The organism is Bifidobacterium biavatii DSM 23969, from assembly GCF_000741165.1.
Lineage (GTDB): Bacteria > Actinomycetota > Actinomycetes > Actinomycetales > Bifidobacteriaceae > Bifidobacterium > Bifidobacterium biavatii.
In genome coordinates this window covers 57,672-98,804 of sequence record NZ_JGYN01000021.1, presented here as the reverse complement: position 1 = coordinate 98,804, position 41,133 = coordinate 57,672, and the positions used below count along the sequence as shown (strand labels likewise).

38 protein-coding genes, 2 tRNA genes and 2 pseudogenes (1 of these 42 cut by a window edge) are annotated in these 41,133 nt (G+C 65.0%); 25 read left to right on the top strand and 17 right to left on the bottom strand.

Annotation, left to right across the window (positions count from 1 at the left end; genetic code table 11):
- A partial coding sequence (gene cysS, locus BBIA_RS08195) for a cysteine--tRNA ligase (RefSeq protein ID WP_035138246.1) occupies nt 1-1,453 on the bottom strand: 1,453 nt, incomplete at its 3' end.
- Nucleotides 1,454-1,600: 147 nt separating this feature from the next.
- Between cysS and BBIA_RS08190 the strand changes: the two genes are divergently transcribed.
- From BBIA_RS08190 to BBIA_RS08180, 4 genes and pseudogenes are all read left to right on the top strand, one after another.
- Entirely contained in the window at nt 1,601-2,326 is a 726-nt protein-coding gene (locus BBIA_RS08190) for a type 1 glutamine amidotransferase (RefSeq protein ID WP_033494567.1), read from the top strand.
- 56 nt (nt 2,327-2,382) lie between these two features.
- Nucleotides 2,383-3,496, top strand: a pseudogene (locus BBIA_RS15255) (ABC-F family ATP-binding cassette domain-containing protein); the annotation flags it as partial.
- A gap of 131 nt (nt 3,497-3,627) precedes the next feature.
- Nucleotides 3,628-4,653 (top strand): annotated as a pseudogene (locus tag BBIA_RS15250) (ATP-binding cassette domain-containing protein); the annotation flags it as partial.
- Between the two features lie 86 nt (nt 4,654-4,739).
- Entirely contained in the window at nt 4,740-5,273 is a 534-nt protein-coding gene (locus BBIA_RS08180) for a hypothetical protein (RefSeq protein WP_033494565.1), read from the top strand.
- A 106-nt stretch (nt 5,274-5,379) separates the two neighbouring features.
- On the opposite strand, the gene BBIA_RS08175 is transcribed toward BBIA_RS08180, so the two are convergent.
- The 11 genes from BBIA_RS08175 to coaD form a co-directional block, all read right to left on the bottom strand.
- Nucleotides 5,380-5,814 carry a type II toxin-antitoxin system VapC family toxin gene (locus tag BBIA_RS08175; RefSeq protein ID WP_033494564.1) on the bottom strand — a complete coding sequence of 145 codons (435 nt, stop codon included), beginning with the start codon at nt 5,812-5,814 and terminating at the stop codon, nt 5,380-5,382.
- Nucleotides 5,801-6,091, bottom strand: a complete 291-nt coding sequence (locus BBIA_RS08170; protein WP_033494563.1) for a FitA-like ribbon-helix-helix domain-containing protein — start codon at nt 6,089-6,091, stop codon at nt 5,801-5,803. Before BBIA_RS08170 ends, BBIA_RS08175 begins: the two co-directional genes overlap by 14 nt.
- Before the next feature lie 129 nt (nt 6,092-6,220).
- Nucleotides 6,221-7,510: an MFS transporter gene (locus BBIA_RS08165; RefSeq protein ID WP_051923913.1), complete on the bottom strand. Its 1,290-nt coding sequence runs from the start codon at nt 7,508-7,510 to the stop codon at nt 6,221-6,223.
- Between the two features lie 11 nt (nt 7,511-7,521).
- Nucleotides 7,522-8,082 carry an ArsR/SmtB family transcription factor gene (locus BBIA_RS08160; RefSeq protein WP_051923912.1) on the bottom strand — a complete coding sequence of 187 codons (561 nt, stop codon included), beginning with the start codon at nt 8,080-8,082 and terminating at the stop codon, nt 7,522-7,524.
- A gap of 213 nt (nt 8,083-8,295) precedes the next feature.
- Entirely contained in the window at nt 8,296-8,850 is a 555-nt protein-coding gene (gene ilvN / locus BBIA_RS08155) for an acetolactate synthase small subunit (protein WP_033494561.1), read from the bottom strand.
- A gap of 38 nt (nt 8,851-8,888) precedes the next feature.
- Nucleotides 8,889-10,808, bottom strand: coding sequence for an acetolactate synthase large subunit (locus BBIA_RS08150; protein WP_033494559.1), 1,920 nt, complete (start codon nt 10,806-10,808; stop codon nt 8,889-8,891).
- Nucleotides 10,809-11,035: 227 nt separating this feature from the next.
- Nucleotides 11,036-11,809 (bottom strand): ribonuclease III, encoded by a 774-nt coding sequence (gene rnc / locus BBIA_RS08145; RefSeq protein ID WP_081892176.1) that lies wholly within the window; start codon nt 11,807-11,809, stop codon nt 11,036-11,038.
- 133 nt (nt 11,810-11,942) lie between these two features.
- Nucleotides 11,943-12,137, bottom strand: a complete 195-nt coding sequence (rpmF, locus tag BBIA_RS08140; RefSeq protein ID WP_033494557.1) for a 50S ribosomal protein L32 — start codon at nt 12,135-12,137, stop codon at nt 11,943-11,945.
- Nucleotides 12,138-12,320: 183 nt separating this feature from the next.
- Complete coding sequence (locus tag BBIA_RS08135) at nt 12,321-12,935, bottom strand: YceD family protein (protein ID WP_033494555.1); 615 nt, start codon at nt 12,933-12,935, stop codon at nt 12,321-12,323.
- Between the two features lie 3 nt (nt 12,936-12,938).
- The gene (locus BBIA_RS08130; protein ID WP_420796695.1) at nt 12,939-13,784 is read right to left on the bottom strand and encodes an ATP synthase subunit B family protein; all 846 of its coding nucleotides are present in this window, start codon (nt 13,782-13,784) and stop codon (nt 12,939-12,941) included.
- A 230-nt stretch (nt 13,785-14,014) separates the two neighbouring features.
- Nucleotides 14,015-14,524: a pantetheine-phosphate adenylyltransferase gene (gene coaD / locus BBIA_RS08125; RefSeq protein WP_033494715.1), complete on the bottom strand. Its 510-nt coding sequence runs from the start codon at nt 14,522-14,524 to the stop codon at nt 14,015-14,017.
- A gap of 309 nt (nt 14,525-14,833) precedes the next feature.
- Between coaD and BBIA_RS08120 the strand changes: the two genes are divergently transcribed.
- Nucleotides 14,834-15,130, top strand: a complete 297-nt coding sequence (locus tag BBIA_RS08120) for a DUF3039 domain-containing protein (RefSeq protein ID WP_420796694.1) — start codon at nt 14,834-14,836, stop codon at nt 15,128-15,130.
- Between the two features lie 277 nt (nt 15,131-15,407).
- On the opposite strand, the gene BBIA_RS08115 is transcribed toward BBIA_RS08120, so the two are convergent.
- Nucleotides 15,408-16,727, bottom strand: coding sequence for a nicotinate phosphoribosyltransferase (locus BBIA_RS08115; RefSeq protein ID WP_033494553.1), 1,320 nt, complete (start codon nt 16,725-16,727; stop codon nt 15,408-15,410).
- Between the two features lie 120 nt (nt 16,728-16,847).
- Between BBIA_RS08115 and BBIA_RS08110 the strand changes: the two genes are divergently transcribed.
- The 6 genes from BBIA_RS08110 (at nt 16,848) to BBIA_RS08085 (ending at nt 21,874) form a co-directional block, all read left to right on the top strand.
- On the top strand, nt 16,848-17,483 hold the full coding sequence (locus tag BBIA_RS08110) for a Pr6Pr family membrane protein (protein ID WP_033494552.1): 636 nt from the start codon (nt 16,848-16,850) through the stop codon (nt 17,481-17,483).
- 71 nt (nt 17,484-17,554) lie between these two features.
- A complete protein-coding gene (rph, locus tag BBIA_RS08105) occupies nt 17,555-18,319 on the top strand; it encodes a ribonuclease PH (protein WP_033494551.1) in 765 nt (254 codons plus the stop codon).
- A 17-nt stretch (nt 18,320-18,336) separates the two neighbouring features.
- Complete coding sequence (locus tag BBIA_RS08100; protein WP_033494550.1) at nt 18,337-19,065, top strand: non-canonical purine NTP pyrophosphatase; 729 nt, start codon at nt 18,337-18,339, stop codon at nt 19,063-19,065.
- A 229-nt stretch (nt 19,066-19,294) separates the two neighbouring features.
- Nucleotides 19,295-20,566 carry an aminoacyltransferase gene (locus tag BBIA_RS08095; RefSeq protein WP_033494549.1) on the top strand — a complete coding sequence of 424 codons (1,272 nt, stop codon included), beginning with the start codon at nt 19,295-19,297 and terminating at the stop codon, nt 20,564-20,566.
- Between the two features lie 146 nt (nt 20,567-20,712).
- Nucleotides 20,713-20,793: transfer RNA gene (locus BBIA_RS08090), tRNA-Leu, on the top strand.
- Between the two features lie 79 nt (nt 20,794-20,872).
- A complete protein-coding gene (locus BBIA_RS08085; protein WP_033494548.1) occupies nt 20,873-21,874 on the top strand; it encodes an AEC family transporter in 1,002 nt (333 codons plus the stop codon).
- A gap of 117 nt (nt 21,875-21,991) precedes the next feature.
- Here BBIA_RS08085 and BBIA_RS08080 read toward each other — a convergent pair.
- Nucleotides 21,992-22,064 (bottom strand) — tRNA-Thr (locus tag BBIA_RS08080).
- A 347-nt stretch (nt 22,065-22,411) separates the two neighbouring features.
- Between BBIA_RS08080 and pgi the strand changes: the two genes are divergently transcribed.
- The 13 genes from pgi (at nt 22,412) to araA (ending at nt 36,919) form a co-directional block, all read left to right on the top strand.
- Nucleotides 22,412-24,112 carry a glucose-6-phosphate isomerase gene (pgi, locus tag BBIA_RS08075; RefSeq protein ID WP_033494547.1) on the top strand — a complete coding sequence of 567 codons (1,701 nt, stop codon included), beginning with the start codon at nt 22,412-22,414 and terminating at the stop codon, nt 24,110-24,112.
- 119 nt (nt 24,113-24,231) lie between these two features.
- Nucleotides 24,232-25,410 (top strand): hypothetical protein, encoded by a 1,179-nt coding sequence (locus BBIA_RS08070; protein WP_033494546.1) that lies wholly within the window; start codon nt 24,232-24,234, stop codon nt 25,408-25,410.
- 180 nt (nt 25,411-25,590) lie between these two features.
- Entirely contained in the window at nt 25,591-26,589 is a 999-nt protein-coding gene (locus BBIA_RS08065; RefSeq protein ID WP_033494545.1) for a hypothetical protein, read from the top strand.
- Nucleotides 26,590-26,948: 359 nt separating this feature from the next.
- Nucleotides 26,949-27,629: a DUF362 domain-containing protein gene (locus tag BBIA_RS08060; protein WP_238548471.1), complete on the top strand. Its 681-nt coding sequence runs from the start codon at nt 26,949-26,951 to the stop codon at nt 27,627-27,629.
- 90 nt (nt 27,630-27,719) lie between these two features.
- Nucleotides 27,720-28,313 (top strand): ECF transporter S component, encoded by a 594-nt coding sequence (locus tag BBIA_RS08055; RefSeq protein WP_051923910.1) that lies wholly within the window; start codon nt 27,720-27,722, stop codon nt 28,311-28,313.
- 81 nt (nt 28,314-28,394) lie between these two features.
- Complete coding sequence (locus BBIA_RS08050) at nt 28,395-28,874, top strand: DUF1893 domain-containing protein (protein WP_081892174.1); 480 nt, start codon at nt 28,395-28,397, stop codon at nt 28,872-28,874.
- Between the two features lie 270 nt (nt 28,875-29,144).
- The gene (gene rplS, locus BBIA_RS08045) at nt 29,145-29,510 is read left to right on the top strand and encodes a 50S ribosomal protein L19 (RefSeq protein ID WP_033494544.1); all 366 of its coding nucleotides are present in this window, start codon (nt 29,145-29,147) and stop codon (nt 29,508-29,510) included.
- Nucleotides 29,511-29,627: 117 nt separating this feature from the next.
- Entirely contained in the window at nt 29,628-30,410 is a 783-nt protein-coding gene (gene lepB / locus BBIA_RS08040) for a signal peptidase I (protein ID WP_081892172.1), read from the top strand.
- Nucleotides 30,411-30,423: 13 nt separating this feature from the next.
- Complete coding sequence (locus tag BBIA_RS08035) at nt 30,424-31,137, top strand: ribonuclease HII (RefSeq protein WP_033494543.1); 714 nt, start codon at nt 30,424-30,426, stop codon at nt 31,135-31,137.
- A gap of 279 nt (nt 31,138-31,416) precedes the next feature.
- Nucleotides 31,417-32,499: a LacI family DNA-binding transcriptional regulator gene (locus BBIA_RS08030; protein WP_152600591.1), complete on the top strand. Its 1,083-nt coding sequence runs from the start codon at nt 31,417-31,419 to the stop codon at nt 32,497-32,499.
- A gap of 356 nt (nt 32,500-32,855) precedes the next feature.
- Nucleotides 32,856-34,499, top strand: coding sequence for a xylulokinase (locus BBIA_RS08025; RefSeq protein ID WP_033494541.1), 1,644 nt, complete (start codon nt 32,856-32,858; stop codon nt 34,497-34,499).
- Between the two features lie 168 nt (nt 34,500-34,667).
- Nucleotides 34,668-35,360, top strand: coding sequence for an L-ribulose-5-phosphate 4-epimerase (locus BBIA_RS08020; RefSeq protein WP_033494540.1), 693 nt, complete (start codon nt 34,668-34,670; stop codon nt 35,358-35,360).
- Between the two features lie 41 nt (nt 35,361-35,401).
- The gene (gene araA / locus BBIA_RS08015) at nt 35,402-36,919 is read left to right on the top strand and encodes an L-arabinose isomerase (protein WP_033494539.1); all 1,518 of its coding nucleotides are present in this window, start codon (nt 35,402-35,404) and stop codon (nt 36,917-36,919) included.
- 108 nt (nt 36,920-37,027) lie between these two features.
- On the opposite strand, the gene BBIA_RS08010 is transcribed toward araA, so the two are convergent.
- The 3 genes from BBIA_RS08010 to BBIA_RS08000 form a co-directional block, all read right to left on the bottom strand.
- A complete protein-coding gene (locus BBIA_RS08010; protein ID WP_033494538.1) occupies nt 37,028-37,852 on the bottom strand; it encodes a gamma-glutamyl-gamma-aminobutyrate hydrolase family protein in 825 nt (274 codons plus the stop codon).
- A 136-nt stretch (nt 37,853-37,988) separates the two neighbouring features.
- Nucleotides 37,989-39,548 carry a sensor histidine kinase gene (locus tag BBIA_RS08005; RefSeq protein WP_033494537.1) on the bottom strand — a complete coding sequence of 520 codons (1,560 nt, stop codon included), beginning with the start codon at nt 39,546-39,548 and terminating at the stop codon, nt 37,989-37,991.
- A gap of 205 nt (nt 39,549-39,753) precedes the next feature.
- Nucleotides 39,754-40,584 (bottom strand): response regulator transcription factor, encoded by an 831-nt coding sequence (locus BBIA_RS08000; RefSeq protein ID WP_160268256.1) that lies wholly within the window; start codon nt 40,582-40,584, stop codon nt 39,754-39,756.
- A 275-nt stretch (nt 40,585-40,859) separates the two neighbouring features.
- Between BBIA_RS08000 and BBIA_RS07995 the strand changes: the two genes are divergently transcribed.
- Nucleotides 40,860-41,133, top strand: the 5' end (the start) of a protein-coding gene (locus BBIA_RS07995; RefSeq protein ID WP_152600587.1) for a hypothetical protein. 392 nt of this gene lie beyond the right edge of the window; the window shows 274 of its 666 coding nt (coding positions 1-274); it begins with the start codon at nt 40,860-40,862; its stop codon lies beyond the right edge, outside the window.

Genomic DNA, 41,133 nt, shown 5'->3' with positions numbered 1-41,133 from the left:
GCTCGGCCAGCGGGTCAAGGCCCAGCGTGTCGAGCATCGCGCGCACCGACACGAGTGCCTCGCGCACCTCCGCCTTCGCCGCATCGGAATCGGCGCGGTCGGCCAGCTGAGAGAGCAGCGTATTGCCGTTGCGCACCGCCGTGAAGACCGCCGCGGTCGCGCCCGACACGTTGAAGTCGTCGTTCATCGCCGCGACGAAATCGGCCGGCAGATCATCCGCGCGCACGGCGGCAATCTCGTCGCGCGACGGCTGCTCGCCCAGCGCGACGCCCGCACGCTCGATGAAGTTCGACACGCGGTCGTACGCGGCCTGCGCCTCGACCAGCGCCTGATCGGACCATTCGAGCATCGAACGGTACTGCACCGAACCGAGCGCATAGCGCACCACCCACGCGGAGTGCTCGGCCAACACGGAAGGCACCGACAGGCCCGTGCCCAGCGACTTCGACATCTTCTCGCCCTTGGCCGTCACCCACGCCGAGTGCATCCAGTGCGCCGCCGAATCGTAGCCGGCCGCGCGCGTCTGCGCCATCTCGTTCTCGTGATGGGGGAAACGCAGGTCGAGACCGCCGCCGTGGATGTCGAACATGTCCTTGAGATAACGGTGGCTCATCGCCGAGCATTCGATGTGCCAGCCCGGGCGACCCACGCCGAACGGCGTGTTCCAGCGCGCGTCGAGCGGATCGGTGTCCTTCGGCGCCTTCCACAGCGCGAAGTCGCGCGGATCATGCTTGTCGGGCGACATGTCGGCCGGATCGACCGGATTGTACTTGTCGTCGCCCGCCGCGTCCACGCTCGGGCCCATGCGGTCGGCCACGGCCGCCGCCTCGTCTGCTTCCGCGGCGCCCTGCTTCTGGTGCGTCAGCTCGCCGTAGTGCGGCCAGCTCGGCACGTCGAAGTACACGTTGCCGGTCGGATTGCCGTCCGCGTCGCGCACCACGTAGCCGTGGCCGTTGTCGATGATCTTCTGGATCAGGTCGATCATGTCGATCATGTGGCCGGTCGCGCGCGGCTCGTACGTCGGCGGCAGCACGCCGAGCGTGTCGTACGCCTGCGTGAACTCGCGCTCGTAGTGGTACGCGCGCGCCCACCACTGCTGGCCCGCGGCCGCGGCCTTGTCGAGGATCTTGTCGTCGATGTCAGTCACGTTGCGCACGAACGTGACGTCGTAGCCGAGCTTGAGGAACCAGCGGCGGATGACGTCGAACGCGACGGCCGCGCGGATGTGGCCGATGTGCGGCGACGATTGCACGGTCGCGCCGCACACGTAGATGCCGACCTTGTCGGGCTTGATCGGCGTGAAACGCGCGACGGCGTGCGTGGCCGTGTCGTACAGCTTCAGATCGGCCGCGGCCTTCGCCACGGTGGGGGCCGAGTCGCGGCCGGCGGTGGTGCCGGACGTGGACTGGACGCTGGAAATGTTGGAATCATGCGCTTCTTGAGCTTCTGTCATACTGCAAAAGCGTATTCAGATTGGCCGACATGCGCGGCATTTCCACGCCCGGTTTCGGCCCGAAGCTGACCGGAAGCCGGCCGGAGGCTGACGCGGCGACGCGAAACGTCGAATTCGCTTTACGTGGGTGATGTCACAATAGGAACCATGACGCAACCGCAAGTGTTGATTCTGCAGCACGTCCCGTGGGAGAAGCCGGGGCGCATTTTGACGAACCTCGAAGAGCTGGGGTTGGATACGCTCACCCTGAACATCGCCAAAAAGAAGAAGCCCGACCTGCCCGACTTCGACCAGGTGGCCGGCGTGGTCATCATGGGCGGGCCGATGGGCGCCACCGACTACGACGAGTATCCGGGGCTCAAGGTCGAAGCGAAACTCGCCAAGGCCGCCGTGAGCGTAGGCAAGCCGGTGCTCGGCGTGTGCCTCGGTCATCAGATCATCGCCACCGCGCTCGGCGCGAAGCTGAGCCGCGGCGACGCGCCGGAAATCGGCTTCGGCCCGATCAAACGCGTCGACAAGCACGACTACTTCTCCATGTGGGACAAGCAGATTAACGTGCTCCACTGGCACAACGACGTGGTCGGCCTGCCCGCCGACGCGCAGCTGCTCGCTCGCTCGGCCGGCACCAAGGTACAGGCGTTCCGTTTCGCCTCCGCGCTGGGACTCCAGTTCCATCTCGAGGTCAGCGCACCGATCCTCGAAGAGTGGCTTGCCGAGCCGTCCATGGTCAAGGACCTCAAGGCGGCCGGCGGTTCCAAGTCGCAGCTGCGCGAGGCGTTCGCCGCCAACGACCCGCAGCTACAGCCGCTTGCCGAACAGGTGTTCTCCGGGTTCGCCGCGCGCTGCAACACATACGCGAAAACGCTCGGCTGAACGGTCGGCGAACGCCGCCGGACCGATGCCCGGTGGTGCCGCTAAGTTAGTGGATTATGCCGACTTACGATATTGGATTGGAACACGTTTCGCTCGCCTTCGCCACCAAAACCATCTTCACCGATGTGACGCAGGGCGTATTCGAGGGCGACCGCATCGGCATCGTCGGCCGCAACGGCGACGGTAAATCCACGCTGCTGCACCTGTTCCGCGGCACGCAGGAACCGGATTCGGGCCGCGTCACCAAGCGCAACGGGCTCACGTTCGGCATGCTCGACCAGCGTGATCCGCTCGACGACGACGCCACGATCCGCGAAGCCGCGCTGGAGGGGCGCGCGGACTACGAATGGGCGGCCGAAACCCGTTCGCGCGAAATCGTCGAAGCATTGCTTGGCGGCATGAGCCTCGACGCGAAGATCGGATCACTGTCGGGCGGTCAGCGCCGCCGCGCCGATCTGGCACGTCTGCTACTGCGCGACTGGGATATCCTCGCGCTCGACGAGCCGACCAACCATCTGGATGTGGTGACGATCCACTGGCTTGCCGAACACCTCAAGAACCGCTGGTCGCGCGGCGAGGGCGCGCTGCTGCTCGTCACGCACGACCGCTGGTTCCTCGACGAGGTGTGCGAATCCATGTGGGAGGTCCACGACGGCCTGATCGAGCCGTTCGAGGGCGGCTACTCCGCGTACATGCTGCAGCGCGTCGAACGCGACCGTCAGGCCGACGTGCGCGAAACGAAGCGCCGCAACCTCGCCCGCAAGGAGCTCGCATGGCTTACCCGCGGCGCTCGCGCCCGCTCCACCAAGCAGAAATTCCACGTCAAGGCCGCGCGTGAGCTCATCGCCGACGTGCCGCCGGTGCGCAATACGCTCGAACTCAAGCAGATGGCGACCTCGCGACTCGGCAAGCAGGTCGTGGACCTGATCGACGTGACGCAGATTTTCGAACACGTGCAGGGCAGCGTGGACGGTTCGGTCGCGGACGCTGCGGCGGCCATCGACCCGGACGTGGCCGCGATGGCCGATTCTGCGTCGCGCGTGGATGTGGTGCGCCCGATGTACGCCGAACCGCAGGTGCACGGTTCGGTCGAAGTCGCCGTGACCGACATGGACGATCCGCGACTCGTCGACGCCGGCGTGCCGGAAGCGATCGAAGCGGCCGAGGAGGTGCGCAAGGCGGCCGAACAGGCTCGCGTCGAGGCCGGCACTGCCGCGATAGACGACGCCGACCGCGCGACGCGACGTCGCCTGACCGGTGGCGAGACGATCGGCGCGGACGACGTCGAATCGGCCGCCGACGCGACGTCCGCCGCACGCAAAATCACCGTCACCGGACGCAAGATCCTCGACGACGTGACGTGGCTGATCGGCCCCGGCGACCGCATCGGCATCGTCGGAGCGAACGGCGCGGGCAAGTCGACGCTGCTGCGCCTGCTCGACGGCACGCTCACGCCGACGGTCGGCCATGTGAACATCGGCAAGACCGTGCGGTTCGCGGTGCTCTCGCAGCGGCTCGACGAGCTGGAGAAGCTCGGCAAGTACAAGATCAAGGAAGTGCTGTCGCGCTACAAGCCGAGCTACATCGTCGACGGTAAGGAGGTCACGCCCGGCCAGCTCATGGAACGGCTCGGCTTCGAGTCCGCGCAGCTCATGACGCCGATCCGCGACCTGTCGGGCGGCCAGAAGCGCCGCATGCAGCTGCTGCTCATCCTGCTCGACGAGCCGAACGTGCTCATCATGGACGAGCCCGGCAACGACCTGGACACCGATATGCTCGCCGTGATGGAGGATCTGCTCGACACGTGGCCGGGCACGCTGATCGTCGTTTCGCACGACCGGTACTTGCTCGAACGCGTCACTGACGAACAGTTCGCGCTCATCGGCGGCAAGGTGCGGCATCTGCCCGGCGGCGTGCAGGATTATCTCGACATGGTCGAGGATCTGAAGAACGGCAAGCCGCTGCCGTCGCTTGAGCCGGCGTACGGCAAGAAGAAGGGCAAGGGCGGTGCCGGTTCCGCCGTAGCTTCCGGGGCTTCGTCCGATGCCGCCGACGTTGCGGCTGGGCAGGATGCCGGTGATTCCGGCGAATCGGCACCCAAGCTCACCGGTAAGGCGTTCCACGACGCGAGCAAGCGCGTAGCCGCCATCGACCGCAAGCTCGCCAAGCTCGAAGAGCAGAAGGCCGATCTCGAATCGCAGATGGCCTCGCACGACCCGAGCGACTACGAGGGCCTCAACAAGCTCAACGAGCAGCTCAAGGCCATCGCCGAAGAATCCGACGAGCTGACCGCCGAATGGATGGAATTGTCCGAACAGCTCGAGTAGCGGGATGACGCAGTGCGGCGGCGTGTCGGCGCTGGATTGTCCGGTTATGAGTGGTGTAACGAAATGTTGATGAAAGGAACATCATTATGGCTGACTACTCCACCGCACTCTACGCTCTTGTGAAGGATGTCCTCGATGCCGATCAGGCATGTTATGAGGAGCGACCCGACAAGGGCATGATCATGTATGGGTATGGGCTCGGCGACGATTGCTCGATCGATTCCGTCTTGGTGCTCGTCGTCGTCGGAACGGATCGGATCAAAGTCATTGCCTTAGCTTCCGAGTTCAGGATCGATTTTTCGGACAAGGAGACATTGCAGGTACTTACCGAATACGTATGCCGCATCAATGACGCTTCAGGGGAAATGGGAGGTTTTCAAATCGACTTTCACAGCGGAGAAGTGAGTTACCAGACCACGCTGCTCGCTGATGAACGAAGTCTGCCCACCCGTGAAATGATCGAACAGGTGTTGTTCATCCCCCTCATGATGTGGCATCGGTACCAATTCGGCTTCGTCTTTATACCGCTTGGCCTGTACACTCCCGAAGAGGCTGTGGCCGAGGTGGAGGCAGATTCCGCGGATGACGGCGCGGAAGACGGAGAAACAGTGGACGAGTGAATTTGTAAATGCTGGATTATCGCCGGTCGCCATCCGGACGCGTGGCTGCACCGGCGGCGATCACCGCCGGCCTTTGCCTTGCATGGCGGCCGCCAATGCCGTTGGTTCATGCAGCTGACTCGCTGTTTTCCCAAGGATTGACGAGCGTGACGCCGGTGTGTTCGAAATCCTTGACGTTGCGCGTGGCCAACGTCGCCCCGCGTGACCGCGCGATCGCCGCGATCATCGCATCCTGCACGCCGATCGGTCGGCCGATCTTGCGGCGCGTTGCGACGATGGAACCGTAATACGGCGCGGCTTGCCTGTCGAACGGCAATGTCCGTTCCTGAAACGTGTCCACGCATGCGAGAACCGTGTGCTCCAACCGATATCGCCTGCGCGATTCGGGCAGCAATGCAAGCCCGTACAGCAGTTCGGCAATGGTGATACTGGTGAGGTGCATCTCATGCAAGGACGTTGCAATCACCCAATCCTCCACATTGCGGTCAGGCGATCGTTTGCTGATGATCTCGCTGATCACATTGGTGTCAAGAATGATCATGGTCGTCTCCCAGATCCACCGGTCGAGGTTCGCGATCGTAGGTATTGCGCGGCGGCACGAAATCCTCGTCGTCATCGAATCCGTCGTCTTCAAGCAGTCGGTGCATTTCCGCCACGAGATCGGCCGACGTCATGATCTTTCGTGCCATGTACTCCGCCGTGACCTCTTCCAGCAGCGATCGTGCCTCCGCCTCGGCGGAGCGGTTGTTGCGCCGGGCCATTTCCTTAAATTTCTCCAGCACGTCGTCATCGATCCTGCGAATGGTGAGGGTGCCCATATCCACCTCCTTGCTAGCATTGCTGTCAACTATTGCTATCATTATGCTAGCAGACGCGATGTGTCGCAGTGTCGGCATGTTGCGTGGGGTAACGGGAGCGATTGCCGTCCGTCCGCTACAGTCCTTCCGCTACAGTTCGGCCTCATTCCAATGATCGGCGGCCGGAATCGAACGTACGGCCGGCATGGCGAGCACGATCGCCACATTGGCGGCCAGGGCGGCTAGAAACAGTGTGACGGTCGCGCGGAAGCCGATCGCAGGCAGCAGTGATCCGGCGATCGCCGAGCAGAACATCGTCGGCAGCATGCAGATCAGATTCGACGACGAGTCGACGCGCCCCTGCATGTCGGTCGGCACTTTGGCGAAAATGAAGCCCATGAGCAGCGCGTTGATCGTCGGTACTGGCAGACCACACAGCAGCGACGAGACGAGCATCACCGGATAAGCGTGGCTGACGATCATCGGAGCCAGCGTCGCCAGCGCGGCCACCGACATGACGACCAATCCGGTGCCCACGGCAAGCCGGTCGCACACGCGCGCCGCGATCACCGCGCCGATCAGCATGCCCGCGCCCACGGCCGTCGACACGAAACCGATACGCACCGAATCCACGCCGGAGCCGACCAACTGCAGCTGCACGGCCTCGAATATGCCGTTGACGCCGAAATTGAGCAGCGCGGCGATCGCGTTCATCGCCATCAGCGTGCGTCGGCGCAGCGTCCAACGCCATCCCGCGACGAAATCGTCGACGAACGAGCCGCGCGCGTCGCGCTCGCCGTCATCGCGCCGGATCGCGCTGCGCACATGCTCGTCGACGTGCAGCATGCCGGCGCTGATTCCAGCGATCGCGTACATGATCGACGCGACGGCGAACGGCACCCACGCTCCGAACGCATACAGCACGCCGCCGAGCGGAGAGCCGGCGAGGCTGATCACCGAATCGCGCCCCTGATTGAGACTCTGCGCCTTCGGATAGTCGGAAGTTGGAATGATCGAACGTAGCATCGCGTTCGTCGCGTTGCCAAGCAGGCCGTTGATTGTGGACGCCACGACGATGACGACGGCGAACATGGGGAACGTGAGCAGGCCGCTCGCCAGCAGTGCGAACACCGCGCCCCACAGCACCGTGCCGCATATGGCGTTGAGGATGATGAGCCGCTTGCGACGGTGCCGGTCAACCAGCGTGCCGCCGAACACGTCGGCGGTCTGCGCGGCGATCAGGCTTGCCGTGGTCAGCCAGCCGGCCGTGGGTAGCGATTTGGTGAGCGAGAAGGCGACCAGTGAGATCGCGAAGCCCTTCATTGCAAGGCCTATCGCGGACGCGGTGTCGGCGGTGAACCACGCGCGGTACTGCGGATTGCGCCACAGCGAGGCGTGCGTAGCGCGTGCGGGGGAGATGCTGTTGTCTATGCCGTTCATGATCCGCTCCTTTACGCCAGATAGCGGAAGGCGGACAGTGCGACCATGACCTGTTCTGAGCCGTCGCCTTCGGTGTGCCGGTCGCCGACCGTGTTGATCCACTTGTTGGCGACGGTCAGCAGTTCCTGCTGCATCTGGCTGAATTCCTCGTCGGTCAGTCGGATGATCGACATGCTGTCCAACGAGTGCCGCCACGGTTCGGGCAACGACGATTCCGCGCGATAGTAGCGCAGTCGCGCTTCGGTGGTCGCGGTGGACGCGGATTGAGCGAGGGCTTCGACGGACGCCTGGTCGGTGTCGCCGTCCGCGTTGACGATGAGTTTGGGCGTGCTGGCCTGCCAGCAGCTTTTGCGCGCGTCGCCGTCGGGGGAGGGGACCTGCTCGACGAGTCCGGCCTTGGCGAGCTGCCTGAGATGATAGCTGATGGTGCCCGCCGATTCGCCGATGCGTTCGGCGATGTCGCCCACGGTGCATGCCTTGCCGGGTTCCATCATGTTCATGATGCGGATGCGAGTCGGATGCGATACTGCGCGCAACTGCGTGAGATCGGCGTGGTGCCGTGTGTTGGTCATGGTGACCTCCTTGCTGGATCGGCGGGCGATGATCACCCGCCCTATTTCACAAGAATCATTGTACAACAAATCTTGTATAAATCAACAAGAACTCTTGCATTTTGGTGTGGAAGCAATGGAGGCAACGAAAAGGCTCCTCGCCCGGGCGGGGAGCCCATAAGCGAGGAGCCTGTAACAGTGCAACGGCAGCGAGCCGAAGCCAGAAAGAGAACGTCAGCGGCCGGTGATCTCCGAGCCGACGACCTTCTCGGCCAGCGCGCGCGGGCCGCGCGTCACCGCAACCGCACCGGAACGCACCAGTTCGATGATGCCGTAGTGATCAAGCAGTCCGAGCAGCGCGTCGATCTTGCCCTCCGCGCCGGTCGCCTCGATCGTCAGCGACTCCGGGTTCACGTCGACCACGCGCACGCGGAACAGGCGCACGATCTCGAGCACGTCGGAACGGTTCGATTGGTCGGCCGCGACCTTGATGAGCACCAGCTCGCGCTCCACGGTCGTGTCCGGGTCCAGATCGACGATCTTGAGCACGTGCAGCAGCTTGTTGAGCTGCTTGATGATCTGCTCGAGCGGCAGATCGTCCACCTCGGCCGTGACCGTCACGCGCGAGATGTCCGGGCGTTCGGTGGGGGAGACGGACAGCGAGTCGATGTTGAACGCGCGGCGGGCGAACAGGCCGGCGATGCGGGCCAGCACGCCGGGGCGGTTCTCCACGAGCACGGACAGCGTGTGGCGCTTGGCGCCGGGCTGGGAAGCGGGATAGTTAGCCATGAGAGATTTCTCCTTAACCCTTCGCGAACGAACGAACCTTAGAAACCGGCCTCGCCGAGCTCGACGGCGCCGGCCTCGCCCTGCGGGCGCAGCGGCTGCGTGCCCGGACGGTACGTCACGTCGTTGTTCGACGCGCCCGCGGCGACCATCGGCCACACCATCGCGTCCTTCCAGACGCGGAAGTCGATAAGCACCGTGCGATCGTTGATCTCGTTCGCCTTGCGGATCGCCTCGACGGCCTCCTCCTGCGTGAACGCGCGCATGCCGACGCAGCCGTACGCCTCGGCCAGCTTCACGAAGTCCGGCACGTCGAAGAATTCGGGCGTGCCCTCTTCGGCTTCGTTGTGCGCCTCGCCGTCAAGCAGGTTGGTTTGCGAGTAGTGCTGGTCGTAGAACAGCGTCTGCCACTGGCGGACCATGCCGTACACGGAGTTGTTGAGGATCGCGATCTTGACCGGCGTGTGGTCGTGGAACGTGGTGGCCAGCTCCTCGCTGGTCATCTGGAACGAACCGTCGCCGTCGATCAGCCACACGGGCTTCTTGCCACCGAAGTCGCGCGCGGAACCGACCTGCGCGCCGATCGCGGCCGGCAGGCCGAAGCCCATCGTGCCGAGGCCGCCGGAGGAGATCCACGAATGCGGCTTCTTGAAGTCGATGAGCTGCGCGGCCCACATCTGGTGCTGGCCCACGCCCGACACCCAGATCGTCGACGGGTCGGCCATCTTGGACAGCTGCTCGACCACCCACTGCGGCTGCAGTGTGCCGTCGGTCGGCTGGTCCTCCGGCTCGTCGTAGTGGATCGTGTACTTCTCGCGCAGCGCATTGAGCTCGTCCCACCACGGCTTGAGGTTCGGCTTGCCGCCGATCGCCTGCGAGCGCTTGATTTCGGGGATGAGATCGTTGAGCACGGTCGCCACGTCGCCTACGATCGGCACGTCCGGCGCGCGGTTCTTACCGATTTCAGCCGGGTCGATGTCGATGTGGATGACGCGTGCGAGAGGTGCGAACGCGTCGAGCTTGCCGGTGACGCGGTCGTCGAAGCGTGCGCCGATCGCGACGAGCAGGTCGCAGCGCTGGGCGGCGGCCGTCGCCGCGACGGTACCGTGCATGCCGAGCATGCCGAGGTTCTTCGGATTGTCGTCCGGCACGATGCCGCGCGCCGGCAGGGTCGTCACGATCGGAGCGCCGGTGATTTCGGCCAGTTCGGCGACTTCCTTGGACGCGTTGGAGCGCGACGCGCCGCCGCCGACGTACAACACGGGGCGGTACGACTGGGCGAACAGTTTCGCCGCGTCCGACAGCACGCGGCCGTGCGCCTTGGTGATCGGATTGTAGCCGGGCAGGATCATGCGCTGCGGCCACGAATAGTACATTTCGCCGACCTGCGCGGTCTTGGTCAGGTCGACGACGACCGGGCCGGGGCGGCCGGAACGCGCGATGTAGTGCGCTTCGGCGATGACGCGCGGGATGTCCTGCGCGCGCGTGACCAGATACGAATGCTTGACGACCGGGTAGGTCGCGCCGACGATGTCGGCTTCCTGGAACGCGTCGGTGCCGATCGCGTTCACGCCGACCTGGCCGGTGATGACGACGAGCGGCACGGAGTCCATGTTCGCGTCGGCGATCGGCGTGATCATGTTCGTTGCGCCCGGGCCAGACGTGACAATGCACACGCCCACGCGGCCGGTCGCCACCGCGTAGCCTTCGGCGGCGTGGCCGGCGGCCTGCTCGTGGCGCACGAGCGTGAAGCGGAACTTCGTGTCGTCGTTGATCGCGTGATAGACGGGCAGGATCGCGCCGCCGGGAAGGCCGAAGACGTCCTGAACGCCCAGGTCCTCCAGCGCGCGGACCAGCGCCTGCGCGCCGGTCATCTTCTCGCCGTCGACAATGGTCTGCGTGTCGTCCGCGTGCGTTTTCGGCACGCCGCTGAATGCCTGAAGGGGCGTTGGTGTCGCCATGGTTCCTCTCAACTTCTCGTAATCGACTGTGTGATCGTGAAGGTGCGCGCGCCGTGCGACGGCCGCAGGATGATCGGCTCGTTCGACGGCGGCCGGCCTCGCCCGCGGTCGCGGCGCTTGTGGCCCCGCGCGCGGGATGCCGGGCGATGATTCACCCCATCCTAATCACAGGCGCTGAGATACGGCGATTCTTCGCCATATGCTGGCTGGGTCGGCTGCGTGGGAAGCTACTTGTCGAGCGCCTTCCACGCGACTTCGGCCGCGGCCAGCTGCGCCTTGCGCTTGCTGGAGCCCTTGCCGACGCCCCACACGGTTTCCTCGTCGTCGCCGAGCGTGACGCGCGCGGTGAAGATCTGCGCGCACTCCGGTCCCATTACGGACATGCGGTAGTGCGGATCGCCCTTGCCGAGTCCGTGCGACTTGACTTCCAGCGACGTCTTCCAGTCGAGTGCCGGTCCTTCGGTCGCGACTTCGGCCAGCGTGTCGTCGATGAGCCGGTGGATCACCTCGCGCGCGCCGTCGATGCCGTGTTCGAGGAACGTCGCGCCGATGAGCGATTCGACGATGTCGCACAGGATGGAGCTTTTCTCCGCGCCGCCCTCCTTCGCTTCGCCGTGGCCGAGCAGAATGTATGGGCTGACGTGCAGCTTAGTGCGCGCGATCGCGCTCAGCGACTCTTCGGACACGGCCTTGGCGCGCATTTTCGCCAACTGGCCTTCGGTCATGTCCGGGTGGGCGGTGAACAGTGTTTCCGTGGAGACGAGTTCGAGCACCGCGTCGCCGAGGAATTCGAGGCGTTCATAGTTCGGGGCGCCCGGGTGCTCGTGCGAGAACGAGCGGTGGGTGAGCGCCTGCACGAGCAGTTCGGGGCTGATCGTGGTGCCCAGCGCTTCGAGCAGCACGTTGGTCGGGCTGATCGGTGCCGGCGTTGCGTGTCGCGTGTCGTGCTGCGCGGCGTGATTCGTGTTCTGCGATGATGCCTGGGTTGCTTCTGCGGTCATGGTCACCTTATCTAGCCCGGAGCGCGGACAGTGGCCGCCGCGGACGCCTGCGGTCCCGGCCGCGGATACGAAAAAGCCCCGCCACCCGTCGATGGCAGGGCTTTCTTATCGCTTGGTTACCGCGAACTCAGGCTCACTTGGTGTGGGCGGAGCGGATGGCCTCACGGTAGGTGCGGCCGCGGAAGTTGCCGCAGTTCGGGCAGGCCATGTGCGGCAACGACGGAGCGCCGCAGTTCGGGCAGCTGACGGTCTGCACAGCAGACGCCTTCCAGTTCGCGCGGCGCGAGTGCGTGTTGGCGCGCGAGGTCTTGTACTTAGGCAGTGCCATTTGTATTCCTCTGTTTCGATCGAACGATTGAGCTTAAGCGTTCGGTATCTTAGCGCACCGGGCGTACAAAGTCCAGTCAGGGCACTCGGGGAGTCTTCCAAGTCGTCGATGCGACGGGTATGCCTACACCTCAGTCGGCAAAGCCGACAGCTCCCCTGGCAAGGGGGAGCCAAGAGGGGTGGCCTATTCGCCTGACTCGAGCTTCGCCTTGAGCGCCGCCAGCGAGGCGAACCGTTCGTCGACCACGTCGTGGTGATGGTCCGGATCCTCGTTGAGATCCGCGCCGCACTGCGGGCACAGGCCGAGGCAGTCCTCGCGGCACAGCGGCTGCAGCGGCAGCGATTCGGCGAGCGTGTCGCGGATCAGCGCCTCGAGGTCGGCGAACGCGCCGTCCGGCGTGAGCGGATACGTGTCCTCCGACTCGTCCTCGCCGGCGATGATGTCCACCTCGCCCTTGTCGTCGTCGCGTCCGCGGCCGCCGTGCCTGCCGTCGGCGCTGGCCGACTCGTACGGGAAGAACGTGGTGACGTCCACCGTCCAGTCCTTGTTGATCGGCTTGAGGCAGCGCGTGCATTCCGTGCTGATCGGCGCGCTGATGCGCGCGGTCAGGATCAGGCCGTCGACGATCGAGTCGAACGAGCCGACCACGTGCACGTCGGAGCCTTCCGGAATGCCGACGATGTTGTCGCCGATGCCGCTGGGCGCGGGGAACACGGCGTCGATGGGCTTGCTTTGGCCGGCGCGCGACGCGACCTGCGCCACGGACACGGCCCACGGGGAATATTCAGGACGGGGCATGGTTCAGCTTTCCGGATAGTCGTTGTTGTTCAGATGGGGGAGTTGTTCGCCGGCGGTGCGCTGGCGTTCATACAGTACATTAAGTCCGGCCTGCACGTCGCGGTCGAGCTTGCCGAGCTGCTGCTGGAGGCCCTCCATGACGGTCGTGCAGTACTTGTCGGCGCCTTGCGTGAGCCGGTCGGCCTTGGCCTGCGCCTGGTCGAGGATCGCGCGCGCCTTCTGGCGGGCCAGTTCGGTCACGTTTTCCTGGCCGGCGAGGAACTGCGCCTGGTCGTTCGCGTCCTTGACCATGTCGGCCGCGCGGCTCTGCGCCGAGGCGATGATCGCGTTCGCCTGCGTCTGCGCGGATTCGAGCCGGCGCTCCGCCTCGCGCATGAGCGCGGACGCGCGTTCGAGCTGCACGGGCAGCATCTTCTTGAGATCGTCGAGATGACCGACGAACTCATCGCGGTCCACTTTTACTACGCCTGGCGCGAAGAAACTGGTCTTCGCCTCTTCCAGCATGGATTCCATCTGGTCGAGGATGTCGTACACGGTGGTGAACTCGTCGCGCGGGTTCGCACCGTCCGTGTCGCCGTCGGTCGAACCGTCGCCGGATTGTTCGCGCAGGTCTGGCAGCGAGTCCATCAGAAACGCCGGGCGGTTCGCGCCGTTTGCGTCCGTCTGGCCGTCGGCCTGTCCGGCGTCGCCGTTCGCACCATTCGCGTCGGATATCGCGTTCGACGACGATGCGCCCGTGGACTGCGCGTCCTGCGCATACGACTGTCCGGCCTGCTGGTAGACGGACGGATCGATCGGCTGATCGGCTGGCTGATACGCGGCCGGATCGGCGTTCGGATTGACCGGCATCGGGCGGAACGGCTGGAATGGCTGCGTTTCGGACTGCGCAGGCTGCGCGTCCGTCGCGCTCGCGTCCGCGTATGACGTGCCGTTCGTGGAACCGTCGTATCCCGCGGCGTACGACGATCCCGCGTTGTTCGCCGCGGCCTGTCCGGTTGCGTCCGACGTCGGCGTACCGTACGTGGCATTCGCCTCGGTCTGGCCGCCTGTGCTGTCGTTTACGGCATCATCGGTCATGATCATTCCCCTCCTTCGCGCCGCACGCGTTCGCGGCGCAACGCTTCCGTGAGCATCGGCACCACGCAGTCCGGCACCATGCCGGTCACGTCGCCGCCGTGGCGCGCCACGTCCTTGACGATCGAGCTGGAAATGTGCTCGAGGATTGGATCGGCCGGCAGAAACAGCGTTTCGATGCCGGCGAGCTTGCGGTTGACGAGCGCCATGCCGAGCTCTGCCTCGTAGTCGCCGTTCTGGCGCAGGCCCTTGACGATCACCGTCGCGCCGACGCGCTTGCAATAGTCGGTGATGAGCCCGTCGGTCGAGGCGACGGTGATGTTCGAATACCCGTCCTTGGCGATGGCGCGGCGGATCACCTCGACGCGCGTGGATTCCGGAAACATCGGCGTTTTCGCGGCGTTGACCGCCACCACCACATGCACTTCGTCGAAGAAGTGCGCGCATCGTTCGATTACGTCCAAATGCCCTGCGGTGACGGGGTCATACGATCCTGGACACACTGCGATAGTCATAAGACCATAGCGTACCCCGTCGCGGCGAGTTCGGCGCGGGTTTTGCCGGCGGTTGCGGCGCGTGTTGTGCGTGCGGATGCCGGGTCGGTCGCGCGAGCCGACGGAACCTGCATTCGCACGCATGGGAGGAGGACCCATGGGTTGCGTGCCGGACGTTCGTGCGGACATGTTCGTACGAACGCGACCAATACCATGCGGTGGTCCGGAAAGCCGTTGGCGGAAGGCGAAAACGGTCTTATCATGGGGATGATTGTTGCCCACGAGGATGGAGTATGCGATATGTCTGCTGAGACGATGACGGCTGCGATGATGACCGGCGATGCGCGTGATCTGGCCGATCCGGTCTCGCCCCTGTCCACGCCGGACCCGGGTCCCGGCACGGCCGTGCTCGAACGCCCGGAGACCAAGGAGCAGACGCAGCGCGACGATGGCGGCGACGCGGACCGCTACGCGCACTACGTGTCCAAGGATCGCATTGCCGAGTCGCGCATGACCGGCCGTCCGGTGGTCGCGTTGTGCGGCAAGGTGTGGGTGCCGAAGCACGACCCGTCCAAGTACCCCGTCTGCCCCGACTGCAAGCGCATCTACGAAGAGATGATGAAGTAGGGCGATGCGCCTCTTGCCGGGTTCGATTTCACCCGGTCAGGTTGTTCACGCGATGGAATGAACGAGGTATTTGCCATCGCGTGACTCGGTAATCCGATCACGCGATGGATTGAAACGGGTCAATTCCATCGCGTGACCTTGCCAACCCGGATTTGGTGGGCATGTGATGAATTTGGAGCGGGTCAATTCCATCGCGTGACCGTACGCAAAATCACGGGATGGAACAATGGTGTGTTTTGCCATCCCGTGACCCGGTAATACGAGTCGGCGGAGGTCCTCACAAGACGGTGGTCTCGGTCGGAATCACCGGCTCGCCCTTCATCAGGGACTGCGCGGTGATCGGCAGTTCGGCGAGCGCCTTCGCGCGGTACTCGTGCGCGGCCGTGATCGCGTCGTGGCCCTGCCATTGCGGGTCGATCCGACCGTGGTCGACGAAGTCGACGAGAAGGTTCTTCCATCCGTCGGCCGGGCGGTAGGCGGCGAGCGCGTCCTCCGAGCCGGAGATCACGTGCTCGCAGTCGGCGAGATTGTACTCGTACGAACGGTAGGCGAGCTTGCGGCCGGGCACGGTCGCCTTGTTCTTCGACTTCTTGGCGACCGGCTGCATCACGCCGTCCGCGTTCTCGCGTTCGGTGAGCTTGTATACCATTGCGCACGTCGGCGCGCCCGAGCCGGTCACGAGCATCGTGCCCACGCCGTACGAGTCGACGGGCGCGGTCTGCAGCGCGGCGAGCGCGTATTCGTCGAGGTCGTTGGTGACGGTGATGGTCGTGTTGGTCGCCCCCAGCGCGTCGAGCTGGTTGCGCACGCGTTGGGCAAGCGAGGCGAGATCGCCCGAATCGATGCGGATACCGCCGAGTTCCGGTCCGGCCACTTCCACGGCGGTTTTCACGGCTTCCTCGATGTTGTACGTGTCGACGAGCAGCGTGGTGTTTTTGCCGAGCGCGTTGATCTGCGACTGGAACGCGTCGCGTTCGGAGTCGTGCACGAGCGTGAAGCAGTGCGCGGCGGTGCCGATGGCCTTGAGCCCGTACATCTGCGCGGCGAGCAGGTTGGCCGTGCCCTTGAACCCGCCCACGACGGCGGCGCGCGCGGCGGCGACCGCGGCCCACTCGTTGGTGCGGCGTCCGCCCATGTCCATGCACGGGCGGTCCTTGGCGGCCGACACCATGCGCGAGGCGGCGGAGGCGACGGCCGAATCGTAGTTGAGGATCGACAGGATCAGCGTCTCGAGCAGCGTGCATTCGCCGAACGTGCCCTCGACCTGCAGGATCGGCGAGTTCGGAAAGAACATCTCGCCCTCCCGGTAGCCCTTGATCGATCCGGAGAAACGGAAGTTTTCAAGCCACTTGATCGTCTCGGGACTCACCACCTTGCGGTCGGACAGGAATCGCAGGTCCTCGTCGTCCAGATGGAAGCGTTCGAGCGCGTCGAGGATGCGCCCAGTGCCGGCCACCACGCCGTAGCGGCGGCCTTCCGGCAGATGGCGCGTGAACACCTCGAACACGCACTTGCGGTTCGCCGTCCCGTCGCGCAGCGTCGCGTCGAGCATCGTGTATTCGTACATGTCGGTCATCAGGGCCGGTGAATAGTCCATGGAATCTCCCTCGTTTCGGTTGCTCCCAGCCTACTCGCTCCGCCCGCGCTCCGGCAACGGAGCCGTCCGCCGAACCCGGCTGGTTCCCGCAAGCGCGCCCGTGCGCGTAGACTGGCCGGTATGAGATTCTTCGCGGGTCTGTGGCGGCTGGCGATCGCCGCGCTGTGCTTCGTGGGCACGTATGAGGCGTGGCAGCGCCCGGTGCTGTGGGTGTACTTCACGTTCCAGACCGGGGCCGTGCTCGGCTTCGTGATGCTGTGGGCGGGCGCGGCCACCATTCTCAAGGGCATCCAGCCGCCGGCGTGGCTCAAGGGCGTGGTGACCCTGTACGCGGTCGTCACCGCGGTTGTCGCGTTCCTGCTCATGCCGCCGGATGATCCGAACTACGTGCCGCAGATACTTGGCATCATGACCAATACGATGCTCCACCGCATCGCGCCGATCATGGCCGTGGCCGATTTCCTGCTCTTCGACCCGCACCGGCGGTTCCAATGGCATTACATGTTCAGCTGGCTGATCTACGTGCCGGTCTGGTTCGCGTTCGTCATGGGCCGCGCGTGGCTCGCCCCGACCCTGCTCGGCTCTGGCCCGGCCGCCGGCGGTAACCCGTACCCGTACGCGTTCATCGACCTCAAGGCGCTCGGCTGGCAGCAGTTCGGCATCAACTGCCTCGAACTGGCGGGCGCGTTCTTCGCGGTCTCGCTCGTCCTGTTCGTCATCGACCGCATCGAGCCGGCCAAACCGCTGCTCGGATGAGCGACCGCACGCCGCTTCGCCCGGTCGCATAGCGTGCTCCCGCTTCGCCGGCTGGTGCTAGGTTGGGCCTCATGGCTCAGATCAAAGATTTGCTTGGAAATGATACCGTGCTGCGCGGCGACGGTCGCGTAGTCGACCAGCTCCGTCCGGTGCGTATCACCCGTCACTTCACCGATGTGCCGGAAGGCTCGGTGCTCATCGAATGTGGCAACACGCGTGTCATGTGCACGGCGACGTTCACGCCCGGCGTGCCGCGCTGGCGCAAGGATTCCGGACTCGGCTGGGTGACCGCCGAATACTCGATGCTGCCGCGCGCGACCGCGGAGCGCACCGACCGCGAGTCTGTCAAGGGTAAGATCGGCGGCCGCACGCACGAGATCAGCCGACTCATCGGCCGTTGCCTGCGCGGCGTTGTCGACATGAAGGCGCTTGGTGAGAACATGGTGCAGATCGACTGCGACGTGCTGCAGGCCGACGGCGGCACCCGCACCGCGTCGATCACCGGTGCGTACGTGGCGCTCGTCGACGCGATGCGCTGGGCGGAGCGGAACAAGCACATCAAGTCCGCCGACCGCGTGCTCAAGGACGTCGTGTCGGCCGTGTCGGTCGGCATCATCGACGGCACGCCGATGCTCGACCTGCCCTACCCGGAGGACAGCCGCGCGATGACCGACATGAACGTCGCGATGACCGGCTCCGGCACGTTCATCGAAATCCAGGGCACCGCCGAACACCGCCCGTTCAACCGCGCCGAGCTCAACACGCTGCTCGACCTTGCGGAAAAGGGCAACCGCGAGCTGCAGGCCGCCCAACAGGCTGCCCTCGCACAGGACTGAATCGTACGGAGGCACTCGTGAAACTCATCGTCGCCACGCACAACGAAGGCAAGCTCGCCGAAATCCGCCGCATCCTCGCAGCGGACTTTGGCACGGACGCGGAGCGCATTGACCTCGTCTCCGCCGGCAGCCTGAACCTGCCCGACCCGGTCGAAACGGGCGTCACGTTCCAGGAGAACGCGCTGCTCAAGGCGCGCGACGTGGCCGAACGCACCGGCTGTCCGGCCATCGCCGACGATTCCGGCCTGATCGTCGACGTGATGGGCAACGCGCCTGGCATCCTGTCCGCGCGCTGGGCCGGCCGCCACGGCGACGACGCGGCGAACAACGCGCTGCTGCTCGCCCAGATCGCCGACATCCCCGACGACAAGCGCACCGCGCGCTTCCGCTGCGCCGCCGCGCTCGTCGTGCCGCAGGTCGACGCGCTGCCGGACGAGATTCCGGTCGTCGTCGCGTCCGACTCGCCGGCGGTCGAAGCCGAACTCGAACACCGCTATCCGATCGCCGAACAGGTCGTCGAAATCGGCGACATGACCGGTCGTATCATCCGCGAACCGCGCGGCGAGCACGGTTTCGGCTACGACCCGCTGTTCGAACCCGACGACCAGCCGGCGCGCGCCGCGACCGACGGCACGGACGGTAAGCTCACCAGCGCCGAACTCGAACCGGCCGAAAAGAACGCGATCTCGCACCGCGGCAAGGCCCTGCGCGCGCTCGTGCCGGCCGTCGAACGACTGCTGCGCTAGACGCAAGCCGGCGCGCTCCGACACAAACCGGCGCAAGGCCGCTTGGCCGGTGCGAAACGCCGGTGCCGTCGGTGTGAAGAGGATGTGCGCTCGGGCGAGGACCCGGGCGCACACGGCACGCCGGTGCTAATATCGGCTGAGCAATCCGCACGGCACCGGCGATGGGCCGGCAACGATCAGCCGTGCGGCATATCGAGTCAGACTTCGAGTCAAAGGACGGTTCCCACCAGTGCGCTCGTTCACTCTCGCCACGCTCACCCCGGACGAATTCGACGCGTTCTCCGCGTCGCACCCGCAGGGCAACTTCCAGCAGACCTCGGCCATGGGGCGCCTGCGCGCCGGCCAAAGCGTCGATGTCGAATACCTCGCCGTCAAGGAGCACGGTGACATCGTCGCGGCCATGCTGTTCGAAACGCACCGTTCGCGCCTGTCCACGTTCGCGGCCATCCATGACGGCCCGCTGTGCGACTATCACGACCGCGAACTGGTCGAATTCCTCGTCGAACAGCTCAAGCGGCACGCCAAGGCCAAAGGCGCGGCCCAGCTCGAGATCACGCCCGAACTGCCGTACCGTCTGCGCGACTCGTTCGGCGGCGAACTGCCGGCCGATCAGGGCGGCGCGCCCGACGACGAAACCGTCGACACGCTCAAGGCCAACGGTTTCGAACACGCCGGCTTCACCACCGGATACGTTGCCGTGCCGCGCTGGCGCTACGTCAAGGACCTGTCCGGCTTCAAGGACGAGAAGGCGCTGCTCGACTCCTACGCCAAAAACACGCGCCGCAACGTGAAAATCGCCCGTAACAGCGCGGTGCACGTGGACAAGCTGCGCCGCGACCAGCTGGACGTGTTCCACCATATCTGCGAGCTGAGCTGCGAAAAGCAGGGGTTCGAAAACCGTCCGCTGTCGTATTTCGAGGCCATTTTCGACGCGTTCGGCGACCAGGCCGAGTTCCTCGTCGCCTCGATCGACATGGACGAGTACCTCGCCTCGTGGAAGCGCAAGCGCGACGGCTTCCTCAAGGACATCGACAAGCTCGAGCGTTCGCTGGAAACCACCAAATACCCGGACACGGTCAACAAGAAGATCGCCACCGCGCGCTCCACGTACGAGGCGTCGCTCAAGCGCGTCGAGAAGGCGCACGAGTACATCGAGCAGGACGGATCCAGCGTGCCGGTCGCGGCCGGGCTGTTCGTCTGGCACCGGCGCGAATGCGTGTACCTGTTCTCCGGCAGCGACGAGAAGTATGCGAAGTTCTACGCGCCCACCGCGATCCAGCATCACGTGATGATGCAGTGCCTCGAACGTGGCGTGGACCGGTACAACTTCTACGGCATCGACGGTATCTTCGACGATCCGGACGATCCGGGCCGCGGCGTGCTCGAATTCAAGCAGGGGTTCGAGGGCTACGTCGAGGAGATGCCGGGCGAGTTCAATCTGCCGGTCATGCCGGTGCGGTACGCGGTCAAGCAGCTGGCGCACAAGCTGCTGAAGCGGTAGGGGAGCGGCGTTTCTGCGACCGTCCTGCGACCGTCCTGTGATCGTTCCCGCGGTGCGGGCCGACGCAGGGCGGCTTCGATTCGCGCGTTGCGCCGCACGGTGGTTGTGGCGCGTAAGGCAGGGCTCATGCTAGATTGGCGACTTGCGCGCGCGTGGCGGAATTGGTAGACGCGCAGGATTTAGGTTCCTGTGTCTTGTACGTGTGGGTTCGAGTCCCATCGCGCGCACTTCCCCGACTTCTCCGCGTGACGCGGCGTCCGCCGCACCCGCCCGGGCCGGGTCGAGCACGGGAGAGGAATCCGAAGCATGTCCGCCATACTCAAGCCCATCGCGTTCCTGCTCATCATCTTCGCCGCGTATCTGGTCAAGCGCGCCGGACTGTTCCGTCCGCGTGACTATCGCGTCATGCAGGTCGTCGTGTTCGACTTCACGCTGCCCGCGTCGATCATCGTCTCGTTCGCGACGAATCCGCATCATCTGAACATGCTGCTGATCTCCGGATTTGCGTTTCTGTGTGCGTTGCTGCCGTTGCCGCTCACGTTCCTCGCCTCGCGGCATAAGCCGGCCGCCGACCGCGCGTTTCTGATGCTCAACGCGTCCGGCTTCAACGTGGGCAATTTCTGTTTTCCCGTGCTGCAGGCGTTCATGGGACCGTCCGCGCTGGTGACGGCCTCCATGTTCGACATCGGCAATTCGGTCATGGTCACGGCCGGCACGAATGTGATGACCACGTCCATGCTGCACATCGACATGGATAAGCCGATCACCGAACAGCACGCGGGCAACGCGCCCACGCTGCCGTACACGCGTCCGAAGGACCGCGACGCCCGTCGTCTCGCCCGTCGCGCGAAGCTGCGCAAGATCGCGAAGGGCTTCCTCACGTCGGTGCCGTTCGACATTTACATGCTCATGCTGGTCGTGATGTTCTGCCGCATTCCGATTCCCGCGTTCATTCCCACGCTGCTCGACCCGGTGGCGAACGCGAACTCGTTCTGTTCGGTGTTCATGGTCGGCATGTTGATGGACCTGCCGCAGACCGGCAAGGACGTGCGCGACGTGCTGCGCGTGCTCGCGTGGCGACTGCCGCTGGGGATCGCGTTCGCGGCGGTCGCATGGTTTGCGCTGCCGTTCGACGCGGACGTGCGCAAGGCCGTGGTGATGCTTGCGCTTGCGCCGACGGCCGTGTTCTCGACGCTGTTCACCGACCGTGTGCTCGGCAACGCGAAACTCGCCGGGTTCACGCTCGCCGCGTCCGCGATCGTCGCGATCTGCCTGATGACCGGCGTGCAGTTTCTGCTGCCCGCCTGACGACGGATGATCTGTTCGGGTTTCGTCCGCTGACTGGATGGACGCTGCGGGTGAGCGTGGCGGGATACGCGGCGGGATATGCAAAAACCCCGGCTGTTGGACCGGGGTTGTGGAGGGAGCCACTTGACAGAATCGAACTGTCGACCTGCTCATTACGAGTGAGCCGCTCTACCGACTGAGCTAAAGTGGCTTGTTGCCCGGATCGCATTCGCTTTCCGCGCACAAGACTGAAAGCATACAGCATGGTTCCGGTTTTGCCAAATCGTGCGATTGTCGGTGTGTCGTGATGCGTGTTGTGCGCCGGATGCCGTCGTTGTACCAGTTGATGTGCATGACCGGACGTGATGCTGTGGCCTGTTGTATTGCGATCGTTTGCTTGCCGTTCACGATTACGTTGTCGGATCGTTGTTTTGTGTGATTATGTCGGCTTTTGTGAGTATCTTGTGAGGTGAAGTAACCGGAGTGGCATTCGGCCGTCGTCAGGTTGGCCGAAGCGCCGCGCCGCTTCGCTATGTGATGATGAAAGGACCAACACCTATGGCCATCAATCCTCCTATCGACGCCACGAAGACCCCGGCGTGGGTTGCGCTGCAGAAGCACTACGACGAGCTGCAGGCTGAGGGTATCAGCCTCAAGAAGTGGTTCGCCGAGGACCCCGACCGTGTCAAGGAACTCAGCTTCGACGCCGGCGACCTGCACTTCGATCTGTCCAAGAACCTGATCACCCCGGAGACCCTGCGCCTGTTCACCTTCCTCGCCGACGAGGTCAAGCTGGGCGACCGCATCAAGGCCATGTACTCCGGCGTCCACATCAACAACACCGAGGATCGCGCCGTGCTGCACACCGCGCTGCGCCGCCCGGTCGAGGACGAGGGCAAGTACATCGTCGACGGCCAGGACACCGTCAAGGACGTGCGTGAAACCCTCGACAAGATCTACGCGTTCGCCGACGACGTCCGCTCCGGCAAGTGGACCGGCATCACCGGCCGCAAGATCGAGACCGTCGTCAACATCGGCATCGGCGGCTCCGACCTGGGTCCCGTCATGGCGTACGAGGCGCTCAAGCCGTACGCTGACGCCGGCATCTCCGCCCGCTACATCTCCAACATCGACCCGAACGATCTGGCCGAGAAGACCAAGGGCCTCGACCCGGAAACCACCCTGTTCATCATTGTCTCCAAGACCTTCACCACGCTGGAAACCCTGACCAACGCCCGCGAGGCCCGCACCTGGCTGCTCGAGGAGCTCGAGGCCAACGGCGCCATCGCCTCCGGCGACGAGGCCCAGCGCGCCGAAGCCATCAAGAAGCACTTCGTGGCCGTCTCCACCAACCTGGAGAAGGTCGCCGAGTTCGGCATCGACCCGGCCAACGCGTTCGGCTTCTGGAACTGGGTCGGCGGCCGCTACTCCGTCGACTCCGCCGTCGGCACCTCCCTCGCCGTGGTCTTCGGCCCGGCCCGCTTCGAGGAGTTCCTGCACGGCTTCCACGAGATCGACGAGTACTTCGCCAACACCCCGTTCGAGAAGAACGTCGTCGTGCTGCTCGGCATGCTCAACGTCTGGTACCGCAACTTCTTCAAGGCCGCCTCGCACGCCGTGCTGCCGTACGACCAGTACCTGCACCGCTTCCCGGCGTACCTGCAGCAGCTGACCATGGAGTCCAACGGCAAGTCCGTGCGTTGGGACGGCACCCCGGTCACCACCGAGACCGGCGAGATCTTCTGGGGCGAGCCGGGCACCAACGGCCAGCACGCCTTCTACCAGCTGATCCACCAGGGCACCCAGCTCATCCCGGCCGACTTCATCGCGTTCGTCAACACGCCGAACCCGACCAAGGACGGCGACCAGGACGTGCACGAGCTGTTCCTCGGCAACTACTTCGCACAGACCAAGGCGCTCGCGTTCGGCAAGACCGCCGACGAGGTCCGCGCCGAGGGCACCCCGGAGGAGATCGTCCCGGCTCGCGTGTTCACCGGCAACCGCCCGACCACCTCGATCTTCGGTGTCGCGCTGACCCCGTTCTCGCTCGGCGAGCTCATCGCCCTGTACGAGCACATCACCTTCGTCGAGGGCACCGTGTGGGGCCTTGACTCCTACGATCAGTGGGGCGTCGAGCTCGGCAAGCAGCTCGCCAAGCAGATCACCCCGGCGATCTCCAAGGACGACGAGGCGCTCGCTCAGCAGGATGCGTCCACCCAGTCGCTCATCAAGTTCTACCGCGAGCACAGGGAGTTCTGATTCCGTCGCGTAATGGAGTCTGACTGAATGAAACGGCTTTCCGCTTTGGCGGAGGGCCGTTTTGTTTTGTGCGGTTGCATGATACGATGACGGCAATTTCGTAAAGGTGGGGGAGTGCGATGACGGACGATCAGATTCCTTGGGATGATGCCGCGGGTCATGCCGACGACGATGCCGATTCCAGACATCGCGGCAATCCGTACGTTATCGGCGACCATGATGCCCGCTACGACCGCGGCGACGTCGACGATGATGCCGACGATTCGTCCGGAACAGCCGCGGACGATAATGCCGATGATGCCGATGAACTTGCGTATCGTCCGCGTATGCCGCGATGGCTGGCGCTGCTGATCGCCGTGGCCGTGATCGCGGCCGGCGCGGGCGGATTCACGTTCCGCCGCGCGCAGCAGGGCGGCTCCGCGATCAACTGCTCGTACAGCGAATCGGCCAGCCAATGCTACGGCGGATTCACTCCGCTTGAGCCGTCCGGCGAACGCTTTGCCACCAGCGCAGCCGCCGCGGACTACTTCAGCACGGCTGTCCAGCCGGTGTACCCGGCCGACGAATCTCTGCGCAGGGCGGTATTATCGGGCAACCTCAACGCCGTCCACCAAACCGCCAAAACCGCCCGCAACACGACGCTGCAGGCCGCGCGCACGCTGGCTTCCCGCACCTGGCCGAACGAACTCGACAAGCCGATCCGCGCGGCGATCGCCGAATACCAGCATCGCGCGTCCATCTACGCCAACCTCACGCGCAACACCGACTGGCAAGCCATCGAAGACCTGCTGTTCCGCACGCTGTCGGCCACGCAATCGGCAACCGACGTGCAGCAGCTCATCCGCACGCGGCTCGAACTCGACCCGGCGTCCGAACCGGCCGCGCCGCTCGACGTCACCGCGGTCAAGGACATGGGCGACTGCGACCAACTCACGTTCCTCGACGGCAAGGAGCGCACTGTGACGCGGCACTGCGTCGCGATCACCGTCACCAGCCACGTGCCGGCCGACGTGCCGTATCTGTCCATGCGGCTCAACCTGCTCGACAAGGACGGCACGGTCGTCGCCGGCGGCCTGCATGCCTCCGGCATGTCCGACGCGGACGATCCAAACGCCATCCACGACGGCGGCACGGTCACGCTCACCGTCGGCATCAATCCGCGCATCGTGCGCTCCGGATACCGTCTCGCAGCCGACGGCTGGTCCGTGCACACCGCCGACGACCTGATCATCAGCGACGACTACACGGTCGCGCAGGCGGCCGCGCTCGCATCGCTCAACGCATTCCGCATACCGTGACGTGAAACGTGCAACGCAACCGCGCATGACCGATCGGACGACGGACCATTCAGACAGGAAGTGACCACGATGGCTCATATGGCGAAACACGGTGCCGGTAAGACGCATATCGATGCCGATGACCACATAACAACAGACGCAATCGCAGCCGCCGACGAGACTCCCGCATGGAAACCGAGCGTGTGGACGTTCCTGGTGCCGGCCGTGCTCGCCGCGGCGGCGCTCGGCGGCGGCTACCTGCTCGGCGGCGTGCAGGCGATCAGCCGCGACGTGTGCCTGTCCGACGCGATCTACGACATCAACGGCAAGTCGCCGTCGCCCGTCGACCTGCCGACGTACCACGGGCCTCGTCTCACGCGGCAGACGGCCGGCGCATACTACGCCAAAGCCGTCGACGCGTCGCGAAACGACATCCAGCACGCGCTGCCAACGCTCGCAGGCAACGACCTCGCCGCCATCCACGAACAGGCCACCATCGTCGCGAAAGCCATGAACCGCACGGCCGACATGCTCACCGCACGCACATGGGACGACCTGGGCTACGACGTCACCGACGCGCTCGACGACATCGTGCGCCAGTACGGCGACCTCGCGCAGGATGCGCAATACGCAGCAGCATCCGTCGACGTCGAGGATGCGAACGATCTTATGCGCAACCTGATCACGTTCGGCAACCACGCCGACGCGGGCCTGCGAGACAATCTCGGACTGCCCGCCGGCACGCCGTTCACGCCGCCGTTCGACATCGTCGCCGTCGCCGACCGCGGCATCTACGATGCGGCCGCCAACGACGACGACCGCTCGATCAACGACGGCAAACACATTGTCGACGTGACCGTGCGCAGCAACGCGGTCGGCGTCGTGCGATCGGTCAGCCTGTCGGTCGCTGTGACCTCCGCCAAGGGACGCACCGTCGGCACCGCGGACGGCGGCATGGACGGTCTCGCGCTCGCAGCCGGACAGTCGGTCGTCGTGCCGGTGACGATCGATCCCGAACTCGCGACCAGCGGCTCGACGCTGTCGCTGAGAACGCTGTGGATGCGCAACGGCAGTTCGTCCGCGATCATCAGCCTGGACGATGCCGATCAGACCGATCAGGCCGATATGGCCGACGGTGATGCGGCCGATGGCGACTCGCTGAGCCGGCCCGGCGCGCTCGCCGACTTCCGGTTGCGGTGATGATCCCGCGCATGGCGGAAACGCTCGTTGACGCACCCCTCAGCGAGCGAAAACCGCCATGCGTGAACGGCTGGGCGCAGGTAACGCCGGCTGAGTATCCTTGGGATTTGGGAGTAACTAATGAAGCAAGGAGGCAGCATGGTAACGACCTATCAGACCGACTATCCAATGGCGTCCAAGGTCTACTTCACGCGCGACATCAGCCCCGCCGGACTCATGCGCGTCTACAAAGCGCTCGGCGCCCGGCCGCAGGGCAAGGTGGCGGTCAAGCTCAGCTCCGGCGAGGGTGGCAACAGCCACTATCTGCAGCCGTCGCTCATCGCCGACCTCGTGCACGAGCTCGACGGCACGATCGTCGAATGCAACACCGCGTACCCGGGCACGCGCAACACGAGCGAACACCACTGGCAGACCATCCGCGGCACGGCTTCACCGACATCGCGCCGTGCGACATCCAGGACGAGGAAGGCGAGATCACCATACCGGTCGCGGGCGGCAAGCGCATCACCGGCGACATCGTCGGCTCGCACTTCCCGAACTACGACTATTACGCGGTGCTCTCGCACTTCAAGGGCCACGCGATGGGCGGCTTCGGCGGTGCGCTCAAGAACATCTCGATCGGCATGGCGTCCTCGAACGGCAAGCGCCGGCTGCATTCGGGCGGCGACAAGATCCTCAACAACCCGTTCAGCGGCGACCAGGACGCGTTCCTCGAGGCCATGGCCGAGGCGGCGACCGCCGTGTTCGACGCGCTCAAGGGCAACATGCTGTTCATCAACGTGATGAACAACCTGTCCGTCGACTGCGACTGCGACGGCAACGCGTCCGCGCCGTGCATGCACGACATTGGCGTGTTCGGCTCGCTTGACCCGGTGGCCGTCGACCAGGCGTGCGTCGACCGCATCTACACGTCCGACGAGGACAATTCGGCGATGATCGAGCGCATCGAATCGCGCCACGGCATCCACACCATCGAGCATGCCGTCGAAATGGACCTCGGCAGCCGCGAATACCAGCTCGTCGACCTCGACGCGCGCTGACGCTATCACGTGTGCCGGCAAGTGCCGTCACGCCTGCCGGCACCGCGTCCGCCGTCGTCACGTTGTACTGAAAAAGGAGATTTTCTGATCATGCAATCGAACACAACCACCAAGTCCCGCACGTTTACGGCCGCGCTGCCGTCCGTGAAGTTCCAGACCGCGGCGGCGATCATCGCCGTGGTCGCGGCTGTCGCGCTGCCGCAGGTCTTCCACGTCGCCGGCGCGGCGCTTGGCCTCGGCACGATGATCGGCCAGACGCTGCTGCCGATGCACCTGCCCGTGCTGCTTGTCGGTCTTCTGGCCGGACCGTTCGCCGGATTGGCGACCGGCGCGCTCGCGCCGATCGTGAGCTTCTTGCTCACCGGCATGCCGATGGCGCCGATGGTGCCGTTTATGGTGATCGAGCTCGCGTCCTACGGCCTGTTCGCGGGACTCCTGCGCGGCGTGCGTCTGCCGGCCGCCGTGCCGTCTCCGCTCGGCTGGCTTGCCAAGCTGGTCGGCGCGCAGGTTGCGGGCCGTATCGTTGACGCGCTGGCGATCGCCGTGGCCGTGTCGCTGCTCGGCAACACGACGATGACTGTCGCGTCCGTGGCGGCCGCCGTCGTGACTGGCCTGCCGGGCCTCGTGCTGCAGTGGGTACTCGTGCCTGTGGTGATGACCGCGGTGGATCGCCGCCGCGACTGATTGTCGCAAATCGTCACGGATTGCCGCGGATCGCAGTACGCGGCGTGAAATGATGGCCCCTCGTTCGCGAGGGGCCATCGCATGAAAGGGGTCATGATGACCGATTCGCAGATGACGGCCGATCTCGAACGCGCGAAAACCGTGCTGCTGGGCGACGACTCGCTTGGCTGCGTGGCCTGTCGTACCGACGCGGCGACCGGGCAAACGTTGACGCTGACCGGCACGGGTCGCGGCGTGCGGCCGCTGCTGCAATGGTTGGCTGCCGGGCAGCGGCTCGACGGATACGCTGCCGCCGACCGCGTGGTCGGCAAGGGTGCGGCGCTGCTGTACGCGTTGCTCGGCGTCTCGGCCGTATACGCGCAGACGATGAGTGAGGCAGGACTGGCGGCATTGCGCGCGAATGGCATTGCAGCCGAATACGGCACGTTCGTGCCGATGATCCTGAACCGCGCGGGCGACGGCATGTGCCCGATCGAACGGTCGGTGGCCGGCATCGACGACCCGGCCGCGGCTGAGCGTGCTATTCGCGCTGCGGTGGCAGAGCTGATGCGCGCCAAGTGATGTCGGCAATGGCAGTAATGTCCGCAAAGCGGCGTAAACTTGGCGATCGCTGTGTCGAAAGCCGGGTCGCCGCATAAGCCCGGTTTTCCGAAGGGTCCAGCCGGGCAAACGCTCCGGCGGATTGGCAGGCTTCCCGAGGGCAGACCCGAAGGATAACAAGAATCGGTCGCCGATCGCGGGCGGACGAACGCGCAACGGCGTTCGCAACCATGCAACACGCGAGGCGGACCCCTGACTGTGGCTGATATGCGGCAGCGACTAAGGAATATCATGGCTAACGCTATTGACGCTTTTGACGCCAAGCACCTCAAGTCGGCCGAGGAGATCCCGGCCTTCCGTCCCGGCGACACCGTCGACGTGAACGTGAAGATCAAGGAAGGCAACAACTCCCGTATCCAGACGTTCACCGGCGTGGTGATCGCTCGTCAGGGTGCCGGCGTGCGCGAGACCTTCGTGGTCCGCAAGATCAGCTTCGGCACGGGCGTTGAGCGCCGCTTCCCGGTGCACTCCCCGTCCATCGACTCCATCAAGCTCGTGCGCAAGGGCCGTGTGCGTCGCGCCAAGCTGTACTACCTGCGTGCTCTGCGTGGCAAGGCTGCTCGCATCGTCGAGCGCCGCGACAACGTCGCCAAGTGAGTTTTGCTTAGCGTATGAACGAACAGCCCGGACCGTCTGGTTCCGGGCTGTTCGCGTATGCGTCCCGTATGATGGGTTGCCGGATGTCAAGCCGCCGGAATGGACAAGGAGTTGCACATGCAGTCGAACGACGAGGATCTGCACACGCTGATGGTGTCCGATCATGGCGTGAATCCGGAGCCGTTGCCGTCGCGCGCGGAGTTTGAGGCGGCCCGCGGTGGTGCGTCCGGCTCGTATGGCGCAAATGGCGGTGCGTTGCGGAACGGTGGCGGCCGGGAACGCTCCGGCTGGCATGATTTCCTGATCTGGTGCGGCGTGCCGGTGATCGCCGTGCTGCTCGTGCGCATTCTGCTCATCGGCTGCTATGTGATCCCGTCCGGTTCCATGATGAACACGATCGAGCCCGGCGACAAGGTCGTCACCAGCAAGCTCACGCCGCGTGTCTTCGATCTCAAGCGCGGCGACGTCGTCGTGTTCAAGGATCCCGCCAACTGGCTGTCCGCGGAGCACAGCGGCAACTTCGGCGGCGACTATCTCATCAAGCGTCTCATCGGCCTGCCCGGCGACGTGGTCGAATGCGAGGGTGCGGGCCAGCCGGTCAAAGTCAACGGCGTGGCCGTGGACGAAAGCTCCTACCTGCGCCCCGGCGTCGAACCGAGCGCGTTCCCGTTCCGTGTCGAGGTCACCGCCGGCCACGTGTTCGTGCTCGGCGACAACCGCGCGAATTCCGCCGATTCCCGCTATCATCAGGACGACGGCGAGCACGGTCTCGTGCCGGTGGGCGACGTGGTTGGCGTTGCTGTCGCACGATACTGGCCGATCGATCGTATTGGCCTGTTCGCTGATCATCGCGACGTGTTCGCCGACGTGCCGGACGGCAGCGAATCGCAGCAATCGTAACGAAAGGACGGCCATGTCGATTCAGGAAATACCGACGCTGCGGCTGGAACGTGAGCTTGCTGACGAGGGAGCGGAACTGATCGTCGGTTTCGACGAGGTCGGCCGCGGTTCGCTCGCCGGACCGGTGATGGTCGGCGCGGCTATGATCCGCGCGCGCGACCTGCCGTCACTCGATGTGCCCGACGGCGTGGCCGACTCGAAAATGCTCACCGAACGCCGGCGCGAGGCGATCTACGACGAACTCAAATCATGGTGCGCGTCGTGGGCCGTCGGCTCGGCCAGCAACACGGAAATCGACGAATGGGGCATCTCCCACGCGCTCGGCGTCGCGGCCCTGCGCGCGCTCGCCGAAGCCGAACGCAAGCTGGGACTGGGAACTGACGGTGCGAACGGCGATCAGACCGCCGTGCGCGTTGCCGGCATTCTCGACGGGCCGAACGACTACATCACGAAAACGCTCGACACCTTCGACGCGCCCGACGTGCCCGCCCCAGCGCGCATCACCACGCTGGTCAAGGCCGACCGGCACTGCGCGACCGTCGCCACGGCGGCGGTCATCGCCAAGGTCACGCGAGACCGGCTCATGGTCGACCTTGCGCAGGCCCATCCCGAGTGGGCGCCGTACGAGTGGGAGCGCAACAAAGGCTACGGCTCGGCCGTGCACCGCGCCGCCATCGCCGAACTGGGGCCCACGCCGCTGCATCGCGTCAGTTGGAAGCTCACCTGAGCTTGCTGCGCTCGTCTGTGCTCGGTCTGCACTTACCTGAGCGAAGCGGTTTCGCCGTTGCGGTCTCGAAGCACGAGATGATGCGTTTCGGCTTTCGGACCGTGCGCGAGGTTCCTGTGCATGATCGGCGACATGAATTTCCGCAATGTACGGCGATTGTGAGCGTTCTCACCGTGTTGCGCTCGCGGACGCGGTAAGCTCGAAGACACCGATGCCGAGGCAGACATGCGGGGAGGTTTACGTATGGCAGGCAAGCGCGGGGCGGGCAAGCGCCCGTCGATGTTCGAAGTGGCCAAACTGGCGGGGGTCAGCCACCAGACCGTATCCAGGGTCATCAACAATTCACCCGACGTGTCGGACGCGACCCGGGCCAAGGTGCAGGCCGCGATCAAGCAGCTCGACTATCATCCCAGCAATTCCGCACGCGCGCTCGCGTCGCGCCGGTCGCGCACCATCGGCCTGATCGCCGGCGGACTGCGCTTCTTCGGCCCGATCTCGGCGATCACGTCGATCGAAACGCTCGCCCGGCAGCATGGCCTGTTCATGTCGGTGATGATGGTGCACAGCGCCTCGTGCACGCAGGCCGAATTCGAGGACCTGTGCGGCACGTTCAACGAGCAGAACGTCGACGCGTTCATCTTCTTGACCCCGACCGACACCATGTTCGAGGCGGCCTGCCGCACGCGGGTGAGCCAGCCGCGCGTGTTCGTCACGTCCACGCACGGCTCGCTGAGCGTGAGCGAAGGTCTGCGCCTGATCCGTTCGCACGATCACGGCAAGGTATCGATGGTCGGCATCGACCAGTGGGGTGCGATGGAGGAGGTCGTGCGTCTGCTCGGCGAGTACGGGCATCGCCGCGCGCTGTATTTCGCGGGCCCGTCCGAATGGCGCGACGCGGCGACGCGATTGGACGCGTGGGTGAAGCTATCGCGCGAGAAGGCGATCAGTTCGGTCACGGTCCGCTGCGACACGTGGGATTCGTCCGAAGCGTACGGCCGGATGAACCATCTGCTCGATTCGATCGGACGGTCCGGCGGCGTGCTGCCGACGGTCGTCGTCGCCGCGAACGACGCGATGGCGGTCGGCGTGGCGCGCGCGCTGCACGAGCATGGCGTGCGCATTCCGCAGGATGTGAGCCTGGTCGGATTCGACGACATGCCTGCGATGGACAACATGTATCCGCCGCTGACCACGGTGAAGCCCGATTTCGAACAGCTCGGCCGCGCGGCGATGCGTGAGGCGCTGCGATTGCTGGGGGAGGGCGAGGGCGTGGCCCTGCCCGAGTCTGCGCACGGCGTGGGGCTGATCCCGGCGTCGGTGATCAACCGCGCGTCGCTGGCACCGGCCGCGCCGCGCCGCTGAGGCAGCCGGTGATGACCGGGGGCGGCTGTACTGACGCTGGTACTGTGTCGGATCTTCGCTGTGGTGTTCTTATTGTTCTCGGCTCCCCTTGTCAGGGGAGCTGTCACGCAGTGACTGAGGGGTAGTCAGAACCCATCACATTAAGTCTGACAAAGTGCTAGGCCGATCGAGCCGACCGGCCGGGGTGAAGTCGGTCATAAGGTCGGCTGATATCCCGCTATCAATTCGAGACACGTCGAGCTTGTGCTCATCCACTGACCTCGCTACAATGAAACCGTTGATGTGAGCGCTAACAGTTCTCCGAAGGAGTAGATGCGGCGCTTGGGAACTTCAGGCAAGAATAAGGAGTCCGCACTATGGCAGCAACCGTGAGCGACACCGAGCAGATCGCCGGCATCGCCGAAAAGATCCGTGCCGGCAAGACCGCGCTGGGCATCGAATTCGGATCCACCCGCATCAAGGCCGTGCTGATCGACGACACGTATTCCACCATCGCCTCCGGCGACTACAGCTGGGCCAGCCACCTCGAAGACGGCCTGTGGAGCTACTCGGTCGACGAAATCTGGAAGGGTCTGCAGTCCGCCTACGCCGCCATGGCCAACGACGTGCACACCGCCTACGGCGAAAAGCTCACCAAGATCGGCCACATCGGCTTCTCCGCCATGATGCACGGCTATCTCGCCTTCGACAAGGACGGCGAACTGCTCGTGCCGTTCCGCACTTGGCAGAACACCAACACGCACGAAGCCCACGAGAAGCTCTCCGAGCTGTTCCAGTACAACATCCCCGAACGTTGGTCCATCGCGCACCTCTACCAGTGCGTGCTTAACAAGGAAGAGCACGTCTCCAAGGTCGCCTACTTCACCACGCTGGCCGGATACGTGCACTGGAAGCTCACCGGCGAAAAGGTGCTCGGCATCGGCGACGCCTCCGGCATGTTCCCGATCGACCCGACCACCCACACCTACGAACAGGCGTTCATCGAGAAGTTCGATGCGCTGCCCGAGGTCGCGGCCCAGCCGTGGAAGCTCGAAAACCTGCTGCCGACCCCGCTCGTCGCGGGCACTCCGGCCGGCAAGCTCACCGAGGCCGGCGCGCTGCTGCTCGACCCGACCGGCACCCTCAAGCCGGGCATCGTCCTCGCTCCGCCGGAAGGCGACGCGGGCACCGGCATGGTCGCCACCAACTCTGTGCGCGTGCGCACAGGCAACGTCTCCGCCGGCACCTCCATCTTCGCGATGGTCGTGCTCGAGCACAAGCTCAAGGCCCTGCATCCGGAAGTCGACCTCGTCACCACGCCGGCCGGCGACCTCGCGGGCATGAGCCACGCCAACAACTTCACCTCCGACCTCAACGCGTGGGTCGGTCTGTTCGGCCAGTTCGCGGCCGCGATCGGCCAGCCGGTCGACGCCGGCACGCTGTACGGCACGCTATTCCGCACCGCTATCTCCGACGACGCGGACGCCGACTGCGGCGGCCTGATCAACTACCCGTTCCGCTCCGGCGAATTCCTCGCCGGCCTCGAGGAGGGCCGCCCGCTCTTCGTGCGCAACCCCGAAGCCCGCATGAGCCTCGCGAACTTCATGCGCGCCCAGCTGTTCAGCGCGTTCAGCCCGGTCAAGATCGGCATGGATGTGATGACCAAGGACGAGCACGTCGAAATCGACTCCCTCGTCGGCCACGGCGGCATCTTCACCACCCCGAAGGTCGCGCAGAAGATCCTCGCCGCCGCGTTCGACACCCCGATCAAGGTCATGACCACCGCAGCCGAAGGCGGCGCCTGGGGCATGGCCGTGCTCGCCGACTACCTGTGGAACACCAACGAGGACCACACCAACCTCGCCGACTACCTCGACGGCCGCGTGTTCAAGGACGCGCAGTCCACCACCGAAACGCCGGACTCGTCCGACGTGGCCGGCTTCGAGCGCTTCTTCGAGCGCTTCGGCAAGGGCCTGCCCATCGAGAAGGCCGCCATCGCCGCGGTGCCGCTCGAAGGCTGAAACCGAATCGCGCTGCGCGCGATACTGCGCTGGCAGGCGGTCTTCGACCGCGACGCTCCCTCAGTCAGCCTGCGGCTGACAGCTCCCTCAGCCGAGGGAGCCGGGGCTCCGCCAGCTTCATGAACTTAACCAACATCAATAATCTGTTGTAACGAAAGGAAAACCATCATGGCAACTCTGGCTGATTACGGTCCGGAAGTCCGCGCCGAAGTCAAGCAGGTGCGCGAGGTCGTCGCCACCCTGCACGAGCAGCTCATCAAGTGGAACCTCGTCGTGTGGACCGCGGGCAACGTCTCCCAGCGCCTGCACACCGCCGACCTCATGGTCATCAAGCCGTCCGGTGTGCGCTACGAATACCTGACCCCGGGCTCCATGGTCGTGTGCGACCTCGACGGCAACGTCGTCGACGGCACCGAAGCCCCGTCCTCCGACACCGCGTCCCACGCGTACATCTACCGCCACATGCCGAACGTCTACGGCGTCGTGCACACGCACTCCACCTACGCGACCGCGTGGGCGGCCACCGGCCAGAACATCCCGTGCGGCCTGACCATGATGGGCGACGAGTTCGGCGGCCCGGTGCCGGTCGGCCCGTTCCGCCTCATCGGCTCCGAGGCCATCGGCGAGGGCGTCGTCGAAACGCTCAAGAAGTACCCGAAGTCCCCGGCCGTCCTCATGCAGAACCACGGCCCGTTCACCATCGGCAAGGACGCTGAGGCCGCCGTCAAGGCCGCCGCCATGACCGAGGAAGTCGCGCACACCATGTGGGCCGCCAAGCAGCTCGGCGACATCATCGAGATCCCGCAGGCCGACATCGACAAGCTGAACGACCGCTACCAGAACGTCTACGGCCAGCACTGAGCAAACAAATTTTTCACAACGAAGTAACAAAGGAGCCAATCATGGCAATGGAAAACCCCTTTGAGGGCAAGGAAATCTGGTTCGGCGTCGGCTCGCAGGACCTGTACGGCGAGGAAGCCCTTCGCCAGGTCGCCGCGCACTCCGCGGAAATGGTCGACTACCTGAACAAGACCGGCAAGATCCCGGCCAAGATCGTCCTCAAGCCGACCCTGAAGTCCTCCGACGGCGTCAAGCAGTTCATGGTCGAGGCCTCCGCCAACCCGAACGTCATCGGCGTCATCGCCTGGTGCCACACCTTCTCCCCGGCCAAGATGTGGATCCGCGGCCTCGAAGTGCTGACCAAGCCGCTGCTGCAGCTGGCCACCCAGCACCACAAGGAGATCCCGTGGGAGACCATCGACATGGACTTCATGAACCTGAACCAGGCCGCCCACGGCGACCGTGAGTTCGGTTACATCGTCTCCCGCCTCGGCATCCCGCGCAAGATCGTCGTCGGCCACTACACCGACCCGGAGGTCGCCGAGAAGGTCGGCACCTGGGCTCGCGCCTGCGCCGGCTGGGACGCCTCCAACAACATGAAGGTCATGCGTTGGGGCGACAACATGCGCAACGTCGCCGTCACCGAAGGCGACAAGACCGAAGCTGAGCGCGTGTTCGGCGCCTCCATCAACACCTGGGCCGTCAACGAGCTCGTTGCCGCGTACGACGCCGTCAAGGACGATCAGGTCAAGGAGATCATCGAGGACTACAAGGCCAAGTACGACGTCGACCCGGCCCTGCTGGATGCCAAGTACGACTCCCTGTTCATCGCCGCCAAGGAAGAGGCCGCGATGGTCAACATGATGCGCGCCAACGGCTGCACCGCCGGCGTCGACAACTTCGAGGACCTCGGCGCCCTGCCGCAGCTGCCGGGCGTCGGCCCGCAGCGCTTCCCGTCCGAGTACGGCTGGGGCTTCTCCGCCGAAGGCGACTGGAAGACCGCCGTGCTGGTCCGCATCGGCGCCGTGATGGGCTACGGCCTTGACGGTGGCGCCTCCCTCATGGAGGACTACTCCTACAACTTCACCGAGGGCAATGAGCTCGACATGGGCTCCCACATGCTCGAGGTCTCCCCGGCCATCGGCACCATCGCCAAGCCGAAGCTGGAGATCCACCCGCTCGGCATCGGCGGCAAGGCCGACCCGGTGCGTCTGGTCTTCTCCGGCAAGCCGAAGAAGGACGCCGTTGTGGTCTCCATGGCCGACGAGCGCGAGCGCTTCCGCCTGCTCATGGACGTGGTCGACGTCGTCGAGCCGCAGGGCTCCCTCAAGGAGCTGCCGTGCGCCCGCGCCGTCTGGAAGCCGCAGCCGTCCCTGAAGACCGCCGTCCAGTGCTGGATCACCGCCGGCGGCTCGCACCACACCTGCATGACTACCTCCGTCGGCCGTGAGGCTTGGGAGGACTTCGCCCGCATCGCCGGCGTGGAGCTCGCCGTCATTGACAAGGACACCACCGCCCGCCAGTTCGAGAAGGAACTGCAGCTGTCTGAGATGTACCACCGTCTCAACAACCAGCACTGATCACGATCGCTTGATCTCTGATCGGTAACCGATAGTCGAAAGGCCGTCCGACATTATGCCGGACGGCCTTTCGACGTCGTGGGGGCAGTCTTGCGGGAGAAAGTTGGGTTACCGGGACCGAGCTGCGGCGACGAACGTGTTGAAGATGGCTTGGGAACGCGGATCCACGCGGTACAGGAATTCTGGATGCCATTGCACGGCCCACAGGAATCGGCTGTCTGGCCGCCACAGCGCCTCGACTATCCCGTCCGGCGCCGTGGCCATCACGCGCAGGCCCGGAGCCAGCTCGCGCACGGCCTGATGGTGATAGCTATTGACAGCGATCTCCCGTTGGCCTGCGAACAGCTCCGCCAACGGTGTGCCGGGCACCAGCTCCACGTGGTGCCCAAACGAGTCGTACGGCGGCTTCATGTGATGCTCCACCTCGCTGGGATGCTCGGTGGGCAGATCCTGCCACAGCGTGCCACCCAAATACTTGTTGATGAACTGAATGCCGCGGCAAATGCCCAGAATCGGCTTGTTCAGCCGCATTGCGGCCGGCAAGAGCAGCGATTCCATCCGGTCCCGTTCCGGGCTCAATGCCTCATTGCGGCCGGTATCGTCCGGAAGACTCGCCGAACCGTCTCGTCCCAAGTTCGGTTCCGTGTCAGGCTTGTTTCCAGCATCCGGTTTGTTCTCCGGTCCAACGTCCGGTTCAACACCGGATTGCACATCCGATCCGACGTTCGGCCCCACATCCGGTCCGCCTGTGAACAGGAACGCGTCGAACCGCTCCGCACACTGCTCCACCGCGTCCGCGTCATCGGTCAATGGCAGCATCACCGGAGTGCCGCCGGCGCGCAGCACCGCATCCATGTATCCGGGCAGCATCCACAAACTGTCCCGCCCATAGTCCATCAGTGGCGTCACGGCGACGAGCGATCGATCGGTCATCGTAAACCCCCATTCCAATTGTCAACAGGCCGCAGTCCAATTCGCGGCGATACCGTCACTTTAACGAACCGGTGCAACCGCTGGTCTGGTATTTTCCCGATCGTGATCGAGGCTTATGGCTCATAGATAATGGCGTTCAGGCCATCGGCAGTTTGAGCAACGTGGTCCACGCGGAGCCGTCGCATCCGACGGTGAATTCGCCGCCGAGCGACATGGCCGTATGGCGGCAACGTTCGAGACCGGTGCCGCCGCTGAAGATGCCGACGGTCGAGTCTGGGACGTCATGATTGTTAGCGACCGGTCCGACCGGTGACCCGATGCCTGAGCCGATGTCCGTGGCTGTGCCCTGTGGTGCGTGTGGTGCACTGTCCGGTCCGGCATGCGTGCCGATACCGCCGGCGTCGACCGGCCGGAGGATCCCGTTGGACGCGGACAGCGTGACCAGTCCGGGCGCGAGCGTGACCGCGATGCAGTAGCCGGCTGCCGGATCGGCATATTTCATCATGTTGCCGACGATTTCGTGCAGGATGTCGAGCAGCGCGGCCTTGCGTTCGGCGGTGCACGAGCAGCTCGGGACGCCGCCGATGATGGTTTCGCCGGCTAATCCGTGTGCGTGCAGCCGTTCGTCGTACGTTGCTGCGATCGATTGCAGTTCGTTTGTACCGAGCGTGGTGAGCGGATGATGTTCGGTGAATGCGTGCCCGATTGACGTCCTGTGCAGCGCAGTGCCGACGCGTTTGCCGTCCGGTTTGCCTGGGCCGGTCGGATTGTTAGGGTCGACTGGTTCGGCTGGATTGACCGGCTTGTCCGGACTGGCCGGAGCTGACGAGAGGGCCGCGGTACGATCGTCGACCCGGTCCAGTCCGGCGATGAGCGTGCGCACCTTGGCGAGAGAATCCTGCGCGGTTCGTTCGATGATCGCCGCGGTGTCCGCTCGATCGCCGATGTCGGCGCCGGCATTGACGTCAACATCGGCCCCGGCATCGGTCCCGGCATTCCCGTTCCCGTGAACGGATCCCTGCCGGCCCCCGTCGGCCCCGTCGCCGCCAGGCGTCCGTTCTCCGCCGTCTCCGCCATCCCGTGTCGCTGGTTCCGTCCACAGCTGCCGCGCAAGCAGCAGAATCGTCGTCAGGTCGTTGGCGACCGAATGATGCAGCTGTTCGGCGAGCCGCTGATCCGCGACGCGACGTAGCAGCGCGGCACGTTCCAGCTCGTCGGCCTCCTGCCGCTCCCTCCAGCTCATCATCGAGCCGAGCCACAGCGCGACCATCAGAAACGCGGCCGTGGCGCATACGATCGCAAACACCGACGAATCCCACGGATACAACCATATGCGCGCCGCCGTGGCGGCCTCCGCGGCGATCGCCGCCGCCAGCGCCATCGCGATGCCCAAATACGTCATGATCGTGACGGCGACCAGCAGGCAGAACAGTATTGACAGCGGCGTCGTCTGCGGCGTGACGCATCGCGCCGCCCACAGCGCGATGATCGCCCAGCCGCCGACGCGCGGCAGCAGCGACATCAGCAGACAACCGACGACGGACAACAACGTGAACAGCACCGTCGCGTCTCCGCCCTCGCCGGTCCCGCGCAAATACAGGGTTTCGATCACCACCGGAATCGACGCGCACGCCAACAGCACGCGGGTCCGCCAATCCCATAGCAGTTGTTGGTCAATGCGTTGTCTGAACATCATCGCGCTTTCCGTTGGTCGTTGGTTGTGGGTTACGTTTTCTGCACTATGTTTCGCGCCGTGTTTTCTGCTGATCCATGCCGCGTCGGCGTTTCGTCGCCGGTAATGCGGTGCCGGCGACGCGCTGTTGGCGATACGCCGGAGACCGTGTGCTGACCACTTCGTGCCCGAGCCGCGGTGCGACGAGCGTGACGCCGGCGAATCTGCCTCACATCCGCAGATACCGCCGGCACAGGGCGACCGCCTCGTCGCGGTCGCGCGCGTGCAGCTTCCCGCGCACGCGCGCGACCTGCGAGAAGATCGTGCCTTTGCTGATGCCGAGCGCGGCGGCGATGTCGTCGGTCGACCGTCCGTCCGCATACATGCGCATGATGGCGGATTGTTGTGCGGACAATGCAAACGATCGCTCCGGTTGCGCCCGCGACGCGTCCATGCAACCGGAACGGATGGGCGGTCCGGACGGACCGGCTGGACTGACTGGATCGACCGGCCCGTCCGGCTCATCCGAACGAACGACGTCGGCAGGGGAGCTTGAGACCGGCGCGGCCGGTGAGCCAGCCTGCCGCGCGTCGGCGGGAAGTCCGACAGGCGCATCGGGCCGTCGGCATGCGCACGCTGCGCGAACGGCGTCGGCGATCGCCGAAACATCGTCCTTACTGAGCACGGCGGCGGCCCCTGCGGCGACGGCCGCATCGTAATAGACGGCCGGATCGTAGGCGGTCACGCCGATCATCGGCAGCGCCGGCGCCCACCGGCGCACCGCACGGCACACGTCGACTCCGGTCATGTCGGACAGTGCCATGTCGACCAGCAGCACGTCCGGGCGGTCTTGGGCTCGGATGCAGCGTTGGATCGCGCTCGCGCCGAGCTGCGCCGTCCACGTCACCGCGCATCCGTCGCGGGTCAGCAGCGACGACAACGCCATCAGCGCCATGCGATCGTTGTCCACTATCGCGATCGAAACCGGTTTGCGCCGCCCATGCTGTTCCATGCGGTCCAGTCTAAGCGCGCGCGACACGGCGGCGGCAACCCATGTCATGCACCGCATGTCGCGTCATGGCGCGGGACAATGGAACCATCGTAGCGTGGCAGTATCGGCGATATCCGACCGATCGGCAGCCGTTCCGACATACGGCCTGATCGAAGGAGGTCATCATGAACCCCACGTCGATGAGCAACGGGAGGCGGTATATTATCTTTCCATCCGCGACAAGCGGTAGCGGCGAGTTGCAGCGTGATGATCTGCGACGCAACGAGCCGCATGCCCGAAGGGTCGCATCGGAGCCCGGCCGCGGCAGCTCAACCGGCCGGCCGATGTGGTGGTGGCTGCTTGTTGCATTCCTCGCGTTCGCGGTGATCGTCACCGGCGTGTTCGTCTGGCAGCGGGCCACGCGCGTCACTGCGCAGCGGATCTACGACGAGCTCGTCGCGTTCGAACCTGACATCGCCAAGGATCAGCTGATCGCGCGCGGCTACGCGTACGGCGGACGCGCCGACTACGGCTGGCGGACGGTTGACGACGACGAGTTCCCGACCTACAACGGTCCCGACGAGGCGCCGATCGACGCGTTTATGAACGACGTGCGTG

Bases quoted from the DNA above. Each gene is read 5' to 3' on its own strand.
- BBIA_RS08115 (WP_033494553.1), bottom strand. From the start codon at position 16,727: ATGGACTATTCACCGGCCCTGATGACCGACATGTACGAATACACGATG.
- coaD (WP_033494715.1), bottom strand. From the start codon at position 14,524: ATGACTATCGCAGTGTGTCCAGGATCGTATGACCCCGTCACCGCAGGG.
- BBIA_RS08055 (WP_051923910.1), top strand. From the start codon at position 27,720: ATGCAATCGAACACAACCACCAAGTCCCGCACGTTTACGGCCGCGCTG.
- rnc (WP_081892176.1), bottom strand. From the start codon at position 11,809: ATGACCGCAGAAGCAACCCAGGCATCATCGCAGAACACGAATCACGCC.
- BBIA_RS08050 (WP_081892174.1), top strand. From the start codon at position 28,395: ATGAAAGGGGTCATGATGACCGATTCGCAGATGACGGCCGATCTCGAA.
- BBIA_RS08190 (WP_033494567.1), top strand. From the start codon at position 1,601: ATGACGCAACCGCAAGTGTTGATTCTGCAGCACGTCCCGTGGGAGAAG.
- BBIA_RS08060 (WP_238548471.1), top strand. From the start codon at position 26,949: ATGCAACACCGCGTACCCGGGCACGCGCAACACGAGCGAACACCACTG.
- BBIA_RS08000 (WP_160268256.1), bottom strand. From the start codon at position 40,584: ATGACATGGGTTGCCGCCGCCGTGTCGCGCGCGCTTAGACTGGACCGC.
- BBIA_RS08150 (WP_033494559.1), bottom strand. From the start codon at position 10,808: ATGGCGACACCAACGCCCCTTCAGGCATTCAGCGGCGTGCCGAAAACG.
- BBIA_RS08020 (WP_033494540.1), top strand. From the start codon at position 34,668: ATGGCAACTCTGGCTGATTACGGTCCGGAAGTCCGCGCCGAAGTCAAG.
- BBIA_RS08170 (WP_033494563.1), bottom strand. From the start codon at position 6,091: ATGGGCACCCTCACCATTCGCAGGATCGATGACGACGTGCTGGAGAAA.
- rpmF (WP_033494557.1), bottom strand. From the start codon at position 12,137: ATGGCACTGCCTAAGTACAAGACCTCGCGCGCCAACACGCACTCGCGC.
- rplS (WP_033494544.1), top strand. From the start codon at position 29,145: ATGGCTAACGCTATTGACGCTTTTGACGCCAAGCACCTCAAGTCGGCC.
- lepB (WP_081892172.1), top strand. From the start codon at position 29,628: ATGCAGTCGAACGACGAGGATCTGCACACGCTGATGGTGTCCGATCAT.
- BBIA_RS08070 (WP_033494546.1), top strand. From the start codon at position 24,232: ATGACGGACGATCAGATTCCTTGGGATGATGCCGCGGGTCATGCCGAC.
- BBIA_RS08160 (WP_051923912.1), bottom strand. From the start codon at position 8,082: ATGACCAACACACGGCACCACGCCGATCTCACGCAGTTGCGCGCAGTA.
- BBIA_RS08030 (WP_152600591.1), top strand. From the start codon at position 31,417: ATGTTCGAAGTGGCCAAACTGGCGGGGGTCAGCCACCAGACCGTATCC.
- araA (WP_033494539.1), top strand. From the start codon at position 35,402: ATGGCAATGGAAAACCCCTTTGAGGGCAAGGAAATCTGGTTCGGCGTC.
- BBIA_RS08085 (WP_033494548.1), top strand. From the start codon at position 20,873: ATGTCCGCCATACTCAAGCCCATCGCGTTCCTGCTCATCATCTTCGCC.
- BBIA_RS08005 (WP_033494537.1), bottom strand. From the start codon at position 39,548: ATGATGTTCAGACAACGCATTGACCAACAACTGCTATGGGATTGGCGG.
- rph (WP_033494551.1), top strand. From the start codon at position 17,555: ATGGCTCAGATCAAAGATTTGCTTGGAAATGATACCGTGCTGCGCGGC.
- BBIA_RS08180 (WP_033494565.1), top strand. From the start codon at position 4,740: ATGGCTGACTACTCCACCGCACTCTACGCTCTTGTGAAGGATGTCCTC.
- ilvN (WP_033494561.1), bottom strand. From the start codon at position 8,850: ATGGCTAACTATCCCGCTTCCCAGCCCGGCGCCAAGCGCCACACGCTG.
- BBIA_RS08025 (WP_033494541.1), top strand. From the start codon at position 32,856: ATGGCAGCAACCGTGAGCGACACCGAGCAGATCGCCGGCATCGCCGAA.
- BBIA_RS08010 (WP_033494538.1), bottom strand. From the start codon at position 37,852: ATGACCGATCGATCGCTCGTCGCCGTGACGCCACTGATGGACTATGGG.
- pgi (WP_033494547.1), top strand. From the start codon at position 22,412: ATGGCCATCAATCCTCCTATCGACGCCACGAAGACCCCGGCGTGGGTT.
- BBIA_RS08135 (WP_033494555.1), bottom strand. From the start codon at position 12,935: ATGCCCCGTCCTGAATATTCCCCGTGGGCCGTGTCCGTGGCGCAGGTC.
- BBIA_RS08035 (WP_033494543.1), top strand. From the start codon at position 30,424: ATGTCGATTCAGGAAATACCGACGCTGCGGCTGGAACGTGAGCTTGCT.
- BBIA_RS08175 (WP_033494564.1), bottom strand. From the start codon at position 5,814: ATGATCATTCTTGACACCAATGTGATCAGCGAGATCATCAGCAAACGA.
- BBIA_RS08165 (WP_051923913.1), bottom strand. From the start codon at position 7,510: ATGAACGGCATAGACAACAGCATCTCCCCCGCACGCGCTACGCACGCC.
- BBIA_RS08130 (WP_420796695.1), bottom strand. From the start codon at position 13,784: ATGCCGGTCAATCCGAACGCCGATCCGGCCGCGTATCAGCCAGCCGAT.
- BBIA_RS08110 (WP_033494552.1), top strand. From the start codon at position 16,848: ATGAGATTCTTCGCGGGTCTGTGGCGGCTGGCGATCGCCGCGCTGTGC.
- BBIA_RS08120 (WP_420796694.1), top strand. From the start codon at position 14,834: ATGACCGGCGATGCGCGTGATCTGGCCGATCCGGTCTCGCCCCTGTCC.